The organism is Roseateles sp. GW821-FHT09H10, from assembly GCF_059415865.1.
Genome location: NZ_JBWKOB010000007.1, coordinates 170789 through 225630, shown reverse-complemented (window position 1 = coordinate 225630; position 54842 = coordinate 170789). Strand labels below are relative to the sequence as shown.

56 protein-coding genes and 1 riboswitch (2 of these 57 running past the window's edge) are annotated in these 54842 nt (G+C 69.3%); of the genes, 20 read left to right on the top strand and 36 right to left on the bottom strand.

The window, feature by feature from the left end; all coding sequences use genetic code 11:
• From AC07OY_RS27075 to AC07OY_RS27045, 7 genes are all read left to right on the top strand, one after another.
• Nucleotides 1-417 carry the end of a sensor histidine kinase gene (locus tag AC07OY_RS27075; RefSeq protein WP_495045706.1) on the top strand. 702 nt of this gene lie to the left of the window's left edge, so only the last 417 of its 1119 coding nucleotides appear in the window; its start codon lies off the left edge, out of view; its stop codon occupies nucleotides 415-417.
• A 233-nt stretch (nucleotides 418-650) separates the two neighbouring features.
• Nucleotides 651-1394: a LytR/AlgR family response regulator transcription factor gene (locus AC07OY_RS27070; protein WP_495045705.1), complete on the top strand. Its 744-nt coding sequence runs from the start codon at nucleotides 651-653 to the stop codon at nucleotides 1392-1394.
• Nucleotides 1395-1441: 47 nt separating this feature from the next.
• Nucleotides 1442-2185, top strand: coding sequence for a substrate-binding periplasmic protein (locus AC07OY_RS27065; RefSeq protein ID WP_495045704.1), 744 nt, complete (start codon nucleotides 1442-1444; stop codon nucleotides 2183-2185).
• Between the two features lie 65 nt (nucleotides 2186-2250).
• Entirely contained in the window at nucleotides 2251-3702 is a 1452-nt protein-coding gene (locus tag AC07OY_RS27060; protein ID WP_495045703.1) for an Ada metal-binding domain-containing protein, read from the top strand.
• Nucleotides 3699-4202, top strand: a complete 504-nt coding sequence (locus tag AC07OY_RS27055; protein ID WP_495045702.1) for a methylated-DNA--[protein]-cysteine S-methyltransferase — start codon at nucleotides 3699-3701, stop codon at nucleotides 4200-4202. The genes AC07OY_RS27060 and AC07OY_RS27055 overlap by 4 nt, the downstream gene beginning before the upstream one ends.
• Nucleotides 4199-5080, top strand: coding sequence for a DMT family transporter (locus AC07OY_RS27050; protein ID WP_495045701.1), 882 nt, complete (start codon nucleotides 4199-4201; stop codon nucleotides 5078-5080). Before AC07OY_RS27055 ends, AC07OY_RS27050 begins: the two co-directional genes overlap by 4 nt.
• 100 nt (nucleotides 5081-5180) lie before the next feature.
• Entirely contained in the window at nucleotides 5181-7013 is a 1833-nt protein-coding gene (locus AC07OY_RS27045) for a right-handed parallel beta-helix repeat-containing protein (protein WP_495045700.1), read from the top strand.
• A gap of 668 nt (nucleotides 7014-7681) precedes the next feature.
• Here AC07OY_RS27045 and AC07OY_RS27040 read toward each other — a convergent pair.
• From AC07OY_RS27040 to AC07OY_RS26975, 14 genes are all read right to left on the bottom strand, one after another.
• Nucleotides 7682-9478 carry a secretin GspD/PilQ domain-containing protein gene (locus AC07OY_RS27040; protein WP_495045699.1) on the bottom strand — a complete coding sequence of 599 codons (1797 nt, stop codon included), beginning with the start codon at nucleotides 9476-9478 and terminating at the stop codon, nucleotides 7682-7684.
• The gene (locus tag AC07OY_RS27035) at nucleotides 9475-9876 is read right to left on the bottom strand and encodes a hypothetical protein (protein ID WP_495045698.1); all 402 of its coding nucleotides are present in this window, start codon (nucleotides 9874-9876) and stop codon (nucleotides 9475-9477) included. The genes AC07OY_RS27040 and AC07OY_RS27035 overlap by 4 nt, the downstream gene beginning before the upstream one ends.
• Nucleotides 9873-10586 carry a hypothetical protein gene (locus AC07OY_RS27030; RefSeq protein WP_495045697.1) on the bottom strand — a complete coding sequence of 238 codons (714 nt, stop codon included), beginning with the start codon at nucleotides 10584-10586 and terminating at the stop codon, nucleotides 9873-9875. Before AC07OY_RS27030 ends, AC07OY_RS27035 begins: the two co-directional genes overlap by 4 nt.
• On the bottom strand, nucleotides 10583-11260 hold the full coding sequence (locus AC07OY_RS27025) for a PilN domain-containing protein (protein ID WP_495045696.1): 678 nt from the start codon (nucleotides 11258-11260) through the stop codon (nucleotides 10583-10585). Before AC07OY_RS27025 ends, AC07OY_RS27030 begins: the two co-directional genes overlap by 4 nt.
• The gene (locus AC07OY_RS27020; RefSeq protein ID WP_495045695.1) at nucleotides 11260-12243 is read right to left on the bottom strand and encodes a hypothetical protein; all 984 of its coding nucleotides are present in this window, start codon (nucleotides 12241-12243) and stop codon (nucleotides 11260-11262) included. Before AC07OY_RS27020 ends, AC07OY_RS27025 begins: the two co-directional genes overlap by 1 nt.
• Nucleotides 12243-15851, bottom strand: coding sequence for a DUF6701 domain-containing protein (locus AC07OY_RS27015; RefSeq protein ID WP_495045694.1), 3609 nt, complete (start codon nucleotides 15849-15851; stop codon nucleotides 12243-12245). Before AC07OY_RS27015 ends, AC07OY_RS27020 begins: the two co-directional genes overlap by 1 nt.
• Complete coding sequence (locus AC07OY_RS27010) at nucleotides 15848-16285, bottom strand: agglutinin biogenesis protein MshP (protein ID WP_495045693.1); 438 nt, start codon at nucleotides 16283-16285, stop codon at nucleotides 15848-15850. The genes AC07OY_RS27015 and AC07OY_RS27010 overlap by 4 nt, the downstream gene beginning before the upstream one ends.
• Nucleotides 16282-17214 (bottom strand): type II secretion system protein, encoded by a 933-nt coding sequence (locus AC07OY_RS27005; protein ID WP_495045692.1) that lies wholly within the window; start codon nucleotides 17212-17214, stop codon nucleotides 16282-16284. Before AC07OY_RS27005 ends, AC07OY_RS27010 begins: the two co-directional genes overlap by 4 nt.
• 1 nt (nucleotide 17215) lies before the next feature.
• On the bottom strand, nucleotides 17216-17794 hold the full coding sequence (locus AC07OY_RS27000) for a type IV pilus modification PilV family protein (RefSeq protein WP_495045691.1): 579 nt from the start codon (nucleotides 17792-17794) through the stop codon (nucleotides 17216-17218).
• A 37-nt stretch (nucleotides 17795-17831) separates the two neighbouring features.
• Entirely contained in the window at nucleotides 17832-18350 is a 519-nt protein-coding gene (locus AC07OY_RS26995) for a hypothetical protein (protein WP_495045690.1), read from the bottom strand.
• On the bottom strand, nucleotides 18350-18724 hold the full coding sequence (locus AC07OY_RS26990) for a prepilin-type N-terminal cleavage/methylation domain-containing protein (RefSeq protein ID WP_495045689.1): 375 nt from the start codon (nucleotides 18722-18724) through the stop codon (nucleotides 18350-18352). Before AC07OY_RS26990 ends, AC07OY_RS26995 begins: the two co-directional genes overlap by 1 nt.
• Before the next feature lie 149 nt (nucleotides 18725-18873).
• Entirely contained in the window at nucleotides 18874-20103 is a 1230-nt protein-coding gene (locus AC07OY_RS26985; protein WP_495045688.1) for a type II secretion system F family protein, read from the bottom strand.
• 157 nt (nucleotides 20104-20260) lie between these two features.
• Complete coding sequence (locus AC07OY_RS26980; protein ID WP_495045687.1) at nucleotides 20261-21994, bottom strand: GspE/PulE family protein; 1734 nt, start codon at nucleotides 21992-21994, stop codon at nucleotides 20261-20263.
• Nucleotides 21995-22011: 17 nt separating this feature from the next.
• Entirely contained in the window at nucleotides 22012-24543 is a 2532-nt protein-coding gene (locus AC07OY_RS26975; protein ID WP_495045686.1) for a GspE/PulE family protein, read from the bottom strand.
• Nucleotides 24544-24672: 129 nt separating this feature from the next.
• Here AC07OY_RS26975 and pcp point away from each other — a divergent pair, with 129 nt between their 5' ends.
• A complete protein-coding gene (gene pcp / locus AC07OY_RS26970) occupies nucleotides 24673-25326 on the top strand; it encodes a pyroglutamyl-peptidase I (RefSeq protein WP_495045685.1) in 654 nt (217 codons plus the stop codon).
• On the opposite strand, the gene AC07OY_RS26965 is transcribed toward pcp, so the two are convergent.
• Together AC07OY_RS26965 and AC07OY_RS26960 are read right to left on the bottom strand one after the other, a co-directional pair.
• Nucleotides 25327-25521 (bottom strand): anti-sigma factor family protein, encoded by a 195-nt coding sequence (locus tag AC07OY_RS26965; RefSeq protein ID WP_495045684.1) that lies wholly within the window; start codon nucleotides 25519-25521, stop codon nucleotides 25327-25329.
• Nucleotides 25518-26102, bottom strand: a complete 585-nt coding sequence (locus AC07OY_RS26960; RefSeq protein WP_495045683.1) for a sigma-70 family RNA polymerase sigma factor — start codon at nucleotides 26100-26102, stop codon at nucleotides 25518-25520. The genes AC07OY_RS26965 and AC07OY_RS26960 overlap by 4 nt, the downstream gene beginning before the upstream one ends.
• Before the next feature lie 100 nt (nucleotides 26103-26202).
• On the opposite strand from AC07OY_RS26960, the gene AC07OY_RS26955 reads away from it, so the two are divergent.
• From AC07OY_RS26955 to AC07OY_RS26935, 5 genes are all read left to right on the top strand, one after another.
• Nucleotides 26203-26463, top strand: coding sequence for a BufA1 family periplasmic bufferin-type metallophore (locus AC07OY_RS26955; RefSeq protein WP_495045682.1), 261 nt, complete (start codon nucleotides 26203-26205; stop codon nucleotides 26461-26463).
• Between the two features lie 4 nt (nucleotides 26464-26467).
• Nucleotides 26468-27304 (top strand): MNIO family bufferin maturase, encoded by an 837-nt coding sequence (bufB, locus tag AC07OY_RS26950; RefSeq protein ID WP_495045680.1) that lies wholly within the window; start codon nucleotides 26468-26470, stop codon nucleotides 27302-27304.
• The gene (locus AC07OY_RS26945) at nucleotides 27301-27999 is read left to right on the top strand and encodes an HvfC/BufC family peptide modification chaperone (protein ID WP_495045679.1); all 699 of its coding nucleotides are present in this window, start codon (nucleotides 27301-27303) and stop codon (nucleotides 27997-27999) included. Before bufB ends, AC07OY_RS26945 begins: the two co-directional genes overlap by 4 nt.
• A complete protein-coding gene (locus tag AC07OY_RS26940; RefSeq protein ID WP_495045678.1) occupies nucleotides 27996-28487 on the top strand; it encodes a DoxX family protein in 492 nt (163 codons plus the stop codon). Before AC07OY_RS26945 ends, AC07OY_RS26940 begins: the two co-directional genes overlap by 4 nt.
• Before the next feature lie 75 nt (nucleotides 28488-28562).
• Nucleotides 28563-29843: a response regulator gene (locus tag AC07OY_RS26935; protein WP_495045677.1), complete on the top strand. Its 1281-nt coding sequence runs from the start codon at nucleotides 28563-28565 to the stop codon at nucleotides 29841-29843.
• Nucleotides 29844-29849: 6 nt separating this feature from the next.
• Here AC07OY_RS26935 and tolA read toward each other — a convergent pair whose 3' ends face one another.
• From tolA to AC07OY_RS26845, 18 genes are all read right to left on the bottom strand, one after another.
• Nucleotides 29850-30713 (bottom strand): cell envelope integrity protein TolA, encoded by an 864-nt coding sequence (gene tolA, locus AC07OY_RS26930; protein ID WP_495045676.1) that lies wholly within the window; start codon nucleotides 30711-30713, stop codon nucleotides 29850-29852.
• Nucleotides 30710-31144, bottom strand: a complete 435-nt coding sequence (gene tolR, locus AC07OY_RS26925) for a protein TolR (protein WP_495045675.1) — start codon at nucleotides 31142-31144, stop codon at nucleotides 30710-30712. Before tolR ends, tolA begins: the two co-directional genes overlap by 4 nt.
• Complete coding sequence (tolQ, locus tag AC07OY_RS26920; protein ID WP_057301154.1) at nucleotides 31144-31818, bottom strand: protein TolQ; 675 nt, start codon at nucleotides 31816-31818, stop codon at nucleotides 31144-31146. The genes tolR and tolQ overlap by 1 nt, the downstream gene beginning before the upstream one ends.
• Nucleotides 31815-32210 carry a tol-pal system-associated acyl-CoA thioesterase gene (gene ybgC, locus AC07OY_RS26915; protein ID WP_495045674.1) on the bottom strand — a complete coding sequence of 132 codons (396 nt, stop codon included), beginning with the start codon at nucleotides 32208-32210 and terminating at the stop codon, nucleotides 31815-31817. Before ybgC ends, tolQ begins: the two co-directional genes overlap by 4 nt.
• Nucleotides 32207-33385 (bottom strand): pyridoxal phosphate-dependent aminotransferase, encoded by a 1179-nt coding sequence (locus tag AC07OY_RS26910; protein ID WP_495045673.1) that lies wholly within the window; start codon nucleotides 33383-33385, stop codon nucleotides 32207-32209. Before AC07OY_RS26910 ends, ybgC begins: the two co-directional genes overlap by 4 nt.
• Nucleotides 33386-33392: 7 nt before the next feature.
• Nucleotides 33393-33884 (bottom strand): transcription antitermination factor NusB, encoded by a 492-nt coding sequence (nusB, locus tag AC07OY_RS26905; protein WP_495045672.1) that lies wholly within the window; start codon nucleotides 33882-33884, stop codon nucleotides 33393-33395.
• Nucleotides 33881-34354: a 6,7-dimethyl-8-ribityllumazine synthase gene (gene ribH / locus AC07OY_RS26900; protein ID WP_495045671.1), complete on the bottom strand. Its 474-nt coding sequence runs from the start codon at nucleotides 34352-34354 to the stop codon at nucleotides 33881-33883. Before ribH ends, nusB begins: the two co-directional genes overlap by 4 nt.
• A gap of 15 nt (nucleotides 34355-34369) precedes the next feature.
• Entirely contained in the window at nucleotides 34370-35467 is a 1098-nt protein-coding gene (gene ribBA, locus AC07OY_RS26895; RefSeq protein ID WP_495045670.1) for a bifunctional 3,4-dihydroxy-2-butanone-4-phosphate synthase/GTP cyclohydrolase II, read from the bottom strand.
• 24 nt (nucleotides 35468-35491) lie between these two features.
• A complete protein-coding gene (gene ribD / locus AC07OY_RS26890) occupies nucleotides 35492-36523 on the bottom strand; it encodes a bifunctional diaminohydroxyphosphoribosylaminopyrimidine deaminase/5-amino-6-(5-phosphoribosylamino)uracil reductase RibD (protein WP_495045669.1) in 1032 nt (343 codons plus the stop codon).
• A 30-nt stretch (nucleotides 36524-36553) separates the two neighbouring features.
• A complete protein-coding gene (locus tag AC07OY_RS26885; RefSeq protein WP_495045668.1) occupies nucleotides 36554-37870 on the bottom strand; it encodes a type IV pilus modification PilV family protein in 1317 nt (438 codons plus the stop codon).
• 9 nt (nucleotides 37871-37879) lie between these two features.
• Entirely contained in the window at nucleotides 37880-39214 is a 1335-nt protein-coding gene (locus AC07OY_RS26880) for a PilX N-terminal domain-containing pilus assembly protein (protein WP_495045667.1), read from the bottom strand.
• Complete coding sequence (locus AC07OY_RS26875; RefSeq protein WP_495045666.1) at nucleotides 39211-39963, bottom strand: PilW family protein; 753 nt, start codon at nucleotides 39961-39963, stop codon at nucleotides 39211-39213. The genes AC07OY_RS26880 and AC07OY_RS26875 overlap by 4 nt, the downstream gene beginning before the upstream one ends.
• On the bottom strand, nucleotides 39957-40592 hold the full coding sequence (locus tag AC07OY_RS26870; RefSeq protein ID WP_495045665.1) for a pilus assembly FimT family protein: 636 nt from the start codon (nucleotides 40590-40592) through the stop codon (nucleotides 39957-39959). The genes AC07OY_RS26875 and AC07OY_RS26870 overlap by 7 nt, the downstream gene beginning before the upstream one ends.
• Nucleotides 40577-41050, bottom strand: a complete 474-nt coding sequence (locus AC07OY_RS26865; protein WP_495045664.1) for a type IV pilin protein — start codon at nucleotides 41048-41050, stop codon at nucleotides 40577-40579. Before AC07OY_RS26865 ends, AC07OY_RS26870 begins: the two co-directional genes overlap by 16 nt.
• Nucleotides 41051-41149: 99 nt before the next feature.
• Nucleotides 41150-41701: a GspH/FimT family pseudopilin gene (locus AC07OY_RS26860; protein ID WP_495045663.1), complete on the bottom strand. Its 552-nt coding sequence runs from the start codon at nucleotides 41699-41701 to the stop codon at nucleotides 41150-41152.
• 149 nt (nucleotides 41702-41850) lie between these two features.
• On the bottom strand, nucleotides 41851-42294 hold the full coding sequence (nrdR, locus tag AC07OY_RS26855; RefSeq protein WP_119046304.1) for a transcriptional regulator NrdR: 444 nt from the start codon (nucleotides 42292-42294) through the stop codon (nucleotides 41851-41853).
• A gap of 17 nt (nucleotides 42295-42311) precedes the next feature.
• On the bottom strand, nucleotides 42312-43565 hold the full coding sequence (glyA, locus tag AC07OY_RS26850) for a serine hydroxymethyltransferase (RefSeq protein WP_495045662.1): 1254 nt from the start codon (nucleotides 43563-43565) through the stop codon (nucleotides 42312-42314).
• 57 nt (nucleotides 43566-43622) lie between these two features.
• Nucleotides 43623-43736, bottom strand: a riboswitch (ZMP/ZTP riboswitch).
• A 94-nt stretch (nucleotides 43737-43830) separates the two neighbouring features.
• Entirely contained in the window at nucleotides 43831-44682 is an 852-nt protein-coding gene (locus AC07OY_RS26845) for a lytic transglycosylase domain-containing protein (protein WP_495045661.1), read from the bottom strand.
• Nucleotides 44683-44902: 220 nt separating this feature from the next.
• Here AC07OY_RS26845 and ubiD point away from each other — a divergent pair, with 220 nt between their 5' ends.
• On the top strand, nucleotides 44903-46441 hold the full coding sequence (gene ubiD, locus AC07OY_RS26840) for a 4-hydroxy-3-polyprenylbenzoate decarboxylase (protein ID WP_495045660.1): 1539 nt from the start codon (nucleotides 44903-44905) through the stop codon (nucleotides 46439-46441).
• 302 nt (nucleotides 46442-46743) lie between these two features.
• Here ubiD and AC07OY_RS26835 read toward each other — a convergent pair whose 3' ends face one another.
• The gene (locus tag AC07OY_RS26835) at nucleotides 46744-47553 is read right to left on the bottom strand and encodes a YdcF family protein (RefSeq protein WP_495045659.1); all 810 of its coding nucleotides are present in this window, start codon (nucleotides 47551-47553) and stop codon (nucleotides 46744-46746) included.
• Between the two features lie 19 nt (nucleotides 47554-47572).
• Between AC07OY_RS26835 and AC07OY_RS26830 the strand changes: the two genes are divergently transcribed.
• Genes AC07OY_RS26830 through AC07OY_RS26815 form a run of 4 tightly spaced genes read left to right on the top strand, consistent with a single transcriptional unit; the run spans nucleotide 47573 to nucleotide 53463 of the window.
• The gene (locus AC07OY_RS26830; protein ID WP_495045776.1) at nucleotides 47573-51031 is read left to right on the top strand and encodes a DUF748 domain-containing protein; all 3459 of its coding nucleotides are present in this window, start codon (nucleotides 47573-47575) and stop codon (nucleotides 51029-51031) included.
• A gap of 10 nt (nucleotides 51032-51041) precedes the next feature.
• Entirely contained in the window at nucleotides 51042-51578 is a 537-nt protein-coding gene (gene msrA, locus AC07OY_RS26825) for a peptide-methionine (S)-S-oxide reductase MsrA (protein ID WP_495045658.1), read from the top strand.
• Nucleotides 51578-52282: an ABC transporter ATP-binding protein gene (locus tag AC07OY_RS26820; protein ID WP_495045657.1), complete on the top strand. Its 705-nt coding sequence runs from the start codon at nucleotides 51578-51580 to the stop codon at nucleotides 52280-52282. The genes msrA and AC07OY_RS26820 overlap by 1 nt, the downstream gene beginning before the upstream one ends.
• Nucleotides 52279-53463, top strand: coding sequence for an ABC transporter permease (locus AC07OY_RS26815; RefSeq protein ID WP_495045656.1), 1185 nt, complete (start codon nucleotides 52279-52281; stop codon nucleotides 53461-53463). Before AC07OY_RS26820 ends, AC07OY_RS26815 begins: the two co-directional genes overlap by 4 nt.
• Here the strand turns inward: AC07OY_RS26815 and AC07OY_RS26810 are convergent.
• Nucleotides 53435-53863 carry a VOC family protein gene (locus AC07OY_RS26810; protein ID WP_495045655.1) on the bottom strand — a complete coding sequence of 143 codons (429 nt, stop codon included), beginning with the start codon at nucleotides 53861-53863 and terminating at the stop codon, nucleotides 53435-53437. The genes AC07OY_RS26815 and AC07OY_RS26810 overlap by 29 nt on opposite strands.
• A 127-nt stretch (nucleotides 53864-53990) precedes the next feature.
• Between AC07OY_RS26810 and AC07OY_RS26805 the strand changes: the two genes are divergently transcribed.
• The gene (locus AC07OY_RS26805) at nucleotides 53991-54689 is read left to right on the top strand and encodes a helix-turn-helix transcriptional regulator (RefSeq protein ID WP_495045654.1); all 699 of its coding nucleotides are present in this window, start codon (nucleotides 53991-53993) and stop codon (nucleotides 54687-54689) included.
• Between the two features lie 4 nt (nucleotides 54690-54693).
• Nucleotides 54694-54842 carry the start of a DUF3299 domain-containing protein gene (locus tag AC07OY_RS26800; RefSeq protein ID WP_495045653.1) on the top strand. Its footprint extends 343 nt past the window's final position, so the window shows 149 of its 492 coding nt (coding positions 1-149); the start codon lies at nucleotides 54694-54696; its stop codon lies beyond the right edge, outside the window.

Sequence of the window (54842 nt, the reverse complement as noted above, 5' to 3'; positions counted from 1 at the left end):
ACGACGACGCTGGCCCAGGAGTTCGCGATGCTGGAGGCCTACCTCGGCCTGATGCAGCTGCGAATGGGCGAGCGCCTCAAGGTGGCGCTGTCCCTGCCCGCCGACCTCGGCAGCGTCGAGCTGCCGCCGCTGCTGGCCCAGCCTCTGGTCGAGAACGCCATCCACCACGGCCTGGAGCCCAAGATCGCCGGCGGCACGGTCGCCGTCAGTGCGAAACGCGTCGATGGCCGGCTGTGGATCGAGGTCGCCGATGACGGCCAGGGGCTGGATGCGCCCAAGCGCCGCGGCGGCAACGGCGTCGCCCTGGACAACATCCGTGAACGCCTGATGGCCCGCTTCGGCCCCTCCGCCACGCTCGAACTGCTGCCCCGCGACGGCGGCGGTACCCTCGCGCGCATACAGATGCCCCTCGCCTGATCCCGCGCCCCTGAACGGGCGCGAGCTCAGTCGGTCTTGCAGACCGCGCAGCCGACAGCGCGGCTGCTCTTCGGCAGGCACCTCCAGCCCACTGGGCTGGAGGTGTCCGGCCTCAGCCCCGGAGGGGACGGCGATGCTTGCCGGATTGACCGGCAAGCACATCGCCAGAAGGGCCGGCTCGGGAGCGGCCCAGCGCTCGGCCCGACTACCCCATCGACCATCGACACGACATCATGACCACTGCCCTGATTGCCGACGACGAACCCCATCTGGTCCAGTACCTGAAGGCCCAGCTCGCCCAGGCCTGGCCCGAGCTCGACATCATCAAGACGGCCGCCAACGGCGTCGAGGCCGCGCAGGCCATCGCCGAGCTCGAGCCCGACATCGCCTTCCTCGACATCCAGATGCCCGGCCTGACCGGCCTGGAAGTGGCCCAGGGCATCGAGGGCGGGACGCGCGTCGTCTTCGTGACGGCCTATGACGAGTACGCCATCGAGGCCTTCGAGGCGCGCGCCGTCGACTACCTGCTCAAGCCGCTGAAGGCCGAGCGCCTGGCCGCCTGCGTTGCCCGCCTGCGTGAAGCCTCTACGGCCGGCGAAACCGACCTGGCCGAGACGCTCAAGCGCCTGCTCCCGGCCGCGGCGGCCCCGGCCCGGCTGCGCTATATCCGCGCCGCCCAGGGCGAATTGATGCACCAGATCCCCGTCGACGAGGTGCTGTTCTTCCATGCCGACGACAAGTACACCGTCGTGCAGACGGCGACGGCCGAGCACCTGATCCGCACGCCCATCTTCGAGCTCAGCGGCCAGCTCGACCCCGACCGCTTCTGGCAGATCCACCGCTCCACCATCATCAACCTGGACCATCTGGCCGGCACGCGCCGCGACGAGCAGAGCCGGCTCTTCGTGCGCATCCGCGGCCAGGGCAGGGAACTGCCCGTCAGCCGCGCCTACGTGCATCTGTTCAAGGCGATGTGAGCGTTTTGCGCTGGCGCTAGAGTCGGGGGTCACGTCATGCCCCACCCATGCTGCCGCGCCGTGCCCTTGCCCTGATCCTGGCCAGCCTGCTGGCCGGACAGGCCCGCGTGGCGCGGGCCAACGGCAGCGTCTGGGTCAGCGGCGACGTGCCGCCCTATCTGCGCAACGGGGCCAACGGGCCCGAGGGCTATGCCTACGAGATCTTCCAGGCCGTCATCCGGCAGGCCGGCGTCCCGGCGGACCTGCATTTCTATCCCTGGGCGCGGGCCCTGCGCATGCTCGAGATGCGCCAGGCCCAGGCGGCCCTCGTCATGACGCGCACGGCGGCCCGCGAGAGCCAGTACCGCTGGCTGTTCCCGGTCGGCAACTTCCGCTTCGCCCTCGTCACGCGCGCTGCCGACGGACCCATGTCCAGCGACGTCGCCGCCTTGCGTACGCGCCGCGTCGCGTCCATGCGGGCTTCGGTCAGCCGCAGCATGCTGGCCGAGGCGGGCGTCCCCCAGGTCGTCGAAGGCAAGGACTACAGCGACCTCATTGCCCTGCTGCGCCGCGGTGTCGTCGACGCCACGATCGGCCCCGATTCCGTCATGCGCTCCCTCGATACGGCCGGCGGCACCGGCGACCTGCGCCTGACCCTGCTGGACCAGCGCCACGAACTCTATGCGGCGGCGGGTGAAGCCATGCCCGAGGAGACCGTCCAGCGCATTCGCGCCGCCCACCAGCAGCTCATCGACAGCGGCTTCGTCGCCCAATTGCGCAAACGCCACCCCGACACCTTCTTCGAAGACTGAGCTGACAGCGCCAGCATGTCCGAAAACTGCCAGGATCTGACAGGGGTCCGGCCTAGACTGGCTGCATGTTGTCCGAAACGCTCCCTCCCGAAGCCGCCTACGCCGTCCTGCAGGCGCATGACGTCCGCTTCGACGGGCGGCTGTATGTCGGCGTGACGTCGACCGGCATCTACTGCCGCCCCGTCTGCCGCGTCCGCCTGCCGCGGCGCGAGAACTGCCGCTTCTTCTCGACGGCGGCCCAGGCCGAGGCCGAGCGCTTCCGTCCCTGCATGAAATGCCGGCCCGAGCTGGCCCCGCGGGCCCTGCCATGGACGACGATGGACGCGTCGCGCACGCTGGCCCAGCAGGCGGCCGCCTGGCTGGATACGTGCGACGACGCGGAGGCCAGTGTCGAGGACCTGGCCGCCCATCTCGGCATCACGAGCCGCCATCTGCGCCGCATCTTCCAGGCCGAACACGGCGTCTCGCCGCTGCAATACCTGCAGACGCGCCGACTGCTGCTGGCCAAGGCCCTGCTGACCGACAGCACGCTGCCCGTCAGCGACATCGCCTTCGCGGCCGGCTTTGCCAGCCTGCGCCGCTTCAATGCCGCCTTCGTCGAGCACTACCGCCTGCAGCCGACGGCCTTGAGGCGTGTCGGGCGCGAGGGCGGCGGCACGGCGCCGGTGTCGCGCCTGCGCCTGAGCTATCGCCAGCCCTATGACGTCGCCGGCGTGCTCGCCTTCCTGGCCCCGCGCGCCATCGCCGGCGTCGAGGTCGTGGGGGAGGGCGGCGTGACGCGCTCGCTGGCCCTGATGCATGGCGGCGAGCGCCATGCCGGCTGGCTGCGCGTCACGTTCGACAAGGCCGGCGAGATCGGCGTCGAGCTGGCGCCCTCGCTGTGGCCGGCCGTCGGCTCCCTGCTGCCCCTGCTGCGCCGCTGGCTCGACCTGGACGCGGACCCCGAGACCATCGCCGTGGCCCTGGGCGAGGGCGGCGTGCCGGGCCAGCGCCTGCCGGGCTGCCTGGACCGCTTCGAATTGACGGTGCGGGCCGTGCTCGGCCAACAAGTGACGGTTGCAGCGGCACGCACATTGGCCGGCCGCTTTGTCGAACGTTTCGGCGAGCCACTGCCCGATGCACCCGAAGGCTGCCAGCGCCTCTTCCCGACGCCCGAACGCATCGCCGCGGCGACGCGCGACGACATCGCCTCGCTGGGCATCATCGGCCGCCGGGCCGACAGCCTCATCGCCCTGGCCCAGGCCTGGCCGACGCTGGCCTTTGCCCGCCGCGAGGGCTCGCCGGAGGCCGCCGCGGCAGAGCTGACGGCCATCCCCGGCATCGGCCCCTGGACGGCCGGCTACATGCTGATGCGTGGCTGGAGCTGGCCCGACAGCTTTCCCCCAGGCGACGTCGTGCTGCGCAAAGCCCTCAGTGGCGCGGGCCCGTTGTTGTCGCCCAAGGCTTATCTCGAAGCCGCGGAGCACTATCGCCCGTTCCGCAGCTACGCCGTCCTGCATCTCTGGAGACATTCATGAGTACCCATCACATCCTGCAACGCCGCGTCGTCACGCCCCTCGGCCCGCTGACGGCCGCGCGCAGCGCCAGCGGCCTGTCGGGCCTGTGGTTCGACGGCCAGAAGCACCACCCCGGCGAGCTCGACGTGCCCGAGGACGATGGCAGCGACCCCGTGCTGGCGGCCACCGCCGCCGCGCTAGCGGCCTATTTCAGCGGCAAGGGCTTCGAGATGCCGCCGCTGGACCCGGCCGGCACGGCCTTCCAGCGCGAGGTCTGGCAGGCCCTGCTCGACATCGCCCCCGGCGCACCCGACACCTATGGCCATCTGGCCGAGCGCCTCGGCCGGGCGCAGGCGGCTCGTGCCCTGGGGGCGGCCGTCGGCCGCAACCCCATCTCCATCCTGATTCCCTGCCACCGCGTCGTCGGCGCCGATGGCTCGCTGACCGGCTATGCCGGCGGCCTGGAACGCAAGAAGGCCTTGCTGAGCCTGGAGGCAAATGTCGAGGTGATGGCGGCATGAAGCCTTTCGACATCGGCGAACTCGTCCTGCTGGCGGCCCTGTGGGGAGCGTCCTTCCTTTTCATGCGTCTCGGAGCCCATGAATTCGGCCCCATTGCGCTGGCGGCCGTGCGCGTGGGCCTGGCCAGCGTCATGCTGATCCCGCTGCTGGCCTCGCGCGGCCAGCTCGCCGAGCTGCGCACGCACTGGAAGGGCCTGCTGCTCGTCGGTGCGCTTAACAGCGCCATTCCCTTCGCGCTGTTCTCCTTCGCGGCGCTGTCCATCACGGCCGGCCTGTCCAGCATCGTCAACGCGACGACGCCGCTGTGGACGGCCGTCGTCGCCTTCGTCTGGCTGCGCCAGGGCCTGACGTCCTGGCGCGTGCTCGGCCTCGTCATCGGCTTCGCGGGCGTCGCTTTCCTGGCCTGGGACAAGGCCAGCTTCAAGCCCGGCGCCGACCACAGCGGCCTGTGGGCCGTGCTGGCCTGCGCGGCGGCGACCTTCTGCTATGGCGTGGCGGCCAACGCGACCAAGCGCTATCTGACCGGGGCTTCGCCGCTGGCTGTCGCCACCGGCAGCCAGTTCGCGGCGGCCCTGATGCTGGCGCTGCCGGCCGCCTGGCTGTGGCCGGCGGCCATGCCGAGCAGCGGCGCCTGGAGTGCGGCCCTGGCCCTGGCCGGCCTGTGCACGGCCCTGGCCTACATCCTCTACTTCCGATTGATGAGCCGGGTCGGGCCGACGAACGCGGTGTCGGTGACCTTCCTGATCCCCTTGTTCGCCATCCTGTGGGGCGCGCTTTTCCTGCAGGAAGCCATCACGGCGCAGATGGTGGCGGGCGGCGCCATCGTGCTCGTCGGCATTGCGCTGGCTTTGGGCCTCGTGGGACCGAAACCACGCTGAGGGGAAACGCGGCAGTTCGCAGGCGATTCGGCAGTTTTTGCAAACGGTGGTAGCGTCCGGTTGATAACAACTGGTAGCGCTACCTAAGTCTGGAGACTGCATGATTTCCTCATCCCACCGTGGTCGTTGGGCCGTGGTCCTGGGCCTGCTGGCTGCTTGGGTCGGCACGGCCGCCGCCCAACCCTCGGGTGGCCCCTATGGCCCGGTGCCGCAGCGCTATGCGGTGCCCAAGGCCGCGCATGTCTACTTCGTGGCCCCTGACGGCAAGGCCGAGGCCAGCGGTGCGGCGCTCACGGAGGCCACGACCCTCGAAGCGGCCATGGCCCGCGTCGTCACCGGTGATGCCATCGTCATGCGCGGCGGCACCTACCGCACGGGCGGCCTTCAGCTCAACCAGGGGATCACCATCCAGCCCTATCTGGACGAAGTGCCGGTGCTCAAAGGCACGAAGGTGGCGGCCGAGTGGCAGAGCCTGGGTGGCAATGTCTGGCGCACGAACTGGGCGACGCTCTTCCCCGCCCAGCCGCTGGGCTGGTGGCGGCGCGACCGCGAGGGCATGAAGACGCCGCTGCACCGCTTCAACAACGACATGGTCTTCATCGACGGCGAGGCGCTGCAATCGGCTGGCTGGGAGGGCGAGCTGGGCGCCAAGGGCTTCTTCGTCGACTACGACAAGGGCTTTGTCTACATCGGCAGCAACCCGGCCGGCCGCCTCGTCGAAATCACGGCCCATGACGTCGCGCTGCACCGTCCCTCGCGTGCCGTGCATGGCAAGCCCTCCGATCGCAAGGGCCCGACGCTGCGCGGCATCACGTTCACGCAATACGCCTACCGGGCCATCGACATCGAGGGAAAAAAACCCTCGACGCCCGTCTCGGAGGAGCCGACGGACGACCCCGTCGGCCCCTCGCCGGAGTCCGAGCATGGCAAGGAGGTCGTCGGCACGCTGCTGGAGAACGTCACCATCACGCACTGCTCGCGCGTGGCCGGCTATTTCCGTGGCGACGGGCTGGTCATCCGCAACTCGCTGATCAGCGACACCAGCACCGAGGGCATCTACGTCATCGGCTCGTCGGACGTGCTGCTGGAGCGCAACCTGATCCGGCGCAACAACGTCGAGCGCCTGACCGGCTACTACCCGGCGGCGGTGAAGATCTTCAACCAGTCCCACCGAGTCACGGTGCGCGACAACCTCGTGATCGACCAGCCCCATTCCAACGGCGTCTGGTGGGACGTCGGCAACCGCGACGGCGTCTTCATCAACAACCATGTCGAAGGCACGATGGCCGGCCTGTTCTTCGAGATCTCCAAGGGGGTCACGGTGGCCGGCAATGTCTTCGTCGACAACCAGCAGGGCATCCGCGTGCTGAACAGCGCCGGCGCCAAGGTCGTGCACAACACCTTCGTCAACTCGCCGGTGCTGATCGACCGCAACGAGCGCAGCGCCCAGGGCGACCATTTCGGCTGGCATCCGCAGACCGGGCCGGATGTGAACGAGCGCGTCGGCCATGTCTTCGAGGGCAATCTGCTGGTGGCCGATGCCGGTGTGAAGGGGCCGCTGCTGCGCTTCGAGCAGGGGCCGCTGACCTGCGGCAAGGTCACGCAGGCGATGGCAAGCCGTGTTGACGGCAATGCCTATCTGCGTGCCGGCAGCGGCCAGCCGCTGGTCAGCTGGGCGCCGGTGGCGGGAGCGGCCTGCCAGACGACATTCGCCAACCTCGACGCTTTCCGCCAGGCCGTGCCGGGGGTGGAGGGCAAGGGCAGGGCGCTGCTCGCATATGAAGGCGCGGTGTTCAGCAGCCCGGAGCTGCGTCGGTTTGAGCTGGTGCGCGTGCCGGAAGACGTTGAGCCGCTGCCGGTGGCGGAGGACCTGCGCAAGCTGCTGGGCTGGGAGGCGATGCGTTTGCCGGGGGCGTTGCCGGCTGTACGTTGATTGTTGGTGGGCTCTTCGCAGAGCCTTTCGACTCGATGCAGTGCCGCCGGAATCCGCCCGGCGATGGCGGGTAACTTTTCTCTGACGCGCCAGAGAAAAGTCACCAAAAGAGGAGCGCTCAATGCAATCCGCACTCGAGCGAGAGAGCGCGCTCGCGTTGCTCGAATCGGAACGCACCTCGATGCGAACCGCTGCGCTCTCGCGTCTGACTTGTGACGAGGCCCATCCATCGCCCCTTCAAGCCGCTTAACGCCGGCTGCACGCCGGGCTCATCAAGGAATACCGAACAGCCGCGCCGCCCGAGCGGCGCTGCATTGGGCTGTTCCTCTTGAGCCCGGCGTGCAGCCGCGCGTTAACAGGTGCGCTGCGGCGATGAGCGCTGCTGGTGACAAGTCAGACGCGAGAGCGTAGCGGTTCGCTTCTTGTCGGAATGCCGGTGGATGTTTTCGCGCGCCGCCGTTGGCGTCATCTCGCCAGAGTGCGGTTCAGGGCCTCTTCTTTGGTGACTTTCTTCTGGCCCCGCAGAAGAAAGTTACCCGGCCGCCGCGGACTGAGCCGGACTTGAGGCAGTCCCTGCGGACTGCCTCATGCCTGGCGAAGGCCTTGCCGCATGCAAGCGGCAAGGCAGGACTCCCGGCAATGCATCGATGACGCGCACTGCCTCGAACTCACTTCGGCTTGGACTCCGCCGCCGCTGACCCATCCAACCGGATCACCCGCCGCGAACGGCTCTCCGTGTCGTCCAGCGACTCGCTGATCATCCGGTTGTGCTGCTCCCAGTCCTCGGCGCTGCGGATGATGCTGGGCTTGATGAGGACGACGAGTTCGCGCTTGCGGCCGTTGTTGGCGCGGTTGCCGAACAGCATGGACGTCAGCGGATTGCTGTCCGCGCCGGGCACGCCGGAGCCGCGGCGGGTGGCCTCCATCTGCATCAGGCCGCCGATGGCGACGATGTGGCCGTCGGGGATGCGCACGACCGTGTCGCTCTCGTTGACGCTGGCGCTGGCCAGCGGCAGGCGGAAGTTGCCCACCGAGCCGAGGTCGACCTGCTTGACCTTCTCCGTCACGTTGGACACCGACGGATGGATGTGCAGGGTGATCATGTCGGCGGCGTCGATCTGCGGCGTCACGTCCAGCGCGATGCCGCTGAAGAAGGGCGTCAGCGTCAGCGTCGGGATCTGGTTGGTCGTGCCGTTGGTGCCGGTATTGCCGGTGTTGGTACCGCTGTTGCTGCCGCTGATGCCGGTGATGAAGTAGTCGTCGGTGCCGACCTTCAGCACGGCCTTCTGGTTGTTCAGCGTCGCGATGCGCGGGCTGGACAGGATCTGCGTGTCGCCGTGGCTCTCGACGAAGGCCAGCAGCGCCTGGAAGCCGCCCCGTGCCAGAGCCAGGCCGAGGGTGCCGCCGCCCGAAGAGGGCAGGGGGATGAGGTCGGGCCAGGCCGGGCTTTGTGTGCCGCTAGACAGCACGGGGAAGCCGCGCGTGTTGCTGACCAGCGGATTGATGATGCTGCTGACGCCCGACGGGATGGAGGGGTTGACGCTGGTCTGGCCGATGGCGCCGCGCTCACCGATGCGCGACCAGTCGATGCCGCTCTGGTAGCCCTCGCGCAGTTCGACCTCGACGATCTTGGCCTCCAGCATGACCTGGCGTTCGACCGAGATGCGGGTGGCCTTGAGCCAGGCTTCGACATGGCGCAGCTCGTCCGGCATGGCGCGCACGGCCACCGTGCCGGTCTGCGGGCTGGCGATGACGGTGCGGCCCTCGCCGTTGCCGACCAGGGCCCTCAGCGCATTGTTGGTCTCGGTCCAGAAGTCGCTGGCCACCCGGGTGCTGAGCTGGGTGCTGTCCTGCTGCAGCACGGTGTTCGTGCTGCCGCTGCCGCTGCCGCTGGCGGGGGTGTTGCTGCCGCTGCTCGGGTTGTTGGGGTTGCTGGCCGGTGCGGCGCCGGAGCTGACGCGGACTTCGCTGCGGCCGGTGCGCTGCAGGGCCAGTGCATTGATCGTGAAGACACGGGTCTGCAGCGCCGGCGGGAAGACGGTGATGCGGCGGCCGTCGATGGAATAGTCGAAGCCGTAGACGTCGCGGATGGCATCCAGCGACTCGCGCAGCGTCACGCCCTTGAGGGTGACCGAGAGCGTCCCCGACACGCTGGGATGCACCAGCATGCTGTAGCGCGTGTCGCTGACCAGCGACAGGAAGACGTCGCGGGCCGGCGCGCCGTTGACGATGAGGTCGAAGCGCGGCTCGGGCGGCAGAGCTGGCGCGGGTGCCGGGACCGGCTGGGCGACGACGGCTGGTGCCGCCGCCGAGGCGGCCGCGGCCGGCGGGGCGGTCCGCTGGGCCTGGAGTTCCTCGCGCAGGGCCTGGCTGGGCTGGGCCACGCGCAGCGGCTTGTCGGCACAGCCCGCCAGCAGCGCAGCAGCGGCGCTGGCCAGCAGGAGTCGTTGGACGGGGGCCTTCATGGCTTCTCCTTGGATTTCTTGACGCCCGAAGCGGCCGGAGCGGCTTCGGGGGGCGGCCGCTTCTCGACGCCGCCGTACAGCGGCTCGCGCCGGACCTGGCCGGCCTCGCGCAGCCACACGGCCTGTTCGGTGATGCGCTCGATGCGTGCGCCTTCGATCTGTTCGCCGACACCGTAGCGCCGGCCGCGCAGCACGACATAGGCCCGGCCGCCGGCGAAGACGACGTGGCGGATGGCTTTGTCGGCCGGCTCGGCACTGGACGCCGCGGACGCGGCCGAGGCCGCCATGGCGCTGCGCAGCGCGGGCGGCCAGGCCGTGGGGTCGCGCGACGGCTCGTCGGCGGCCTGGGCATGGGCGGCGGCGCACAGCAGGAAGCAGAGGGCGAGGGCGGCTCTCATGGCTGCACCTTCAGCAGATGAATCTGGGCCAGCAGGCGCGGCGTTTCGCCGGGGCCGCCGGCGCTCAGGCGCATCTCGCCCCAGCGCAGCCCGGGCAGCTCGCGTTCCAGGGCCTGCAGATAGCGCTGGGTGTCGCGGTAGCCGCCCTGCAACTGCAACTCGACGCCCTGCCAGCTCATGCCTGGCATGTTGGCCGCCGGTGCCGAGGCGGCAGTGGCGGCAGTGGCGGGCAGGCGGACCGGCGTGTCCTCGAGCAGCGTCAGCCTCTCCAGCACCAGGCCGGGCTGCTGGGCCAGCACGCGCTGCAGCAAGGCCGACAGGCCTTCGGCCGGGTTGACGGCGCTGGCTTCGCGCAGGCCTTCGTCCAGGCGCTGGCGTTCGCTGCGGGCCCGCTCGAGCTGGGCCTGCAGTTGCGCGGCCGGTTCGGTGGCGCCGCTGCCGCTGGCGGTGACGAACTGCTCGCGCAGCTTGGCGAGCTCCGCGGCCTGCTGGGCCTGGGCATCGCTGCGCAGCTTGGCGCGGGCGGCCTGCGGCCCGAGCACATAGCTGTCGAACAGCAGGGCCAGCACGGCCACGATGCTGAGGAAAAGGAAGGCGCGCTCGCGCAGGCTGAGGGCGTCGATGCGCTGGGCCTGGCGCTGCCAGCGTGCCAGCAGCGGCGCCAGGCGCCTGCGCAACAGCGCGAGGTCGATGGTCGTCTGGGCCTTCATCGAGAGCCTCCCGAGGCCGCGTTGGCGGCCTGTGCCGGCGCGCTGACGACGCGGAAGGCCCAGACCGGCAGGCTGCTGTTGGCCAGGGGGCCGCCGCGTGACAGCAGCGGATTGCTGCTGGTTTCGGTGCCCGGCGCGCCCAGGCGCTCGACGCGCAGCGCCGACAACTCCTGGCCAGCCAGCAGCGGATGGGCCGCCAGCCGCGCCAGCCAGGGGCGCAGCACGGCCGTGTCCAGCGTGCCGCCGACGATCTCGATCCGGCCCGGCGCGTAGCGCAGCTCGCTGAGCCAGGCTGCCTCGGGCAGGGTGCGCGCGATCAGGGCGAGCAGGTCGGAATGGCGCTGCCCGGCGGCGTCGCTGCCGAGCACCTGCAGCAGCGCGCGGCGGTCGGCGTTGCCGGCCTCCAGCGGTTGCAGCTGCCTCTGCACCGTGGCGGCGTCCAGCGGCGCGGGCAGGCCGGCCTGGGCCACCATCAGCTGCTGGCGTTCCGTCGTGTACTGCGCCAGTACCGCCTGGTGCTGGGCCTCGGCGCTGCGATCACGCTGCTGCAGCCACAGCGCCGCGGCCAGGCCGGCCGCGAACAGCAGGCCGGTGGCCTGCACCAGGGTCAACGCCGAGAAATAGCGCTTGGGTGCCAGCAGGATGGGCGTGAGCAGATTGATTTGCTGGGCCATCAGAGCTTTCTTGTCTCCGTGCGCAGGGCGGCGCCCAGCAGGGGCAGGCAGGCACCCAAGGCCTGGGTGAGGTCGCCTTCGGGCGAAGGCGGCGAGGGCGCGAAGGCGGCCAGCGGGTCCAGGGCGACGGTGCGCTGGCCGAGCTCGCGCTGGATCAGCGTCGCGACCTCGGCGCCGTGTTCGGCCGTGATGACGTACAGCCGCGCCAGCGGCAGCTCGGGCCAACTGCGCTCCCAGACGTCGATGGAGCGCTGCAATTCGACGACCAGCGGCGATTCCTGGGTCGTGCTGGCATCGAAGGCGCCGCCGGGCTGGTACTCGAAGCCCAGCGGCAGGTCGGCCGGCCCGGCCTCGGCCTGTTCGCCACGGGCGCGGGCCAACAGGCCGGCGTCGCCCTCGAGACGGCGCGTGTAGAAGAGTTCGTCGCCGGCGCAGACGACCAACAGGCAATGGCGTTCGTCGATGTGCACGGCGGCGCAGGCGCGCGCGGCCAGGTCATCGGCGCGGGCCTGGGCGCCGAGCAGGTTGCGCAGGGCGGTTTCCCAGACATCGACGACGCCGATGTGCTCACTGATGCCCGACGCGCCATCGGTCAGCGCCTTGATGGCCGTGTTGCGCGCCGCGATGACGAAGAGCTCGCGCTTCGCGCGTTCGACGTCGCCGCCGACATGCATGACGTCCAGCGTCAGCTCGGCCACGTCGACATCGACCATCTCCTTGATCTGCCAGCGCGCGGCGGATTTCAGTTCCTCCTGCGGCACATTGGGCGTGTCGACCTTGAGGATCTGGTAGTCGGCCGGGTCCAGCAGCGCGATGGCGTCGCCCGCGGGGACGGGTCTTGCCTCGTTCAGCAGGCCCCAGCGCAGCAGCCGGGCCGGTGCGTCGCCGGGCGGGCCGTCGGTCAGCACGAAGGCATGCTGTTCGCCGACACGGCGCAGCAGCAGGCGCTGGCCGCTGCGGCTGGGAGTCCAGGGCCAGCGCATCAGAAGTTCTCCCGCTGGTAGACGATGCCGTTGCTGCCGCGGTACAGGCCCCAGGTCGCGCGGGCGCTGGGGTCGCTGTTGCCGCCGCACCAGGCGCCGCGCAGGCCAACGAGGTTGGCGCCGGCGGTGGCGGCCTTCGTGCGCCAGCCGCTGGGCATGCAGGAGGCATCGGCCGGGCTGGCGCCGGCGCCCAGGGCGATGGCGACATCCATGCTGCCGACATGGCCGCCGGTGGGCTTGGCGAAGGTGATGAAGGTCGGGATTGTCGGATTGACGGTGACCTCGTTCGGCGACATGACCGCATCGTTCGCGACATTGAGCGTCTTGCGGAAATTGCCGAAGCTGAGGTGGGCAGCGGTCACGCGGGTGCAGTAATCCAAGTCGTTGATCTTGAAGCTGTTGCTGGTGCTGTCCCAGTACTGGGCCGTCAGGGGCAGCATCAGGGGCCGTTCGGCCGCGCTCATGCCATTTTGTAGGCGCAGCCGGCCATAGCGCAGGGGGATTTGCCCGACGTTTGCAGTTTCGTTGCCGGCGACGGCCGGGTCGCTGTTCAGATTGGGGGTGGTGATGGCGACGAGGTCGTCGTCGACGGGCGCGATGCCGAACTCCGCCGTCGCGAAAGGCCCGTCGGGAGCGGCGATGCGGGCCACGCGGGCCGTCAGCGACACGTCGGCCAGCCCAGCGGCCCAGTTGCCCGTCGGGGTCGATGCGGACAGCCTGTCGGTGGTCTTGAAGGTCGTGGCGCCGGCCACGCCGGCCAGCTTGAACTTCGCCGGGGTCGTCAGGTCCAGCTTGGCGTAGTTGCCGGCGTAGTTCTGGGTCGCCACATTGGCCGCGTTGACGGCCGTGAGGATGAAGCCGAGCTTGAAGTCCTCGTCGAGATAGGTGAAGGTCGAGGCCGGCGAGCAGGCGGGCACCATGGCGCTGCGGTTGGTCGGCACCTTGGGGGTGACGGTGAAGCCGGCGGGAATGAAACGGCCGATGTTGACGCTCTGGGTGCCGGCGACGGTGCCGCCGCCCAGGTAGTCGGTATCGGCCAGCGAGGGCGTGATCTTGATGATGCCGACCTCGCTGTAGCTCAGGTTGGCCACGTCGGCGATGCCGCTGCTGAACTTGTCGCCGGTGACGGTGGCGGCGGCGGGCGGGATGCTGCCGGCGACGCCACCGGATGGCCCGGTCAGCAGCGGCGTCAGCAGCACGCCTTCGGGCGTGTCTTCGCGGCCGAAATTGGGCGCGGCGGCGCCGCTGGACGTCGTCGCGGTGATGCGGGCGCGGAAAGGCGAGCCCGCTGCCACAAAGGCCGGGCCGGTATGGTCGGTAGGCTCCAGGTTGGCCGCGAAGGGGCTGGCGGGCTTGGTGATGTTGGAGACCGTGAAGCCGAAAGGCTTGGTGACAAAGGCCAGGCTCTTGCCGCTGATGGTGTCGCTGCCGGCGCTGCCGACACTGACGCTGTGGTTGAAGTGCAGCAGGGTCTTGCCGACGTCGGCGAAGTTGATCTTGAAGGGCGCGTTGCCGTTGCTGTCGAACTCCATGGACACGGCCGTGGTGCCGATCGAGGCGTTCTTGTTGTTGCGCTGGATGACGGTGCTGGCCTTGGGGGCGGGTGTGGCTCCGGGCGAGAAGCTCGCGACCGTCATCAGATTGCTGGCGCTGCAGCTGGCGGGGTCATTGCACTCATAGCCCCAATTGACGCTCTTGGTGCCCGTCAGCGCGGCCTCGCAGGCCTGGCTGCTGCTGCTCTTCCTGACGGCGCGCAGGTAGTAGAAGTTGCCGCTCAATGTACCGGCCGTGTGGGTGGGCAGCGTGGCCTCCGTGCCGCCGGTGCTGGCCGAGACGATGAAGGCGGCATTCCTGAAGGTGGTCGTGCAGCTGTTGGCGGCCGCACAGCTGACGCCGTCCGGGCAGCAGCGCCGCGGGTTGGAGGCCGCGGTCGATTCCGAGCCCAGCGTGACCGTGACGTTGCTGCCCTCGGTGCCGCCCGGCCAGGCCAGGGTGGTCGTCGCGACGCCGTTGGTGAACGTGACGATGCTCGGGCTGAGCGTGCCGGCCGACGTGGTCAGCACCGCCGTGCCGTTGATGGAGGTCTCGACGCTGCAGGAACTGGCGTTCGTGGAGCAGGCCTTGACGGTGATGGTGCTCTGCAGGCAGGTCAGGCTGGTGGTCGGCACCGACAGTTCGTAGTGGTCCAGCGGCGGCAGGCAGATGCGCACTGGTGTGGTCTGGTCGGCGGTCAGCTCCAGCGCGCTGATCTCGTAGTTGTAGACCCGCATCTCGTCGATGAGGCCGTTGGCCGAGTTCAGCGTCGCATTGGCGGGCGCTGTTGTGCTGCGGTTGTCGCCGACGAACATCGTGCCGATGGTGTTGTCCAGCGTGCCGCTCGTGGTGGTGGTGGTGGCGCCGACCTGGGAGCCCCCGATGTAGATGCGCAGCACGCTCTGGTTGTTGCCGGTGGCCAGCTTCCAAGTGATGGCGATGTGACGCCAGGTGGCGGCCGTGACGACCTGGGCCGGCGTGGTGGCCGTCACCACCAGGCCGTTGCTGTCGGTGAGGGTGAAGCGCAGCGAGCCATCGGCCTGGCGCACGAGGAAGAAGGGACGGGACGTCGACGTCGTCGCGTCCAGCAGCATGGCGGCCGAGTTGCTCCAGGCCGTGTTGGCCTGGTACCAGAAGGTGACCGCGCCCTTGTCTCCGATGCCGGAGTTGACGTCCAGCAGCGTATCGACGGCATGGCTGGTGGCGTTGGTGTTGGCCGGAATGCTGAGCGAGCGACAGACCCGGGCCGTCGCCGAAGTGGTGGCGGTGCCCACACCCACACCGTTGTTGCTGTTGCCGCTGCTGTCGGCCACCTCGCCGACGCGGCCGCTGTAGTTCCATTCATCGAAACGGTACTCGGCGCGGCGTGTCGGTGTGCCGCTGGGCACGAACCAGCGGATGGCGCTGCCGTTGGCGTTGTAGCCGCTGTTGTAGGAGTACTGCGTGTAGTCGCTGCTGTCGACCTGCACGCCGATGGTGGCGTTGGAGCCGCTGGCATTGGCGTTGCCGTACTGGTACTTGAACTCGCCGTTGACGCCGTTGGCGCTCTCGAAGAGGATGATCTGGAAGGTGTAGGGCGTGCTGGTGTTGTATTGGTAGACGCCGTTCCAGGACACGACGAGATAGCGATTGGGTGATGTGCCCTTTTGCTCCCAGGTCACGCCGCCGCTGCCGCTCTGGCTGGGGTTGAGGTCGGTCCAGTAGGCCAGGATGACGTTGGTCGTCGCCGCTGTCGTGCAGCCGCTCTGCGCCGCGGGCGTGCCGGCGGGCAGGGTGGTGTTGGTGTAGGTGCGGAAGAAGCCGTTGTCGGTGCCGAACTGCAGGCCGCCATTGGTCAGCACGCGCACCGTGGTGTAGTCGGCGCCCGCGAACCTGAACTTGAAGCCGCCGGTGAAGGTGATGGTGGCCTTGTCATCGTCGCCGGGGTAGCTGGTGCAGCTGCGGTCCCAGGCGAGGGTGTTGGCCGCCGACTCCCAGGCGAAGCTGTCGCTGCGGAAGGTGTAGCTCGAGGCCGCCTGGGCGGCCGTGCCCAGCAGCAGGCACAGCCAAGCGACGAGGAGGCGCCATGTCTTCATTTGGCCAGGCTCCGGCTCAATTGGCGCTCCGCATACGCCAGCTCATTGGAGGACCCGCTGACGCAGGCGCCGCCGCTCGTGATGTTGCAGGCCGTCGCGGTCAGCTCGTAGAAGGCCAGCTGGGTGTCGCCGTCGCTGACGGTGCCGGCGCCCGGCGTGCGCACGCACCTGACGGTGACCGTGAAGTCGGACAGCTGGTCGGGCAGGGCGAAGCTCTTGTCGGCGAAGCAGGCCGGCCTGGCCGCGCCGGGCAGGATCTGGAAGCTGCCCCACTCCAGGCCGGCCAGGGCCGCCTGGTAGGCCCGGGCTGCCGCCAGCTCGCCGGCCGAGCCCAGCTGCTGGCGCTGGCTGAGCGAGGCCAGGGCCACGCCCATGGCGGCCAGGGCCACCAGGATGAAGAGCATGGACATCATGGTGAAGCCGCGCTGGTTCATGGCATGTTGTCCACATGGACGGCGTGATAAAGGGTCACGGTCTCGTTGTTGCGGCTCATCGAGATCTGCAGCGTGACCAGGCCGTAGCGGGCCGCCACGGCGCCGGCGTTGAAGTTGAAGCTGCAGGCCGACACATCGCGCGCGAGGATGGCGCTGCTGCCGCCGGTCGGCGGGTCGGGCTGAGCGGCATTGAAGCCGTAGCCGGTGTAGCGCGTCAGTGTCTTGGCCGCCGTGTCGCAGCGGTAGCTGACGGGCGGCTCGATGGCATAGACGCGGTAGGGCGGCGCCTGCAGCGACGTGGGCAGGGCGGTGCCGGCGACGCCGACATTGACCGCATTGCCGGCAGCGCTGGTGGCGGTGCGCACATTGTTCAGCGTGTAGGCATCGGCATCCGGAATGCCGGCGCCGAGGTTGTACCAGGCGAGCTGCTGGCTGGCATGGCTGAGCTTGAGGGCCGGGCCGATGATGGCGAAGTTCGGAATGGGAGCGACGCCGAACTGCAGGGCTGTCGCACCCTCGGCCATATAGCGCGCCGCGCCGCTGACCGGTATCAGCTCCACGCTCATGCCGCTGGCCGACACGCGGGCGCTGTTGGGCAGGGCCAGCGTCAGGTCGCGCGCCATGCGGCGCAGGGCGGTGTCGGCCTGGTCGCCCAGGCGGGCCCGGTCGGCGCTGGAGAAATAGGCCGTCGTCGCCGGCACGATGAAGACGGCGACGAGGCTGATGACGATGCCGGTGATGGCGATGACCATCACGGACTCGATCAGCGTGAAGCCGCGCTGCGACCTGGCATGCGTCGCATTGGCGGGCCGAGCGACGAGCCGCTCCCTAGCCGGCCCGCGTTGACGATGTGCTTGCCGGTCGATCCGGCAAGCATCGTCGTCCCCTCGGGGGACCGGCCAAAGTACGCTTTGGACGAGGGGCTTCATGTCAATCTGCCGCGTTGGGGGCGTAGCGCGTGCGCCAGCCCTGCAGGGTGACGACCTTGCCGTCGGGGGCGGTGACGCTCACCGTGATCTTCAGCGCGGCACCTGCCGCGGGGATGCTGTCCAGGGCCTCGGCGGCCACGGCCACCGAGGCGCTGTAGCCCGACAGCCCGGCGATGGCCGCGCCCGTCACGTCGCGGATGCCGGCCATGGAGAGGCCGGCGTAGTCGTTGACGTTGTTGAAGAAGTTGGTCGGGCCGTAGCGCGTCTGGCCGGGTTCGGCGCCGCTGCCTTCCACGAGCGAGGCGCAGCCGTTGGTGGGCGAGACGGCCCCCACGGTCGCCGTCTCGACATTGGCGTCGGTCGGGTCGCACCAGGTGAAGGGCATCAGCTCGATCTCGCGCAGCAGCGACTCGGCGATGGCGAGCTGCTGGCGGCGCATCATGGGGTCGGCACTGGCCGTCGTCGCCGTGACGAAGACCTTCAGCATCGCGGCCAGCGCGATGCCGACGACGACGATGAAGAGCAGCAGTTCGATCAGGGTCAGGCCGCGCGCGCGCAGCCTGCGGGGCAGGGCCGGCATGCGGGAAATGCTAGCCGAGCAACCCATGGTCCAAGCCTCAAGGTGTCGGGTAGATCAGACCAGTATCCGCCTCGATGCGGTAGGCCTGGGTGTAGCCGCCGTAGGACACGGTGACGGTCATGGCGCCTCCCGCGCTCGTTGCGGTCGCGCCGCTGTTGCCGCTGTTGAAGGTCACCGTGCGGCTGGCGCTCTCGGCGATGCAGGGGCTCTCGGTGGCGGGACAGGGCAGGCTGTCGATGGCGGCGCCGCCACCGTAGGCCCAGCTGACGCCGGTGCCGGTGAGGGTGGCGACGATGGGGCGGCGCTGCTGCAGGGCCAGCCTGAGCATGGCCTGGTGGCGGGCCTGCAGGTCGTCGCCAAAAGTACGAAGCCGCCACAGCGTCGTGTCCACCACCTTGGGGAGGGCGAACACCGCCAGGGCGGCTGTCATCACGATGACGAGGATGAGCTCGATCAGCGTGAAGCCGGTAGTCCGGCTCGATGGCGCGGAGTACCGGCTCGGCGTGCCGGGTTGCCGGCGCGCCAATCCCGCGGCTGAGCGCGGGTGACGGGTCATCAGGTACCGGTGACGGTGAAGGTGGCCGTCTTGTTCGTGTGGCCGGTCAGTACGCAGGTGCTGACGGTGACGTTCGAGGCGGCCGTGCTGTCGGTGGTCACCGAGAAGCCGGTGGGCAGCGGGCTTTGCAGGGCGCCGATGACGTCGGAGCACTTGGCCACCGTCACGCCGTTGGCGCTGTTGGCCTTCTTGGCCGCGTAGTTGATGGCCGAGGCCGAGCTCAGGGCACCGGCGACGCCGTTGACGGCCGCCTGCTTGGCGTCATCGTCGACGGCGACGAACTTCGGCAGCGCGACGGCAGACAGCACGCCGAGGATGACGATGACCATCACCAACTCGATCAGGGTGAAGCCGGCTTGCTGGGACTTGTTCATGGATGCCTTCCTGCGCTTGCTGCGCTGTGGTGCGATGGAGCGAACTATCGGCCACCGCCTGCGCCATGAGAAGTGAATAGCGCACGAGTTTCAGGCCAGTTCCACGCCGGCCTGCAAACCGTTGCAAGCTTCACGCCTCGGGCGTCGCTTCAGCGCCCCATGGCCGCCTGGCCGAGGTTCCACAGCGGCAGGAAGACGCCCAGGGCCAGCACCAGCACCATGCCGCCGATGATGGTCAGCAGGATGGGCTCGATGGCGGCGGACAGGCCCTTGATGGCGAAGTCGGTCTCGCGCTCGTACATCTGCGCGATCTCCGTCATCAGGGTGTCCAACTCGCCTGTTTCCTCGCCCACCGCAATCATTTGCAGCACGATCGGCGTGAAGACGCCCGTGCCGGTGGCGCAGCGCGAGATGCTCTCGCCGCGCTCGACGCCGTCGCGCATCTGCTCGATGCGGGCGCCGATATAGGCGTTGTCCACGGTCTGGGCCACCACGGTCAGGGCCTGGCTGATGGGCACGCCCGAACTGCTGGCCAGCGCGAAGCTGCGCGCGAAGCGGGCCAGCGTGGCCTTCAGCACGATATTGCCGGCGATGGGCAGCCTGAGCTTGAAGCGGTCCCAGCTGTAGCGGCCGCCGGGCGTGGCGATCCAGTTGCGCCAGGCCAGGAAGGCACCGATGCCGCCGGCCACGACCAGGGGCCACCATTTCAGCGTCCAGGCCGAGAAGCCGAGCAGGATGCGCGTCATCAGCGGCAGCTCGGTCTTGAAATGCGAGAAGACGTCGGCGAACTTGGGCAGCACGAAGACGTTGATGACGATCAGCGCGATGGCCATGGCGATGATGACCATGACGGGATAGCGCAGCGCCTGCTTGATGCGGGCGCGGATGTCGAGCTCGAACTCCAGGTGCTCGGCCAGGCGCTGGAAGACCTCGGTCAGCTTGCCGGTCAGCTCGCCGACGCGCGTCATGGCGACATAAAAGGTGCTGAACACCGTCGGGTGGCGGGCGAAGGCGGTGCCGAGCTCGCGGCCCTGGTCCAGGCTGGCGCGCACGTCCTGCAGCAGGGCGATGATGCCGGGGTGGCTGGTCGACGCCTCCAGGCCGGCGAGGGCGCGCAGGATGGGCACGCCGGCCTTCTGGAGCGTGTAGAGCTGGCGCGTCAGCACCAGGGCGTCTTCCTGGGTGATGGGCTTGGCGAGCAGGGCTTCCAGCCAGTTGCCGCCGCCGGCGACGCTGACGGCCTCGGTCGTCGCCTCGATGCTGACGGGCACGACGCCGCCGGCCATCAGCTGGGCGGCGACCGCATCGCTGTTGATGGCATCGACGATGCCCTCGACGAGCTCGCCGCGGCCATTCCGCCCTTTGAACGCGAAGTTCATACCAGGTATTCCGGGCCGAGCGCTGGGCCGCTCCCGAGCCGGCCCGCTTGGGCGCGTGCTTGCGGCTCAATGCCGCAAGCATCGCCGTCCCCCAGGGGGACCGGCCAGGATCGCCCGCGTGCAGCGAGGCGAGATTGGACGAGGGGCTCCAACTCTGTCATTCAGCGTCCACGCTGATGCGCACGGCTTCCGCGAGCGAGGTCTTGCCTTCTCGCACCAGGGCCAGGCTGCGGTCGGCCAGGGTCTTGCCTTTCAGCGAGCGGCGCGCGGCGGTCAGGAAGCCGCCGGCATCGCTGTTCTGGATGGCCAGGGCCATGTCGGAATCCAGCTCCAGCATCTCGTAGATGCCGCGCCGACCCTGGTAGCCGGTGCCGTTGCATTCGGCGCAGCCGCGGCCGGCCACGCTTTTTACCGTGCCGGGCTCCTCGCCGTTCAGGGCCAGGACCTCGTTGATCCAGGCCTGCTCCTGGGGCGTGGCGTGATGCGGTTCGGCGCAATGCTTGCAGATGCCGCGCAGCAGGCGCTGGGCCAGCACGGCCTGCAGCGAGGTGGCCACCATGAAGGGCGGCGCGCCCATGTCGAGCAGGCGGAAGGGCGTCGAGACGGTGTCCTTGGTGTGCAGCGTGGACAGCAGCAAATGGCCGGTGATGGCGGCGCGCAGGCCGATCTCGGCCGTCTCGGCGTCGCGCATTTCGCCCACCAGGATGACGTCGGGATCCTGGCGCAGCGCGGCGCGCAGCACCTTGGCGAAGTCCAGCTCGATCTTCTCATTGACCTGGACCTGGGTCAGGCCCGGCAAGCGGTATTCGATCGGGTCTTCAGCCGTGATGATCTTGAGCTTCTCGGAGTCCAGCTCGGCCAGGGAGGCGTACAGCGTCGAGGTCTTGCCGGAGCCGGTCGGGCCGGTGACGAGGATCATGCCGGCGTCGCGGTTCAGCAGTTCGCGGTAGCGCTTGAGCATGTCCTCGGGCATGCCGATGTCGCCCAGGCGGCGCAGGGCCGATCCCTGGCCGAGCAGGCGCATGACGACGGATTCGCCGTACTGGCTGGGCATGGTGGACAGGCGCACATCCAGCGTGCGGTCGCTCAGGCGCAGCGTGAAACGGCCGTCCTGGGGCAGGCGCTTCTCGGAGATGTCCAGGCCGGCCATCAGCTTCAGGCGCTGGGCCAGGGCGGGCGCGATGCGCTTGTCGGCTTGCGTGAGCGTCTGCATCAGGCCGTCGACGCGGTTGCGGATCAGCAGCTCGCCTTCCTGGGGCTCGATATGCACGTCGGAGGCGCCGGCGCGGGTCGCGTCCTCGAACACCGACTGCAGCAGGCGCACGACCGGCGCACCTTCCTGGCCGACGCTGGCCTGCAGGGCGCCGAAGTCAACGGCGTCGCCGATGTCCTTTTCCAGCGCCTTCGCCAGGCCGGAGATCTCGTCGCTGCGGCGGTAATGCTTGTCGAAGACGGCCGGCAGCTGGCTTTCGGCCACCACCGCCATGGCCAGGCGGCGCTTCAGGATCTTGGCCAGCTCATCGAAGCCGAACAGATCCAGGGGGTCGGCCATGGCGACCAGCAGGGTGTCGCCGCGCTCCTCCAGCACCAGGGCACGGAAGCGCCGTGCCGGCGTCTCGGGCAGCAGGCGCACGAGGTCGGTCTTGAGCGGGAAGGTCTTGAGGTTGACGAAGGGGGCACGCAGCTGGCGGGCCAGCACATGGGCCAGGGCCTCCTCGGTGATGAGGTTGGCCTCGATGAGGATGCGGCCCAGCTTCTTGCCGGTGGCGCGCTGCAGCTCCAGGGCCTGGCCGAGCTGCTCGGCCGAGATCAGCTGCTGCTCGACGAGGACGTCGCCCAGGCGCAGCTTGGGGCGGGGGGCGGCTGCGGTCTCGACCGGGGTTTCACTCATCGACTCGGACCTTCAGATCATGCGTTGCTGGTGGCGTGTACTTCGGCGAGGGTCGTGATGCCCTGCAAGACCTTGATGATGCCGTCCTGGCGCAGCGAACGCATGCCTTCGGCCAGCGCAGCGTGATGTAGTTCCTCGGCGCGGGCCCCCGTCTGGATCATGCGGCGTATGTCCTTGGAGACAGTCAGCAGCTCATGCAGGCCGGCGCGGCCCTTGTAGCCGCTGCCGCCGCAGGCCGTGCAGCCGGGGCTGTGGTGCTTCATCAGCCGGCCGCCCTGGCCATGGGTCTTGATCCATTCCGACATCAGCGCGAGCTTGCTGGGCCGGCCGTCCGCGGGGAAGACATGCAGATAGTCGTCCAGCAGCTCCTGCAGCTCGGTCTCGGTCATGGGCTCGCTGGTGCGGCAGGCCGTGCAGCTGCGCCTCACCAGGCGCTGGGCCAGCACGGCCAAGAGCGAGTCGGCGAAGTTGAAGGGGTCCATGCCCATGTCCAGCAAGCGCGTGATGGTCTCGGGCGCGCTGTTGGTGTGCAGGGTGGACAGCACCAGGTGGCCGGTCAGCGAGGCCTCGACCGCGATCTCGGCCGTCTCCTGGTCGCGGATCTCGCCGACCATGATGACGTCGGGGTCGGCACGCAGGAAGGCGCGCAGGGCCTTGGCGAAGGTCCAGTCGATCTTGGGATTCACCTGCACCTGGCGCAGGCCGGCCTGGGTGATCTCGACCGGGTCCTCGGCCGTCCAGATCTTGCGTTCGGGCGTGTTGATGTAGCTGAGCGCCGAATGCAGCGTCGTCGTCTTGCCGGAGCCGGTCGGCCCGACGCACAGCACCATGCCATAGGGCCGGGCGACGGCGCTCTGCAGGGCCGTGAGGTTGGCGGGCGCCAGGCCGATGCGCTCCAGCGGCATGGGCTTGCTGCTGGCCAGCAGGCGCATGACGACGTCTTCCAGGCTGTTGTTGGTCGGGATGGTCGCGACGCGCAGCTCCAGCTTGTGCTGGGGCGAGAAGCGCGCGAAGTTGATCTTGCCGTCCTGGGGCTTGCGGCGCTCGGAGATGTCCAGGTCGCACATGATCTTGATGCGGGCGATCATGGCGTTGCGGTAGGTGTGGGGCAGCTCGAGATAGGGCTGCAGCACGCCGTCGCGGCGGAAGCGGATCTTGAGCTTCTCCTTGCCGGGGTAGGTCTCGATGTGGATGTCGGACACGCCCTGGTTGTGCGCCTCGATGATCATGGAGTTGATCAGGCGCACCAGCGAGTTGTCGCTCTGCTCGATGGGCGACTCGTCTTCCTTGGTCGTGCGCTCGCTGCTGTCGCGCTCCAGGCTCTCGATGAGCTTGTTGGAGCTTTCCAGCGTGAAGTCGGGCTGGAAGTCGGGCAGGGGGTCGACGTTGGCGCCGCGCGGCAGGGCCTCGGAGCCGAAGCGGTCGAAGGCCAGCGGGATGGCGAACTGCAGGGTGCCGAGCTTGGTCAGCGTCGGCACGACCTTGAGCTGGGTGATGAACTCGACCTCGTCGAGGGCATCGCGGCGCGTCGGGTCTTCCATCGCGACGACCAGGCGGCCGTCGCGCAGCACCAGGGGCAGCACCTCCAGGCGCTTGGCCACCGCATGCGGCAGCTTGCGCACGGCATCGGGCTCGACGGCGAAGTTCTCGACGTCGACGACCGGATAGCCCATCTTGCGCGCCAGGGCCGACTGCAGCTGGGCACGGCTGATGACGCCCTTGCGCACCAGCAGTTCGCCCAGCGGCACCGAGCGGTCGTCGCGCTGCTGCACCAGGGCGACCTCGAGCTGCTCGGGCGTGACCAGCTCCAGGGCCAGCAGGGCCTCGCCGATGCGCACCATGGGCATGCGGGCCTGCTGCTCGATGGCCTGCAGCAATTGCTCGGCGGTGACGATCTGCTGGTTGACCAGGATGTCGCCGACGCGGCGCTGACGCAGGTCGCTCTGCTCGACGGCGGCGGCATTGAGCTGCTCGGGGGTGACGAGGGCGTCTTTCAGCAGCAGGTCGCCCAGGCGCTCGCCGATCTCGAAATGCGCCAGCACCTCGCGCGGGATGAAGACGCGGCGGATCGAATCGTCGCTGTCCGACAGCGGCGGGAACAGGAAGAGGCCGAGGTTGTCGTGGTGGTGGCCGATGGTCACGCCCTTGAGCTCGTCGCCGCCGTTGAAGACGACGCGGAAGTCCGAGCGCGGGCGCTGGTCGACGCTGAGCGGGGAGTTCAGGTCGCCGCTGTCGCGCGGCGGCACGGTGACCGTGCGCAGCAGCTTGACGGCGCGGAACTGGCTGAACTTCAGCGGCATGCTGTTGCGCGCCGGCGGTACGTTGATCTGCACGATGCGGTCGCTGACATCGAGCTTCAGCAACTGGCCGGTGCTGCGGCTGTTGTTCAGTCCCAGGATCTCGCAGGCCTCCGAGCCGCGCTGGACCTCGGGCTGAGGGTAGGCGGCATAGGGCGGGCTGGGCCACAGGAAGCCGGAAGCCGGGACGCCCGACGCGGCAGGGTCGGTGTCGACATGGGGCCAGGGCAGGGGCTGTGACGGGTCGTTCATGGACGGGGGCGGCAGGGACTGCCAACGATTATGGAGGGCGCTCGGGCAGCCTCTTCCCCGAAAAAACGCCGTGCCGGCCTGCCAGACCCGCGGGCCCCGGAGCGGCGCCGGCTTGGGGACAATGCGGCCATGAACATCCTGCTCACCGGTTTCGAACCCTTTGGCGGCGAGGCCATCAATCCCTCCTGGGAAGTCGCGCGGGCCCTGCAGGGCCAGGTCATCGCCGGCGCCACCGTGCAGGCTCGCTGCCTGCCGACGAGCTTCGGCACGGCCCCCGCGGCGCTGGCGGCAGCCCTGGCCGAAGTGCGGCCCGTGCTGGCGATTTCCCTGGGCCAGGCCAGCGGCCGCACCGAGATCTCCATCGAGCGCGTGGCCGTCAACCTCATCGACGCCCGCATTGCCGACAACGCCGGCGAGCGGCCGCAGGACGTGCCCGTGCGGGAAGGCGCACCGGCAGCCTGCTTCTCGACCCTGCCCATCAAGGCCATGCGCAACGGCCTGCGTGCGGCCGGCCATCCGGCCGGACTGTCGCTGTCGGCCGGGGCCTTTGTCTGCAACCAGGTGTTCTTCGAGCTGCAGCACCAGCTGGCGGGCCAAGGCGTCATGAGCGGCTTCATCCACATTCCGGCCCTGCCCGAGCAGGCCGCCCGCAGCCAGCCGACGGTGGCCAGCATGAGCTTGGCGGCCCAGGTCGACGCCATCAAGTTGGCGATCGCAATTGCGCTGGCGGGAGATGAAGAACTCGCTGCGGCGGGCCCCGACGAAGGCGCACCGACCAGCTGATCACTCGTCGGTGTACTGGCGCCAGCGCGCGCTGGCCTTGCGCATCAGCTCCACCTGGCGGAAGAAGCGGCGGCAGTTGGTGCAGACGCGGTGATGCAGGCGCAGCGACAGGCGCTCGGTCAGCGGCATGCTGCGATCCTCCGCTTTCAGCGTGATCTCCGTGGCTTCCCGGCAAGTGATCTTCAGCTTGATCAAGGCGCTCCTCCAGCGGGCGCTGCGGTATTGAACCACCCTGCCTGCAGGCAGTCCCGCAGCCTCAGGCGGGCACGGTGCAGCATGACCCAGAGGTTGGTCGGCGTGATCGCCAGTTCCTTACAGATCTCGTCGGACTCCAGTTCCAGCCACTCCCGCATCATGAAGAGGCGGCCCTGCTGGCCGGGCAGCTTCTCGACGCAGGCCTCCAGCACCTTCATGAAGTCGACCTGGCGCAGCACGTCCTCCGGGTTGCCCCAGTCGTGCTGGGCCTCGCGCCAGTGGCCGTCGCCGGAGAACAGCAGATCGTCCAGGTCCTCGCCGTCATCCGTGCTGGCCGTCGTCGACATCTCGCGGCTGTTCTTGCGGATCTGGTCGACCAGCTTGTGCTTGAGGATGCCCACCAGCCAGGTCTTCAGCTGACTCGCGCCGGCAAAGGCCTGCGGCTTCTCCAGCGCGGCGAGCAGGGTCTCGGAGACGGCGTCCTCGGCCCAGGCCGGGTTGCGCAGCTGCAGGCGCGCGTACTTCAGCAGGGCCGGGCGCAGGGCCTCGATCTGGCGGCAGAAATCGGGAGAGACGGTCATGGCGGCGCGCAGTGTAAGGACTGGACAGTGTCTTGCGACTTCGTTCTCGCCGCCGGATGATCGGCCGCCTTCCACCCCCCAACCTTTTGGAGACCTGTCCATGAAGAACCAAGCCCTCGTGTCCTCCGCTCTCGCCGCCGCCCTGTCCCTGGGTGTCGTCGCCCAGGCGCAAGCCGCCGATGCCGCCAAGGAAAAGTGCTACGGCATCGCCAAGGCCGGCCAGAACGACTGCGCCTCCGCCAACGGCAGCCATTCCTGCGCCGGCCAGGCCAAGACCGACAAGGACGCCAACGAATGGAAGTACGTCGCCAAGGGCACCTGCGAGAAGGAAGGCGGCAAGACCTCCGCCCCCAAGAAGTAAGGCCTTGACGGCGCCAGCCCCTTGCGTCGGCATCGGCTGGCGCCATGCCCATTACGAAGCCCTGCTGGCCGAGCGGCCGGCCCTGGGCTTTGTCGAAGTCCATGCCGAGAACTTCTTCGCTGACGGCGGCATCACGCTGGCCGTGTTGCAAGCCGGCCGCGAGGCCTATGAGCTGAGCCTGCACGGCGTCGGCCTGGCCCTGGGCTCGGCCGCGGGGCTGGATGTCCGCCACCTGGACAAGCTGGCCCGGCTGGTCGAGCGCTTCGAGCCACGCTGGGTGTCCGACCACGCCTGCTTCGCGCGCGTGGGCTCGGGCCTGCACGCGGCCGATCTGCTGCCCATCCCTTTCAACGACGAGTCCCTGGCGCTGATGGCCGGCCATGTGCAGCAGGTTCAGGAGCGCCTGGGCCGCCCCATGCTGGTCGAGAACATCAGCGCCTATGTCGGCTGGGTCGGCGACACCCTGGCCGAACCCGAGTTCTTCAACGAGCTGACGCGGCGCAGCGGCTGCGGCCTGCTGCTGGACGTCAACAACCTCTTCGTCAACGCCCGCAATGCCGGGCTCGCGCCGGATGCTGCCGCGCGCGAGGCCATGCGCTGGGTGGACGCCATCCGTCCGGGCAGCGTCGGCGAGATCCATTTGGCCGGCCACTGCGAGCTGGACGACGGCCTCGTCATCGACGACCACGGCAGCCGCGTGCGCGAGGAGGTCTGGCGCGTCTACGAGCACGCGCTGCAGCGCCTCGGCCCGCTGCCGACGCTGATCGAATGGGACACGGCCGTGCCGGAACTGTCCGTGCTGCTGGACGAGGCTGCGCGGGCGCGGGCGCTGCAGGCATGAAGGCCGAGCAGCAGGCCTTCGTCGATGCCGTGCTCGGCCGTGGTGACGCGCCCACGGGGCTGACCGGCGCCGAGCGCGGCCTGGCGGCCTATCGAAACAACCTGAGGGCGCTGTCGGCCCAGGCCCTGGCCGTGCCCTTTGTGCGGCTGCGCGACGAACTCGGCGAGGACGAGTTCGCGGCCTTGGCCTGGACCTTCTGGCGCCACCACCCGCCCGACAGCGGCGACCTCGGGCAATGGGGTGGGGCGCTGGCGGCCTTCCTGGTCGAGCGCGCGGGCGAGGCCTCGGGCCTGCCCGACCTGGCCCGCCTGGACTGGGCCCTGCACCAGGCCGAGCGAGCAGCAGACGTCGAACTGGATGTGGAGTCGCTGAGCCTGCTCGGCACGACAGCCCCCGAGGCCTTGCGCCTGCTGCTGCGGCCCGGCGTCGCCCTGCTGGCGCAGCAGGACGGCCCGGTGCTGGTCTGGCGCCGTGGCTGGCGCGGGGAATGGCAGCCGCTGTCGGCAGCCGAAGCGGCCTTCTTCACGGCCCTGCAGGATGAAGTGAATCTTGCCGACGCGCTGGAGCGGGCCGCGGTGAAAGGTTCCGGCGCTGAAACCGACTTCGACTTCGCCGCCTGGCTGCAAGCCGCGCTGCAGAACGCCTGGCTGCAAGGGGTCAGGGCTCTCCCACCGAACCGGACCACCTCCTCATGAAAGCACTGCTTTGCGCCGCCTGGCGCGCCTTCACCGACCCGGGCCTGCAGCCGAGCCGCCTGCCCGCGCCGCTGGACACGCTGGTGAGCCATCTGCAATCGCTGGCCCTGCTGGCGGCGCGCCTGTATGTGGCCAAGATCTTCTTCATGTCCGGCCTGGTCAAGCTGCGCGACTGGTCGGCCACGCTGGCCCTGTTCAACGATTACTACCAGGTGCCGCTGCTGCCGCCCACGCTGGCGGCCTGGATGGGCACGGGCGGCGAGCTGGTGATTCCTGTCCTGCTGGGGCTGGGGCTGGCCGGCCGCTTCGCCGGCGTCAGCCTCTTCATCGTCAACCTGATGGCGGCACTGTCGCTGCCGGCGGAAGACCTCTCGGCCGCGGGAGAGGCCCAGCATCTGCTGTGGGGCGTGCTGGCCCTGTCGATTGCCCTGTTTGGCGCCGGGCGCTGGTCCGTCGATCGCCTGCTCGCAAAGCCCGCCACTCTGTAAGCGAGCGCCACATTTGGAAACGGTGCGGGCCCTGGGTTTGCCCTAATCTGCCGGACAGTTAGCAACTGTCCGTCCATGGAATTCTCAGAGCTGTTCACGCAGAGCGCGCGCGACGTGCTGCCGCACGCCAGAAAGAAGGGCCTTGTCGCCTATTTCGACTACCGCGGGCCGCGCCTCGAACTCCATGATCCCGGCCCCTATCTGCGGGCCGGCATCCACCGCATCCTGCTGGGCATCGTCGACTGCTTCGAGTCGGGTTTCGTCATGTTCAGCGCGGAAGTCCAGCCGCCGGTCTATGGCCGCAGCAGCATCGTCATCCACGCCGCAGGCACCGGGACCAGCCGGCCTGGGGATGTGCTGGGCGTGCTGCAGCGCCTGCACCTGGTCGCCGAGGATGCCGACGAGACCCAGGATCCGGTGGAGCGGGCGGAAGCCCCGTGTCCGGCCACCGCCGGCCTGGTGCAGTTCGTGGACGCCGGGCGGGATGGCTTGGTCATCTCGCTGAGCGGCGAAGTCGCCGCGGAAGACGTGGCCTTCGAACACGCGCCCGATGCCGCCGGCACCGTCGCCTGGCTGGTCAGCCCGCTGCCCGGCGCGCTGGATTCGGTCGAGACGCGGCTGCGGCAGCTGGGCTGGCACGTCATGTCATTCGGATCCCTGGAGGACGCCGCAGCGGCGACAGTTGCCGGACTGGCGCCCATGCTGATGATCGTCGCCGAGCAGAACGGCGACGAGCTGCAACTGCTTGAACAGGTGGCGCAGGCGCTGCCCAGCCTGTGGACGGTGCTCGCCGTCGCGTTGGGCTCCGACACGCTGCGCCTGCGCGGCCGCGGTCCCGTCGACATCCGGGTGCTGCCGCTCAGCCCGCTGGAGCTGGAGCGTTTCACCGCCCATGTGGATGAGCGGACATCGACGGCGCTGTCGCGGCTGAGTTCGCCGACGCCGCTGTACGTCCAGGAATGCCGCCGCGTGCTCGTGGTCGACGACAACGTCGTGAACCAGATCGTGGCGCGCGGCCAGCTCGAGGCCCTGGGCTATGAGGTGGTGGTGGCCGGCGACGGCATCGAGGCGCTCGATTCCTGCTGCGACGAACCGCCCGACATGGTGCTGATGGACGTGGACATGCCGGTCATGGACGGGCTGGAGGCCAGCGAGCACCTGAGGTCCCTGCAGCGCATCGGCACCTTGCCACCGTTTCCCATCGTCGCCGCGACGGCCAGCGACAGCGATCTGCGGCGCAGCCACTGCCTGAGCGCCGGCATGGATGGCTACCTCAGCAAACCCATGAATCTCCAGGCATTGGCCGACGAATTGCACCGGGTCCTGCCGGGGCGGGCCACCCCCGCGGAGCTCTGACCCGGGCTACTCGCGCGGGCGGAAGGTCAGGATGAGCACCGGCGGCACGCGGCCGTCGACATCGCGCGGCAGGGTCTCGGCCTTCTCGATGGCACGCAGCACGGCACGGTCCCAGTCGGCGTCCGGGCTGGCCTTCAGCACCTTGCTGCCGAGGATGCGGCCGTCGGGGCCCAGGGTCACCTGGATCTCCGCGGTCGGGTTGGCGACGCCGTCTTCCGGATAGATGATCAGCGGCCGGATCTTGCCCTTGATGCGGCCGGCATAACCGGCCGATGGCGCGGCGTTCTGGGCGGCCGTGCCGCTCGAGCCTGGCGTGCCTTCGGCCATGCCCTGGATGCGGCGCAGGTTCTCCTTGCGCAGCGCCTCGCGGCGGGCGTCGGCGTCCTTGGCTTCCTTCGCCTCTTTGGCGTCCTTTGCAGCCTTCTCGTCCTTGAGCTTCTTGCGCTGGTCCTCTTCCTTGGCGGCTTTTTCCTTGGCCGCCTTGTCCTTGGCTTCCTTCTCCTTCGCCGCCTTTTCACGCTCAAGCTTGGCCGCTTCATCGCGGGCCTTCTCCTGCTTGCGCTTCTTTTCCTTGGCGATGGCGATCTCGGCCTCGCGCTGCTCCGCGGCGGCCTCTTCGGCGGCGCGCTGCTGGGCGCGGGTGTCGGGCTTGGGCGCCTCGGGTTCGGGCTCGGGCGGCGCCTCTTCGCGCGGCGCGGCCACCTGGGGCACGGCCGACCACAGCTCGGCCTCGAAGGCCGGCGAGGAGTCGCTGCGCCAGTTCAGGCCATAGGTGAGGGCGACGATCAGCAGCCCGTGCGCGATCAGCGCCAGGGTCAGGCCGCGGCCGATGCCGGCTGACTCAGGAGGACGCAGGACGACGGCGTTCACTTCGATGACGCACCGCTTTTCACGGCCAGGCCCACGCGCTGGATGCCGGCGCGCTGCAGCGTGTCCATGACCTGGACGACGGCCTCGTACTTGACGTTCTTGTCGGCCGAGATGACGACGGGGCTGGTCGCATCCTTGCCCTGGGCCTTCTTGACGCGCTCGGCCAGGCGGTTCACGGGGATGGCCTCGGGCTCAAGCTGGTCGACCTTGATCTTGAGCTTCTCATCCGTGCCGACGATGACCTGGATGACATGCTCGGGCTGCTGGCGGCTCTTGCCCACGCTGGGCAGGTCGACGAGGCCGGTCGTGATCAGCGGCGCGCTGACCATGAAGATGATGAGCAGCACCAGCATCACGTCGATGAAGGGGACCATGTTGATCTCGTTCATCGTGCGGCGCCGGCGGCCGCCACGGGAGGAAACGGCAGCCATCAGTGTTGCGTCGCGTTGCGCTGCAGGATGTTGGAGAACTCCTCGATGAAGGTCTCCAGCGTGATGGCGCTGCGGTCGATCTGGCGCGCGAAGCGGTTGTAGGCCAGCACGGCGGGGATGGCGGCGAACAGGCCGATGGCCGTGGCGACGAGCGCTTCAGCGATGCCGGGCGCCACCGTGGCCAGCGTGACCTGCGTCAGGTTGGACAGGCCGACGAAGGCATGCATGATCCCCCAGATGGTGCCGAACAGGCCCACATAGGGCGAGACCGAGCCGACCGAGGCCAGGAAGGACAGGTTGTGCTCCATCGCGTCCAGCTCGCGCTGGAAGCTCGCCCGCATGGCGCGGCGAGCCGCGTCGAGCAGGGCGCCGGCGTCGGTCACACGCTTCTCGCGCAGCTTCAGGAACTCGCGCATGCCGGACGCGAAGATGCGCTCCAGCGGCGCCGCATCCGCGCGGTTGCCGACCGACTGGTAGAGGTCGTTCAAGTTCTTGCCGCTCCAGAACTCCGCCTCGAAGGCGTCGTTGCGGCGCTTGATCTGGCCCAGGCCGATCAGCTTGCCGAAGATGACGCTCCAGCTCGCAAGCGACACGAGCAGCAGGCCCGCGATGACGAGCTGCACCGCGAAGCTGGCGTGCAGGATCAGGGAGACGATGGAGAGGTCTTGGTTCATGCGGTGATCGCTGCCACGACGGAGTCGGGCAGGCGTTGGGGTTTCAGGTCGCTGGCGCGCACGCAGCCGATGCGGATCTCGCCTTCGCACAGCAGCGTCTCGCCGCGCATGGCGCGCTGGCGTACGACGAGGCTGGCGCGGCCGGCGGGTTCAGGTTCGACGGTGACGCTCAGCAGATCGTCGAGCTTGGCCGGCGCCAGATAGCGCAGCGTGGTGCCTGCGACGACGAAGATGACGCCGGTCTCCTCGCGCAACTGGTGCTGCTCGACACCGGCCGCGCGCAGCCACTCGGTGCGGGCGCGCTCGAAGAACTTCAGGTAGTTGGCATAGAACACGATGCCGCCGGCGTCGGTGTCTTCCCAATACACCCGGATGGGGAACTCGAAGTTCATGCCAGCACCTCGCGCAGGCGGGCGACGGCCTCTTGCAGGTCTTCGATGGAAGACGCGAAGGACAGGCGCATCCAGCGCTGCGGGTCGGCCAGGCCAAAGTCGCGGCCGGGTGTCAGCGCGACCTGGGCGCTTTGCAGCAGCTCATGGGCAAAGGCCCAGCTGTCGGCATGGAAGCGGCTGATGTCCATCCACGCATAGAAGGCGCCATCGGGCGGCACGGGCACGGTCAGGCCGAGCTCGTTGAGAGCCGGAACGATGTAGTCGCGGCGTGCTTTAAGCACCGCGCGGCGGCGTTCGAACTCGGCAATGGAGTCGGGCTCGAAGCAGGCCAGGGCGGCCTTCTGGGCCAGCGTGGAGGGGCAGATATAGAGGTTCTGCGCCAGTCGCTCGATGGCGGGCACGAGGGCAGGGGGCAAGACCAGCCAGCCCAGGCGCCAGCCCGTCATGCCGAAGTACTTGGAGAAGCTGTTGACCGAGACGATGTCTTCGCCGAGGGCCAACGCGCTGTGGCCGAAGCGATCCTCGTAGCTCAGCGGCAGATAGATCTCGTCGACGACGGTGACGCCACCTTGGCTGCGCACAAAGCCCACCATGTCGGCCAGCACCTCGGGCGCGATGGAGGTGCCGGTCGGGTTGCTCGGCGAGGCGAGCAGCACGCCGCGCGTGGCCGGCGTCCAGGCCTCGCTCACCTGGGCGGCATCGAGCTGGAAGCGCTCGGCTGCGCCGGTGGGCAGCAGGCGCGGGGTCGCGTCGGCGGCCGTCACGAAGTGGCGGTTGCAGGGATAGCAGGGGTCGGGCATCAGCACCTCGTCGCCGCGCTCGAAAAGGGCGAGGCAGGCGAGCTGCAGGGCGGCCGAGGCGCCGGCCGTGACGGCGATGCGCGCGGGTGAAATGTCCAGACCGAAGCGCTGGGCGTACCAGCGCGAGATGGCTTCACGCAGGGCCGGCAGTCCGAGAGCGTCGGTATAGGGCGTCGGCCCTTGCGCGACGTGGGCCACCGCTTCCCGCACCGCCGGTGCGGCACCGAAGTCGGGCTCGCCGATATTGAGGCGGATCATGCGCCGGCCGCCCTGGGCCGGGTCGCACAAGGGGCCGGCCGCGACCTGGGCCGCGGCCTTGGCCAGCTCCATCACATAGAAGGGCTCGATGCGGTCGAGCCGGGCGGCCAACTTCACGGCGTGGTCAACGCTTGGCAGCGACCTCAAGCGGACGCAGGTCAACGGCCGCGCGGTCCAGCACGCCGTTCACATACTTGTGGCCATCGGTGCCGCCAAAGGACTTGGCCAGCTCGACCGCCTCGTTGATGGCGACCTTGTAGGGGATGTCCAGGCAGTGCTTGAGCTCGTAGGCGCCGATCATCAGGATGGCGTGCTCGATGGGCGACAGCTCGGTGGTCTTGCGGTCGACGTGGCGGGACAGGATGGCGTCGAGGTCGGCGGCCTCGTTGACGCAGCCGCCCAGCAGCGCGTCGTAATGCTTGACGTCGAGCTTGGCATAGCCTTCCTGCTCGCGGCCCAGGGCCACGATGGCGCCGATGTCCTCGCCGGTCAGCAGCCACTGGTAGAGGCCCTGCACGGCGGCCTCGCGCGAGCGGCGGCGGGCCGACTTGACGGGGGCGCGTTTGGCACCCGGCTTGGCGGCCGTCTTGGATGCGGTCTTCTGGGGTGCGTTCACTCGATCTCTTTCAGCAGATTGGCCATCTCGACGGCGACGCGGGCAGCATCGCGGCCCTTGGGCTCGGCGCGGGCCCAGGCCTGGGCTTCGTTCTCGACGGTCAGGATGGCGTTCGCGATCGGAATGCCATGGTCCAGGCCGACGCGGGTCACGGCCGAGCCGCTCTCGTTGGCGACCAGCTCGAAATGGTAGGTCTCGCCGCGGATGATGCAGCCCAGGGCGATCAGCGCGTCGTAGTCATTGCTCTCGGCCAGGGCCTGCAGGGCCAGCGGCACTTCGAGAGCGCCGGGCACGGTGATGTGGCGGATGGCTTCGGTCGGCACGCCCAGCACCGACAGCTCGGCCAGGCAGGCGCTGGCCAGCGACGAGGTGATGGCGTCGTTGAAGCGCGCCTGGACGATGGCGACGGTCAGCTCGCTGCCGTCGAGGGCTCCCTCGAAGCTCGGCAGGCCTTGTTCGGAATCTTGCATCGCGTGCCTTTCGGTTCAGCAGTTGGGGGGCGCGGTGAAACCGGTCACCTCGAGGCCGTAGCCGGCCATGCTGGGCATGCGGCGCGGGCTGCCGAGCAGACGCATGCGGTGCACGCCGAGGGCCTTCAGGATCTGGGCGCCGACGCCATAGGTGCGCAGGTCCATCGCGCCCTTGGTCGCCGGTGCGGGCTCGCTGGCCTGCACGCGCGCCAGCACGCCGGCCGCGTCTTCGCCGCAGTTCAACAGCACGACGACACCGCCGCTGCTGGCCTGGACGGCGGCCAGGGCGGCGGGCAGGCCCCAGGAGTGGCCGCAGGAGCCAGCTTCCAGCAGGTCCATGACCGACAGCGGCTCGTGCACGCGCACCAGCACTTCGCTGTCCGCGGTCCATTCGCCGTGGCTGAGCGCCAGATGGGTGCCGCCGGTGCGGTCGGTGAAGACCTGGCAGGCGAACTCGCCTTGAGCCGTGTTCAGGCGGCGCTCGGCGACGCGATGGATCAGGCTCTCGTTGCGGCTGCGGTATTCAATGAGGTCGGCGATGGTGCCGATCTTCAGGCCATGCTCGGCGGCGAAGACCTCCAGGTCCGGCAGGCGGGCCATGGTGCCGTCGTCCTTCATGATCTCGCAAATCACCGAGGTGGCCGACAGGCCGGCCATGCGGGCCAGGTCGCAGCCGGCCTCGGTATGGCCGGCACGCATCAGCACGCCGCCGTCCTGGGCCTGCAGCGGGAAGATATGCCCGGGCTGGACGAGGTCGCTGGCCTTGGCATCGGCGGCCACGGCGGCCTGCACCGTGCGGGCACGGTCGGCGGCGGAGATGCCGGTGGTGACGCCGGTGGCAGCCTCGATGGAGACCGTGAAGGCCGTGCCGTGCTGGGTGCCGTTGCGGCGCGTCATCGGCGGCAGCTGCAGGCGCTCGCAATGCTCGCGCGGCAGGGTCAGGCAGATCAGGCCGCGGCCGAACTTGGCCATGAAGTTGATGGCCTCGGGCGTGACCAGGTCGGCGGCCAGCACGAGATCGCCTTCGTTTTCGCGGTCTTCCTCGTCAACCAGGATGACCATGCGGCCGGCGGCCAACTCGGCCACCAGCTCGGGAATGGGGGAGATGGGCATAGCCGGCGATTGTAGGTGGCGACCCTAGGTCGAGCGGAGCCGAAGACGCAGATCCTGGCCAATCGGTGTGGCTTCGACCAACTGCCAGCGCCGGGCGGCATCCAGGCCGCTCAAGGCCGCCAGTGCGGCAAGGGGCCGGCCCTCGCCGATCAGCAGCGGCGCCTGGTAGATCAGCAGCTCGTCGACCAGGCCGGCATCCAGGAAGGCGCCGGACAGCGTCGGGCCCGCTTCCACATGCAGTTCATTGACGCCCTGGCTGCCCAGCTCAAGCATCAGGGCCGCCAGATCGGGGCGGCCGGGGCCGATGACGCGGGTCTCGCCGGGCGGCTGCAGGATGCGCGCGCCCGGCGGCATGCGGCCCTGCGGGTCGAGCACGATGCGCAGCGGCTGGCGCGCCGTGGGCACGAGGCGCACGTCCATGCGCGGGTCGTCGGCCAGCACGGTGCCTATGCCCGTCAGCACCGCGCCGGCGCGCCGGCGCCAGGCATGGCCGTCCGCGCGCGCGGCCTCGCCGGTGATCCATTGGCTGCGGCCATCGGGCAGGGCAGTGCGGCCGTCCAGCGAGACGGCCGATTTCAGGCGCACAAAGGGCCGGCCGCGCCGCATGCGCGAGAAGAAGCCGACATTGAGTTCGCTGGCCGCCGCGGCGATGGCGGCATCGGCCAGTTCGACCTGGATGCCGGCCGCCTTCAGCCGCGCCAGGCCCTGGCCCGCGACCTGGGGATTGGGGTCCTCGACCGCGGCGACGACGCGGGCGATGCCGGCGGCGATCAGGGCATCGCAGCAGGGCGGCGTGCGGCCATGGTGGGAGCAGGGTTCGAGCGTGACGATCGCCGTCGCGCCCCGCACATCGTGCCCGCGGGCTGCGGCGTCGCGCAGGGCCATGACTTCGGCATGGGCCTGGCCGGCCGGCTGGGTGTGGCCGCTGCCAAGCTCACGCCCGTCGGCCGCCAGGATGACGCAGCCGACGCGCGGGTTGGGTTCGGTGAGGCCGACGGCCTGTTCGGCGAGGGAGAGCGCCTGCCGCAGCGCCGCCGTGATTGCGGGCGAATTCATGCCGGCAGTCTAGAGCGGCGCGAGGCCGGGCTAGGGGCTGGAGGGCTGCAGCTGAATCGTCGAGTAGTCGGCGAATATGCCGCTGGTCGGGTTGACCGCAGGCGCCGTGGGGCAGCTGAGGTCGCCCCGGATGACGAGGAAGTTCTGGCGAGCCAGCGAACCCATGACCCGGCCATAGACCGCCGGATGCTCCTCGTTCTCCAGCGATTTCAAGTCGGCCGAGAACATGCCGCCGCTGCCGTTGTAGTCGGCGCTGTAGCGGCAGACGCGGTAGTCGGCCGCCGTGAGGCCGATGGGGAAGCCGGTCAGCTCCACCTTGCCGGTCCACTGCTTGGCCGAGTTCGGGTAGACGATGCAGTTGTAGGTGACGAAGGGCTGGGTGCTGGGCGATGTGGTGGGCGAATCGTTGAAGCAGTCCGGCGCCGGGCTGGGGGCTGGATCGGTGGTGATGGGGTCCAGCACCATGCTGCCGCCGCTGATGACCGGCGCACCGTTGACGAGTCGCGGCAATGAAAAGCTGCCCGCGGAGAAGGCCAGGCCGATGGCCGGGAGTGCGGTCGCGCCCGGCGAGGTCGGATTGGCCGGGTTGCTGTTGGAGAAGCGGATCACGCCCGCGAGCAGATAGCCGACGGTGTTGTTCTTGCAGGTTTCGACGTCGGCGGCCGTCAGGGTCGACAGCGGCGTGGCGGACGCATTGGTGCACTTGCCGGTGATGACGCCGGTCACGTTGTTGAAGACCCAGATCAGCGGGCTGGTCGGGCTGGGGTTGAAGGCGCTGATCTTGCCGTCCAGCTGCTTGGCCCCCGGCGGGATGGCCGGATGGCGGTTGGAGGGCAGGGTGACGGGGCCGGCGGGGGGCGTGAAGCCCACGGCGGCGCTGAACAGCGGGTCGACGGCCGAGACGAGGGTGTCCAGGTTGATGAACTGATCATCGCCGGCGCGGTCCTTCCAGCTCACGGTGACGCGGATCTGCCGGGCCCTGTCTTCGGGCAGTTGGGTGACAAAGCGCCGCACGCTGTAGGTGGTGTTCGAATCCGGCGGCACGACGGGCGTCGCCGCCTGGGCCGTGATGCCGCCGGTGTAGGTCGTTGCCGTGGCCGGCGTCGAGGCCGTCGGCGTCAGCTCCGAGAAGGTGCGCAGATTCGTCAGCTCAGCGCGGGCCAGCCGCATGGCCTCGCTGCGCTGCTTGGCCACGTCGGCACCGCGGCGCAGATTGCTCATCAGGCCGACCAGGGCCAGCATGCCGAAGGACATCACCAGCAGGGCCACCAGGGCCTCGATGAGGGTGACGCCGCGCTGGTGGCGCGAGGCGGCGCGGGAAGTGGGGAGGTGCGAGGGCTTGAACATGGCCATCGATCAATAGTCGCCGTCGATCCAGCCACCCGAGACGCGCACATAGCTGCCCAGGCGGTTGCGCAGTTCGTTGGCGATGGACTGCTGGTAGAGGACGTCCATGCGGCCGGTGGCCGTCATATGGCCCTGCACCAGCACCGATCCGGTGACCATGGAGGGGGCCGGATCGGTGTTGGTCCAGGACAGGTCGCCCAGGACCACCAGCATGCCATTGAGCTGCATCGGCCCGGCGATGGTCACGTTGCCGTAGACCACCACCAGCACCGGCGCGGCTGTCGTGCCGATGGTCACGTTGGAGCTGAGGGTCATGTTCCCGGCCACGGTCAGCAGGCGCTTGCCGGCGTCGACGGCGGTGACGAGATCCGTGCCGCAATCGGCCGAGCAGGTCACGGCGCGCGCCGCCGGGTGGTTGGTGTAGCGGCTGGGCGCCATGCCCATGAAGTTGCGGAAGAAGCGGATGTTGCCGTCGGTGCCCTGAGCCTGGAACTCCTGCAGCTTGGTGTCACCGAAGATGCGCGCCTGATCCGCCGGCGTGCCGGGCACGCTGTCCATGCGGTCGTCGTTCAGCGTCGGCGCCCCGCCACCCGACACCACCAGCAGGCCGCCCGAGCGCGGGTCGGTGTTGTGCAGGCCCAGGCCACCGGCGCCCGCGGTCGTCAGGTTGCCCTTCACGATCAGCGGCGCCGCTGGCGACGAGGGCACCGCACCGATGAAGGCGATGGACGTCTTTTGCAGCGTCGTGGCGGCCGCGCGCTGGGAGCGCGCTTCGGAGTTGGCGGCGGAGCAGTTGTCGATGCTGCTGTCCGTGCAGCCATAGCCATCGATCAGGAAGCTGCCGTAGCGCACCTCCGTGTCGGTGCCCAGGGCGACGCCGTAGGACGGGATCAGGGCACCCGCGAGCGCCGTGGTGGGCTGGGCCGTCCGCGTATTCGGCGCAGGGCAGCGGCAGACCATGCCGGTGCCGGTGGAAGAGCAATCGGCCGCGAGTGGCGCCCGGCCGCCGCCGGCATTCGTGATCTTGCTCGTCGTGGCACGGTCATCGGCCGAGACGTTGAGGTATTTGTCGACGAAACGCGTGCCGCCGGTGGCCACGGGGCTGCAGCTGTCGTCCAGGGCCGAGCCATTGAGCAGGGTCACCGCCCATTCGACGCTGGCTTCCGCCATTTCCTGCGCCATGGTGGCGCGGTAATAGCTGCCGGCGATGCGCTGCTCGAACATCAAGCTGCGGTTGGCATAGGCCGCCAGCAGGGCCATGACGAGGAAGAGCACCATGACCACGACCAGCGTGGCGGCACCGCGTTGCGGGCGGGCGGCGGGCATGAAGAGATCGCGCCTCATGCTGGGCACACCCCGTTGTTGCTGAGGCCGTCCGCGCGGATCTTTTCCCTGACGGTCAACGTGCGGCTGACGCTGGGATCGGACTTGGCGACGGCCTGGATGGTGATGTCGACGCGCCGCACCGACTGGGTCGGGCAATTGCCCGCGGTTTTGCAGCTGGGATCGCAGAGGTCGTCGAGCGGGATCGTCTGGTTCACGATGACGGCCGAGAAATTCGTGATCTTGACCACCTCGGGGTCGGTGATGGGCTGCCAGTTGGGCAGGCCGCTGGACAGCAGCCCCAGCTGGATATAGAGCGTCTGGCTGGACGTGTCCCAGCGCACGCCGAACTGCTCGTTGTTCTGCACGGTGTTGCTGACGTTCAGCACGCCGGTGCCCGCCAGGTTCTTGGCATAGCGGTAGTAGAGGTCGGTGTTGCCCGTGCTCTGGGTCACCAAGGCATAAGGGCTGGACGCCGCTTCCTTGGCCGGCGTGGCACCGCCATTGCGCTCAGGCTCCCAGACACCGGCCGAGGGCAGGCCACGGTAGCCGGCACGGCGCAGATCCTGCTGCAGCAGGTCGGCGGCAATGCGCAGGTCCTGCTGCATCTGCACTTCCAGCATCAGGCGGCGGTGCTCGTTGATCTGGCGGGTGGCGACGACGGCGGCGCCGGCCGTGACGATCAGGCCGACGGTGATGCCCACCATCAGCTCGACCAGGCCCACGCCGCGCTGGGCGCCACGGGCGTGGGTGCGCGAGATTCTCAGCATGCGGCGTACCCCGTCATCTTGGTGAACAGCGGCGCGGGGCCGGTGGCGGGCGTCCTGACGGAGGACGGCGCGCAGATCTTGACGCGCCCGATGGTGTTGACCTCCACACGCAGCGTGTAGCCCTTGCCCAGGCCCATCACATCGACCTGGAAGTCCTCAGTCTCCAGCGCCATCTGCTCGCGAGCAAAGCGGATGTAGTTGGGTCCCGCCGCCCAGTGGCTGGCGAAGGCCTTGAAGCTCACATGGGCCTTGGGCAGCTGGAACACGCGCAAGGACCGCGAAGCGGTGCTGGGGCAGAGGTCGTTGAGCGGGTAGTAGCAGCGGCAGAGGTTGGCCCCGGCCGTGGTGACGACGATGGCGCAGCTCATGCTCGCATGCGGATCGAAGCGGACGAAGAGCAGCGAATTGTTCGCATTGGTCTCGGCCTTGGCATAGGTCAGGATGCCCGCCACCTCTTCGGCGGCGGCGGTGACGCGGCGCTTTTCCAGCAGGTCGGCCATGGAGGGGATGGCCACCGCCAGGATGACGCCGAGCACGGCCAGGCCGACCATGATCTCGATCAGCGTCAGGCCGGCGAGGCGGGCTTTCAGGGCGTGGAAACGGCGCTTCATGACTAGCGGGGCCAGCATTCGGTGCTGGTGTCCCGGTCCGTGCCGCTGTTGTTCGGGTCGCCGGTCGCGGTGTACTGGGGCGTTGCACCCACCAGGGTGACCGTCAGGGTCTTGCAGGTCACGTCGCGGGCCTGCTTGCCGCCGGCGACCGGGGTGGCCGTGACGACATAGCCCACGTCAAAGGCCGGGGTCGCGCCGACGCCGGTGAGGGAGACCTCGTAAAGGGGGGTGATCCGCGCGATGTTCAGCCCCAAGGCGCCGACCGTCGACGCATAGAGGGCGGAATTGCTGCGGAAGCGCTCCTGGGCCTGCATGACGGCGGTCAGCGCGGACACGGCATCGGCGCGGCGGGCGCGCTGCATGTGCGAGGTGTAGGCCGGGTAGGCGATCGCGGCCAGGATGCCGGCGACGGCCAGGGCGACCATCAGCTCGATCAGGGTGAAACCACGGCGTCGCGGACGGGTGCAGGTGCGCATGGGCCGATTTTCGGCAGCACTGCACAGTGACCCCCTGTTACATGTGCCGCTTGTCCGCCAAGTTGCGCCGCCGGTCGGCATCCACCACGAATGAGGGGCTCAGGCGCACTTGGCCACGCCGCCGACCTTGTGGCTGCCCACATAGCAGCTGCGCACCCGGCCGGTGATGGCCACCACCTGGCGCAGCGTCGTGCCGCTGCTCAGGCTGAGGTCGATGCTGCCGGTCTGGGTCACCAGGCCCTGGCGCTGCTGGAATTGCAGGGTCTCGGCATTGCTCTTCACGCGCACGGCCTGGCTGGCCGGGAAGCCTTCGGCCTTGATGACCTGGCTGGCCGTGCTCCTGCAGACGGCCTGGGTGCCGGCGCAGTCGCATTCGTCCCGGGTGCCGATGTAGATCACATAGCAGGCATTGGCGCCCTTGCCGCTGACGCGGAAGTAGACCGGTTCGCTCAGGCGGTTGGCCTCGCTGCGGGCCAGGCGCAGGTCGCCGATCAGGGTTTCGGCGCTGGCGCGCAGCTTCTGCTCCTGGCGCAGCTCGCCCATGGCGGGGACCGCCTGGCCGACCAGGGCCGCGCAGATGCCGATGCTGGTGCACAGCTCGACAAGGGTGAAACCACGGCTTTGGCGGCGGGCGTTGGCGATGCGGTTCATGGCGGCTCCCTGGGGTTCGTTGCGAGTGAACGAACTCTAGAAACCACCGAGCGTGACGTCTTTCCTCCTTTGGGCGGAACGACGGGGGATGAGGAGCGGGGGCATCCCCCCGATCCCCCCTCCAAAGGGGGATGGCGGCAGGCCGCGGGTCAGATCTCGCGGATCAGCTGCCGGAACTCGTCGACGTCCTCGAAGCTGCGATAGACGGAGGCGAAGCGCACATAGGCGACCTTGTCGATGCGCTTCAACTCGCGCATGACCAGCTCGCCCAGGCGGGTGGATGCGATCTCGCGGGCGCCGCTGGCGAGCAGCTTTTCCTCGATGCGGTTGATGGCCGCGTCGATCTGCTCGACGCTGACCGGCCGCTTGCGCAGGGCCAGCTGCATGGAGGCGCGCAGCTTGGAGGCGTCGAAATCGGCGCGCCGCCCGTCCTTCTTGACGACCGAGGGCAGGGCGATATCCGGCCGCTCATAGGTCGTGAAGCGCTTGTCGCAGGACAGGCAGCGGCGCCGGCGCCGGACGACGTCGCCCTCGTCCGATTCCCGGGTCTCGGCGACCTGGGTCTCGGTGTGAGAGCAGAACGGGCAGCGCATATGGGCTTAGCCGCCTATCAACCGCGATACACGGGGAAGGCGGACGTCAGGGCGGCGACCTTCTCGCGCACGGCGGCCAGGTTGGCTTCGTCGTGCGGCTTGTCCAGCACGTCGGCGATCAGGTGGGCGGTGGCACGCACCTGTTCTTCCTTGAAACCGCGCGTCGTCATGGCCGGCGTACCCAGGCGGATGCCACTGGTCACCATGGGCTTCTGCGGGTCGTTGGGGATGCCGTTCTTGTTGCAGGTCATGTGGGCGGCGCCCAGGATGGCCTCGGCTTCCTTGCCGGTCAGGCCCTTGGGACGCAGGTCCACCAGCATGACGTGGCTCTCGGTGCCGCCGGAGACGATGCGCAGGCCGCGCTCGATGAGCGTGTCGGCCAGCACCTTGGCGTTCTTGACGACCTGCTCCTGGTAGGCCTTGAACTCGGGCGTCAGGGCTTCCTTGAAGGCCACGGCCTTGCCGGCGATGACGTGCATCAGCGGGCCGCCCTGGATGCCGGGGAAGATGGCCGAGTTGATCTTCTTGGCGATGGCCTCGTCGTTCGTCAGGATGATGCCGCCGCGCGGGCCGCGCAGGCTCTTGTGCGTGGTCGACGTGACGACGTCGGCGTGGGGCAGCGGGTTGGGGTAGACGCCCGCGGCGATCAGGCCGGCGTAGTGGGCCATGTCGACCATGAAGTAGGCGCCGATCTCCTTGGCGATCTTGCCGAAGCGCTCGAAGTCGATGCGCAGCGAATAGGCGGAGGCGCCGGCGATGATGAGCTTGGGCTTCTTCTCGCGGGCCAGGGCTTCCATGGCGTCGTAGTCGATCTCTTCCTTGGCGTTCAGGCCGTAGGAGATGACGTTGAACCACTTGCCGCTCATGTTCAGGGCCATGCCGTGGGTCAGGTGGCCGCCTTCGGCCAGGCTCATGCCCATGATGGTGTCGCCGGGCTGCAGCAGCGCGAAGAAGGCGCCCTGGTTGGCCTGCGAGCCGGAGTTGGCCTGCACGTTGGCGTATTCGGCGCCGAACAATGCTTTGAGGCGGTCGATGGCCAGTTGCTCGACGACGTCGACGTACTCGCAGCCACCGTAGTAGCGCTTGCCGGGGTAGCCCTCGGCGTACTTGTTGGTCAGCTGGCTGCCCTGGGCCTGCATGACGGCCGGCGAGGTGTAGTTCTCGCTGGCGATCAGCTCGATGTGGTCTTCCTGGCGGCGGTTCTCGTTCTGGACGGCGGTCCAGAGCTCGGGGTCGACCAAGGCGAGGGTGGAGGTGTTGCGGTCAAACATGCTGGTGTTCCGAAGGTCAGGCGGTCAATCCCCGGCGCTCACGAGCGAGCGTGAAGCCAAGGCTGCCCAGGCGAACGGCTGATAGCGGTTCGCGAAAACCGCCTCACGCTCCCCGGTGGTGGCCCACCTCGGGTCAGCTCGTGACCCTGATCGCCAGTCGCGCGAGAAGCCAGTGTATGCCAGCGCGGCGGCGCGCGGCCGTCCGGAGCCGCTGACGCCCCCTCGGGGAGCTCGCAAAGCGAGCGTGGGGGGCCTGCAGGGCCGCTCAGCGCAGCAGAGCGACCTGGGCGGAGTCGCCGGTCGAGGGGGCAGAGGCCGCTTCGCGCTGGACCGGGCGCACGGTCGTCATCGTCGGCACCTGGCGGCCAGCGGCGACGGCCTTCAGCAGGTCGTGCTCGGCCAGCACGCGGGCCGTGTAGCCGGTGTCCTCGGCCAGATTGGCGCCGCCCACGTAGTAGCGCAGACCGTCTTCCAGGCTGCCGGCGCGCTGGATGCACTCCTTCAGCACCTGCACGCCGACGCGCAGATTGGTGACCGGATCGAAGGCGGCGTGGGTGCCGCCAAAGGCCTCGTACTTGTCGTCATGCACCCGGGTCATGACCTGCATCAGGCCCTGGGCACCCACGGAACTCTGGGCAAACGGGTTGAAGCGCGACTCGATGGCCATGATGGCCAGGATCAGCGTCGGCTCGACCTTGGCGCGCTGGCCGACGGCCCAGGCTTCTTGCACCAGGCGGCTGATGGGCTCAGGGGCGACGCTGTAGCGGCGTGCCAGCCAGTGGGCGACGGCCGCCTGCTGGCGGCTCAGTTCGCGCGGGTCGGCGGCGGTGGCGCGGGCGATGGCGTCCGGCTCAGCCGACGCGAACAGCGTGTTGCCTTCGGCTTCGGCGCGGGCTTCCTGGCGGGCGTTCAGCCAGCCCAGGGTGGCGGATTCCAGCTTCTCGCGCAGGCCGGCCTGGCTCGTGAACACCAGCAGCACGGCCACCACGGCCAGCCCCAGCAGGGCCAGCGTGTTGTGGCTGACCACCAGCAGGCCGTTGCCGATGTCCTTCACGAACAGCGACGCCGAATCCCGCGTGTGGCGAGCCAGGCTGAACAGGTCTTGACGTGTCGTCATGCGACTCCTTGTGTCGAGGCCTGCCTCAGGCTGCCTTTGTCGGGGCGGTCTGGGGCAGGGCGACGGTGATAATTTCCCGGCCGATTGCATTGGTCTGTGGCATCTCTGTGCCCGGAGGACCCAGCCGGTTGGGTTTCAGTAAAAACCCGAAGTGGCCGAATTTTACGAAGCGAAGATAACCAGTCAAGCTTGTTTGACTGCCTCAAAACTACTTTTGGTTATGAAATACAGCGATCTGCGAGACTTCATGGCCGGCCTGGAAGGCCTCGGCGAGCTCAAGCGCGTGAGCGAAAAAGTCTCGCCGGTGCTGGAGATGACGGCCCTCAGCGACCGCGTGCTGCGGGCCGGCGGACCGGCCCTGTTGTTCGAGGCGCCGACCGGCCACTCGACCCCCGCCTTGACCAATCTTTTCGGGACAACGCGTCGCGTCGCACTCGGCATGGGTGCTGAGTCTCTGGCCGATTTGAGGGATGTGGGCCGGGTGCTGGCCAGCCTCAAGGAACCCGACCCGCCCAAGGGCCTGAAGGACGCAGGCAAGCTGCTGCAGATGGCCAAGGCGCTGTGGGACATGAAGCCCGCCGTGCAGCGCCGCGCGCCCTGCCAGGAAGAGGTCTTCGAGGGCAGCGACATCGACCTCGGCCGCCTGCCCATCCAGACCTGCTGGCCGGACGACGCAGCCCCCCTGATCACGTGGGGTCTGGTCATCACCCGGGGCCCGACGCGCACCCGCCAGAACCTCGGCATCTACCGCCAGCAGCTGATTTCGCGCCATCAGGTCATCATGCGCTGGCTCGCGCACCGCGGTGGTGCGCTAGATTTCAGAGACTTCTCTCTCGCCCACCCCGGCCAGCCGTTTCCGATCGCCGTGGCCCTGGGCGCCGACCCGGCCACCATCCTCGGCGCCGTCACGCCGGTGCCGGACAGCCTGTCCGAGTACCAGTTCGCCGGCCTGCTGCGCGGCTCGCGGACGGAATTGGTCAAGACCGGTGTCGGCGGTGAGCGGCCGTTGCAGGCGCCGGCCTCGGCCGAAATCGTGCTGGAAGGCCATATCCCGCCTGCCGCGCCCGGCTTCACCGGCGTCAGCGAGCGCGGCGTGCCGCTGAAGGAGAAGGGCGGCTATCTGCATGCGCTGGAAGGGCCGTTTGGCGACCACACCGGCTATTACAACGAGCAGGACTGGTTCCCGGTCTTCGAGATCACGCGCCTGACCCAGCGCAAGAACCCGATCTATCACTCGACCTACACCGGCAAGCCGCCGGACGAGCCCGCCATCCTCGGCGTGGCCTTGAACGAAGTCTTCGTGCCCATCCTGCAGAAGCAGTTTCCGGAGATCGTCGACTTCTATCTGCCGCCCGAGGGCTGCAGCTACCGCATGGCCGTCGTGTCCATCAGGAAGTCCTATCCCGGCCATGCCAAGCGGCTGATGTTCGGCATCTGGAGCTTCCTGCGCCAGTTCATGTACACCAAGTTCATCGTCGTCGTGGACGATGACATCGACACGCGCAACTGGCAGGAAGTGATCTGGGCCATCACCACGCGCATGGACCCGGTGCGCGACACCACGCTGGTCGACAACACCCCCATCGACTACCTCGATTTCGCCTCGCCCGTCAGCGGCCTGGGCGGCAAGATGGGGCTGGATGCCACCAACAAATGGCCCGGTGAAACCAGCCGCGAATGGGGTCGCGGCATCACGCTGCCGGCCGAGGTCACAAAGCGTGCCGAGGCGCTATTCGGGCAACTCTTCTTGAAGCCCTGAAGGCACTCGCCTACTGTTGGAATGCCTTTTCAGGCACAACCTCTGGCGCAATCCCTTGCGCGCCAGGAGCCCTTCGGCAAATCGCCGTGGAGCCCCAAGATGGCATAGCCATCCACCCCGCCCGGCCCTCAAGCCCGGCGGGGTTTCTATTTGAGGGCGCCAAGGAGCTTTTCAGAAAATTGCGGGGCGGGCGACGGGCCGCTCCCTGGCCGGCCCGCGCTGGCGATGTGCTTGTGGGTCGAACCGGCAAGCATCGCCGTCCCCTCGGGGGACCGGCCAAGGTACCCCTTGGACGAGGGGCGCTACCTTCCTGCCCACCAGGCCAGGGTCTCGTAGACGACGTAGCGCACCCGCGCGAAGCCCTCGACGGACGGGCACCAGTCGTCGAAGCCGCTCAGGGCGTCGTCGCGCAGGCCGACCGGCGCCGGCAATATCTGGATGCCCAGGGGCGCCGCCTCCGCCTCGAAGGCGCGCAGGGCGCGGCGCATGTGCGCGTCGTGCGTGACCAGCACCACCTGCTTCACCCCGTCCTTGGCCAGCAGGGGCAGGGTGTGGGCGGCGTTCTCGCGGGTGTCCCGCGAACTGCCCTCGGCCCAGCGCAGCCGCAGGCCGTAGTCCTGGGCGGCGACCCGGCCGATGATGTCGGCCTCGGGCTGGCGCAACTCGGTCGCTGTCCAGCCGATCCCGCCCGAAAAGGCCAGCGGCCAGCCGCTGCGCCGGGCCGCCCAGACGCCGTAGGCCAGGCGCTCGGCGGTGATGCGGGCCGGCGAGCCGGCGTTGAACTCCGGCGCATGGCGCCTCACGCCGCCGCCCAGCACCAGCACGGCGCCATCGGCGCGGCCCCGCAGCGCGTCGACCTGGGACGGCGCCAGCACGGCCGGCTGCCCGGCAGCCCGGATCAGCAGTTCCCCCGCCGCCTCGGTGGTCGACAGCCAGGCGCTGACCAGGGCCAGGCCCAGCAGCACGCCGCCCCAGCGGCGTCCGCGCCTGAGCCGCCAGCCCCCCCAGGCCGCCAGCAACAGCATGGGCACGGGCGGCAGGGCCATCGCCAGCAGCAGCGTCTTGAAACCTGAATAGTCGAGGGAGATCACCCGCGGCATCTTCGCCGACATCAATAATGCTTTTGCCGTGATGCCGCTTTCCCGCTCCCCCGCCCGCATTGCCCTCTGGACCTTCGCCGCTTTGTCGGCGCTGGTCACCTTGCTGCTGCTGATCGTGACGCTGGCCCTGCCAGGCTGGGTCAAGGGCCGCGGCGCGGCGCTGGCCAGCGAGACTCTGGGGCGAGCAGTCGCCATCGAGGAGGCGAGCTTCCAGCCCTGGCGCCTAGCCCTGGTGGTCGAAGGCCTGAGCATTGCCGGCCGCGATGCCAGGCAGCCGCCGCTGTTCAAGCTGCGCAAGATGGATGCGGCCCTGTCGCTGCGCTCCCTGCTGCGCGGCCGGGCCGTCATCGAATCCGTGGCCCTGACCCGGCCCGAACTGCGCGTCGCCCGCCTGGCCGAGGGCCGCTACGACATCGACGACCTGATCCAGCGCTTCGCCGCCAAGCCCGGCGCCCCCGAAGAGCCCGATGCCGAGTTCGCCGTCTACAACATCGAGCTGGCCGACGGCCTGCTGGTCTTCGACGACCGCCCGGTGCAGCGCAAGCACGAACTGGCCGGCCTGCGCCTGGCCCTGCCTTTCATGTCGACGCTGCCGGCCGACGTCAAGGTCAAGGTGCAGCCCCACCTGAGCGGCAAGCTCGACGGCGTGGCTTTCGACAGCAGTGCCGAGGCGCTGCCCTTCGACGACGACGTCAGCGCCCGCCTGTCCTTCAAGCTGGCTGGCCTGGACCTCGCCCCGCTGGCGGCCTATGTCCCTGCCAGTGCGCCCGTCCGTCTGGGCGGCGGCAGGCTGGATGTCGACGTGGCGCTGGACTTTGCCGAGCGGCCCAAGCAGCCGCCCGGCGTCAAGCTGAGCGGGCGGATCCAGCTGCATGACTTGGCCCTGGCCCAGCCGGATGGCAAGCCTCTGCTGGCTTTGCAGCACCTCAACCTGCCGCTCGTCGACGTGCAGCCGCTGCGCCGCCAGCTCGGCTTCGGCCAGATCCTGCTGGAGTCGCCGAGCGCCTGGCTGCGTCCCTTGCCGAAGGCGACGGCTGCAGAACCCGCCTCGCCGGCGGCGACGCCCTGGCAATACAGCCTCGCCGGCCTGGAGATCAAGGACGGCCGCTTCACCGTCAACAAGGACCTGGCGCTGGACGGCATCCAGCTCAAGCTCGGCGCGGCCGCCTGGCCCTTGAAGGCGCCGACCCAGCTCGACGCCAGCCTGCGCCTGGATGAAGCCACCCTCAGCGCCAGGGCCCAGCTGTCGCCCGAACTGCTGCAGGCCGATGCCGAATTGAACGGCCTGGCCGTGGAGCGCCTGGCCGCCTGGCTGCCCTTGCCGGATGGGGTGCGGCTGAGCGCCGGCATTTCCACCAAGGCCGGCTTGAGCCTCAAGAACCCACTGGCTGAAGGCGCCGCGGACCGCCTCCAGCTCAGTCTGGCCGAGCTGCAGATCAAGGAGGCGCGCCTGGGCCTGCCCGGGGCGCCCAGGCTCGTGACCCTGGCCTCGGCCCAGCTCGACAAGGCCAGCATCGAACCCGGGGCCCGTACCGTCGCGCTGGGCACGCTGACCTTGGACGCGCCGCGCGCCCAACTGGCCCGGGAAGGCAGCGGTCGCCTCAATATTGCCGCCCTGATGCCGCCCGACAGCGCCGCCTCCGCCGCCGGCCCGGCCTGGACGCTGCAACTGGCCGCGCTCAACATCGAGCGTGGCGCGCTGCGCTGGCAGGACGCCGCCGTGCCCGCGGGTGTGGCGCCCGTGGCCCTGGCCGTCGAGCCGCTGCGGCTGCAGCTGGGTGCGTTGAGCTGGCCGGCCACGGCGCCGATGCAAGCCCAGCTCACCGCCCAGCTCGCCGCCCTTGGCGCCAACGACCAGCCCGTCGCCTCCAGCGCCGGCAGCCTGCAATGGAGCGGCAAGCTCGGCCTGGCGCCGCTGTCGGCCAGCGGCACGGTGCAGGCCAAGGCTCTGCCTCTGCATCTGCTCAACGCCTATCTCGACCCCGCCTGGGGCCTGCAACTGCAGCGCGCCGAACTCGGCATGAAGGCCGAGGTGACGGCCCAGCAGGCCGGCAGCGCCTGGACGGCCGGCGCCGATGGCGATGTGCGCATCGGCCCGCTGGCCCTGCTGCAGACCCGGGTCGTCGACGGCCAGCGCGTCATCGGCGAGGACCTGCTGAGCTGGCAGTCCTTGCAGCTCGACGGCCTCAAGCTGGCCCTGGCGGCGGGTGCACCGCCTCGCGTGGCGGTGAAGGACGCGTTGCTCGAAGACGGCTATGCCCGCCTCATCGTCAACGAGCAGGGTCGTTTCAATCTGCGCGATCTCGGCCCGGCCGAAGCGGCTTCCGCGCCGGCTTCTCCCGCTTCCGCGCCCGCGCCCGTGTTCTCCGCCGAGCGCATCCGTGTCAACCGCGGCATCGTCGACTTCAGCGACCGCTTCGTGAAGCCCAGCTACAGCGCCCGCCTGACCGAACTGCAGGGCTCGCTCGGCGCCTTCGCGTCGACCAGTCCGGCCATGGCGCCGCTGACTGTGAAAGGCAAGGTCGCCGGCACGGGGCTGCTGGAGATCGACGGCCAGCTCAGACCGGGCAGCCCGCCGGCCATGGACATCGCCGCCAACGCCACCGACATCGAGCTGGCGCCGCTGTCGCCCTATGCCGGCAAGTACGCCGGCTACGCCATCGAGCGCGGCAAGCTGTCCACCCGGCTGCGCTACAAGGTCGAGCCCGGCGGTCAGCTGGTGGCGAGCAACCAGATCATCCTGCACCAGCTGAGCTTCGGCGAACGCGTCGACAGCCCCGACGCGACCTCGCTGCCCGTGCGCTTCGCCCTCGCGCTGCTGAAGGACGGCAATGGCGTCATCGACATCAATCTGCCGGTCAGCGGCTCGCTGAACGATCCGGAGTTCAGCGTGGGCGGCCTGGTCTGGCGGCTGTTCCTGAATCTCATCGGCAAGGCGCTGACCTCGCCCTTCGCCCTCTTCAGCGGCAGCGACAGCCCCGAGGAAGCGCAGATCGCCTTCAAGCCCGGCGGCGCCGAGCTGGCCGCCCAGGACCAGCTCAGCCAGCTCGACCGCGTCGCCAAGCTCCTCATCGACAAGCCCGGCGTGCAGTTGACGCTGACCGGCTGGGCCGGCATTGCCGCCGAGGGCCAGGCCCTGCGCGAGCAGCGCCTGGCCACGGCGCTGAAGGCCGAGAACGCCGCCACGCCCGAGGCGGCGCTGAAGCGCCTGTACGAGGCCAGCAAGCTGCCCAACAAGCCCAAGAACCTGATCGGCATGGCCAAGGAACTGCCACCGGCCCAGATGCGCGGCCTGCTGCTGGGCAGCTATGCCATCGACGACGAGCTGCTGCGCCAGCTGGCCGTGGCGCGCGCCACCGCGGTGCGCGATGCGCTGCTGGCGCGTGGCGCGCCCAATGCCCGCGTCTTCGTCGCCGCCCCCAAGCTCTGCGACCAGGGTTGCGATGAGACCTGGCGCCCCCATGTCGAGTTGTCCCTTGGAGCCCATTGAAGGTCATCCCATGTCAGCTACGAATCTCGAAACCATCACCCTGGCCGGCGGCTGTTTCTGGTGCCTGGAGGCCGTCTACGAGCGCGTGCGCGGCGTGCATCACGTCGAGAACGGCTACAGCAACGGCCAGGGCGCCAAGCCCACGTATGAAGCCGTCTGCGGCGGCAACACCGGTTTTGCCGAGGTCGTGCGCATCGCCTTCGACCCCGCCGAGGTGTCGCTGCGCGAGCTGCTGGAGGTCTTCTTCACCATCCACGACCCGACGACGCTGAACCGCCAGGGCGCCGACGTCGGCACCCAGTACCGCTCGGGCCTCTACTGGCACACCGAGGCCCAGCGCCAGCTCGCGGCCGAGGTGCTGAAGGAGGTCAACGACCACCATGCCGGCCGCGCGGTCACGGAACTGCAGCCCGAGACCAACTACCACCCGGCCGAGGCCTATCACCAGCACTACTACGCCCGCAACCCGGACCAGGGCTATTGCGCCTTCGTCGTCGCCGGCAAGGTGGAGAAGTTCCTGTCCACGTTCAAGCGCCTGGTCAAGTGATGCTGGCCTGGGGCGGCCTGCGTCATCGCTATGCCGGCGGCGCCGAGATCGCCTATGCCGATTTCGCGCTGGCCGCGGGCCGGCATCTGCTGCTGCGCGGCGCCTCGGGCTCGGGCAAGTCGACGCTGCTGGCCCTGCTGGCCGGCCTGCTGCGCGTGCAGCAGGGTGAACTGATCGTCGCCGGCGCGGAGCTGCAAAGTCTCAATGCTCGAGAGCTGGATGCCTGGCGTGGCGCGACCCTGGGTGTGGTGCCCCAGCGCCTGCATTTGAGCGAGGCCCTGACCGTCGCCGAGAACCTCGCGCTGCCGGCCCTGGCTGCGGGGCAGGGTGCTGACCGGGCGCGCGCAGCCGAGCTTCTGTCGGCGCTGGACATCACAGAGCTGGCCGGCCGCCGACCTCACCAGTTGAGCGTCGGCCAGGCCCAGCGCGTGGCCCTGGCACGGGCGCTGATGCGCCGCCCCGGCTTGCTGCTGGCGGATGAGCCCACCGCCAGCCTGGACGACGAGCATGCGCTGCACATGCTGGCCCTGCTGCTGACCACCGCCGAGCGCGAAGACTGCACGCTGATCATTGCCAGCCATGACAGCCGCGTCATCGACGCCTTGGGGGAGCGCGATGACGTGGCCGAGCTGGTGCTGCCCGGCAAGTCTGGCGACGCTTCAGCGGACCCGACGACCTTCTGGTCCAGCGGGGTGACGCGGTGATCCGGCTCGCTTGGCGCTATCTGTGGTCCAGCCCGCTGACGACCGCCCTGAATCTGCTGCTGCTGACACTGGGGCTGGCTGCCGTCACCTTCGTGCTGCGGGCCAGCGCCCAGGTCGAGGCGGGGCTCAAGCGCGACCTCGCCGGCATCGACCTCGTCGTCGGCGCCAAGGGCAGCCCCATGCAGATCATGCTGGCCGGCGTCTTTCATCTCGATGCGCCGACAGGCAACATCCCGCTGGCGACGCTGGAGCTGCTCAAGCAGCAGCCGCTGGTGGCCCAAGCCGTGCCGCTGTCGCTGGGCGATTCATTTCGCGGCTATCGCATCGCCGGCACGACGCCGGACTATCTCGATCTCTACGGCGCCAGGCTGGGGCAGGGCGGCTTGTGGACCAAGCCCATGCAGGCCGTGCTGGGCGCAGAGGTCGCGCGTACGAGTGGCTTCAAGATCGGCGATCGTTTCGCCGGCAGCCATGGCCTGGCCGATGGGGGTGGGGCGCATGGCGACCACCAGTTCGAGGTTGTCGGCGTGCTGGCCGAGGCGGGCAGCGTGCTGGATCGACTCGTGCTGACCGACCTGGCCTCCGTGTGGGAGGTGCACGAAGACCATGCGGTCCACGACGAGGACGACAAGCCCAGGGAGATCACGCTGGCTTTGGTGCGCTACCGCAGCCCGCTGGCGGCCGTCATGCTGCCGCGCTGGGTCAACGCCCAGGACGGCCTGCAGTCGGCCGCGCCGGCGCTGGAGACGGCCCGCTTGATGCGGCTGGTGGGTGCGGGCACCGAGGTGCTGCGCGGCTTTGGCATCGTGCTGTTGGCGGCGGCCGGCCTGTCGGTATGGGTCGCGCTGCTGCATGCCGTGCGGGCCCGCCAGGGCGATCTCGCCATGCTGCGCATGCTGGGCGCGCCGGCCCGCCGCGTCGCCGCCCTGATCGCGCTGGAGGCGCTGCTGCTGGCGGCTCTCGCCGCCGCGCTGGGACTGGCGGCCGGCCATGGCCTGGTGGCCTTGCTGGAGCGCTTGCTGGCCGAGCGGCAGTCGCTGCGCCTGGGGACCCTGGGCTGGAGCGACGCTGAATGGCTGGTGCCCACGCTGGCCGGCGGCCTGGCCCTGCTGGCCGCGGCCTGGCCGGCCTGGCGGGCCTACCGCCTGGACGTCACGACGCTGCTGCAGGCGCCGCGCTGACGTTGATGACCCAGGTCACGCCGAAGCGGTCCTTCAGCATGCCGTAGAGGGGCGCCCAGGACGAAGGCGACAAGGGCTGGATGACGGTCGCGCCTTCGGCCAGCCGAGCCCAGCGGTCTTCGGCCTGCTTGGCCGTGCCGCAGCCCACGCAGATGAAGTACGCGTTCTCGCCGGCCTGCCAGGCGGTGTCGGTGGGCACGTCATAGGCCATGACCTGGAAGCCATCCGCCGCGCGGACCTGGCCCCACATCAGGCGATCGGCGTCCTGCGGGTCGCGCACGTTGTGGGCGTCCTGGTAGCTCATCAGCGCGATCTCGCCGCCAAAGGCCGATTGGTAGAACTGCAGGGCCGCGCGCGCCTGGCCGCGCAGATTGATGTGGGGGACGACGGAGACAGACATGGTTCGCTTTCTTGAAAGTGGAGGGGGCGTCGTCATCACCCCGGTGAGGGGCGCCCGGCGATGAACGGACAGGCGTTACTCTAGGCAGCCCTCCTGCCAGTTTTCGTCAGTTGCTGACGACCCGCCGATGTCGCGACCTGAACGCCTGTTTCGACTGCTGCAAGCCCTGCGCACCCTGCCGGCACCCGTCACTGCCGAGCAGCTGGCCGCCGAGACCGGCGTGTCGGTGCGCTCCATCTACCGCGACATCGAAAGCCTGCGCATGTCCGGCGCCGAGATCGCCGGCGAGCGCGGCCTGGGCTATTGCCTGGTCGAGGACGGCAGCCTGCCGCCGCAGACCTTCACGCGGCTGGAGATCGAGGCCCTGGTGCTGGGGCTGGCCGAGGTGCGCCATATCGGCGACCCGGCGCTGGCCCGGGCCGCCGCGTCGGTGCTGGCCAAGGTCGTGGCCACGCTGCCGTCGGTGGGGCAGCAGCACATCCAGCATGCGGTGTCGCAGGTGCACCGCTTCAGCGAGCGTCCGCCGCCGGCCGTCGACCTGCAATTGCTGCGCGAGGCCTGCTGGCGCGAGGAGGCGCTGCAGATGGCCTATGTCGACCGCGACGGCGCCGCCAGCGACCGCAAGGTCTGGCCCTTGGGGCTGGTCTACGTGGACAGGCTGCTGGTGTTGCTCGCCTGGTGCTGCCTGAGGCAGGGCTTCCGCATGTTCAGGCTGGAGCGCATCCAGCGGGTCGACAACCTCGGCGAGAGCTTCCGGCCGCGGCGCGCGGCCCTGCTGCGGCAATACCTTGCCACGCTGCAGGCCGGCACGGCGGAGCGACAATGACGCCATGAAGTTCCCTGCTTCCGTCATCGCCCTCAGCCTGCTGGCCGCCACCGCCGCTTTCGCGCAGACCGCGCCTTCCATGGGCCAGGGCCCGGGCTATCACGACCCGCGCAGCCCCTTCAAGCCGCTGGAGGAACGCGCCGACATCCTGTC

Coding starts and splice junctions, on each gene's coding strand:
- AC07OY_RS27070 (WP_495045705.1), top strand. CDS start 651: ATGACCACTGCCCTGATTGCCGACGACGAACCCCATCTGGTCCAGTAC.
- AC07OY_RS27065 (WP_495045704.1), top strand. CDS start 1,442: ATGCTGCCGCGCCGTGCCCTTGCCCTGATCCTGGCCAGCCTGCTGGCC.
- AC07OY_RS27060 (WP_495045703.1), top strand. CDS start 2,251: ATGTTGTCCGAAACGCTCCCTCCCGAAGCCGCCTACGCCGTCCTGCAG.
- AC07OY_RS27055 (WP_495045702.1), top strand. CDS start 3,699: ATGAGTACCCATCACATCCTGCAACGCCGCGTCGTCACGCCCCTCGGC.
- AC07OY_RS27050 (WP_495045701.1), top strand. CDS start 4,199: ATGAAGCCTTTCGACATCGGCGAACTCGTCCTGCTGGCGGCCCTGTGG.
- AC07OY_RS27045 (WP_495045700.1), top strand. CDS start 5,181: ATGATTTCCTCATCCCACCGTGGTCGTTGGGCCGTGGTCCTGGGCCTG.
- AC07OY_RS27040 (WP_495045699.1), bottom strand. CDS start 9,478: ATGAAGGCCCCCGTCCAACGACTCCTGCTGGCCAGCGCCGCTGCTGCG.
- AC07OY_RS27035 (WP_495045698.1), bottom strand. CDS start 9,876: ATGAGAGCCGCCCTCGCCCTCTGCTTCCTGCTGTGCGCCGCCGCCCAT.
- AC07OY_RS27030 (WP_495045697.1), bottom strand. CDS start 10,586: ATGAAGGCCCAGACGACCATCGACCTCGCGCTGTTGCGCAGGCGCCTG.
- AC07OY_RS27025 (WP_495045696.1), bottom strand. CDS start 11,260: ATGGCCCAGCAAATCAATCTGCTCACGCCCATCCTGCTGGCACCCAAG.
- AC07OY_RS27020 (WP_495045695.1), bottom strand. CDS start 12,243: ATGCGCTGGCCCTGGACTCCCAGCCGCAGCGGCCAGCGCCTGCTGCTG.
- AC07OY_RS27015 (WP_495045694.1), bottom strand. CDS start 15,851: ATGAAGACATGGCGCCTCCTCGTCGCTTGGCTGTGCCTGCTGCTGGGC.
- AC07OY_RS27010 (WP_495045693.1), bottom strand. CDS start 16,285: ATGAACCAGCGCGGCTTCACCATGATGTCCATGCTCTTCATCCTGGTG.
- AC07OY_RS27005 (WP_495045692.1), bottom strand. CDS start 17,214: ATGAAGCCCCTCGTCCAAAGCGTACTTTGGCCGGTCCCCCGAGGGGAC.
- AC07OY_RS27000 (WP_495045691.1), bottom strand. CDS start 17,794: ATGCCGGCCCTGCCCCGCAGGCTGCGCGCGCGCGGCCTGACCCTGATC.
- AC07OY_RS26995 (WP_495045690.1), bottom strand. CDS start 18,350: ATGACCCGTCACCCGCGCTCAGCCGCGGGATTGGCGCGCCGGCAACCC.
- AC07OY_RS26990 (WP_495045689.1), bottom strand. CDS start 18,724: ATGAACAAGTCCCAGCAAGCCGGCTTCACCCTGATCGAGTTGGTGATG.
- AC07OY_RS26985 (WP_495045688.1), bottom strand. CDS start 20,103: ATGAACTTCGCGTTCAAAGGGCGGAATGGCCGCGGCGAGCTCGTCGAG.
- AC07OY_RS26980 (WP_495045687.1), bottom strand. CDS start 21,994: ATGAGTGAAACCCCGGTCGAGACCGCAGCCGCCCCCCGCCCCAAGCTG.
- AC07OY_RS26975 (WP_495045686.1), bottom strand. CDS start 24,543: ATGAACGACCCGTCACAGCCCCTGCCCTGGCCCCATGTCGACACCGAC.
- pcp (WP_495045685.1), top strand. CDS start 24,673: ATGAACATCCTGCTCACCGGTTTCGAACCCTTTGGCGGCGAGGCCATC.
- AC07OY_RS26960 (WP_495045683.1), bottom strand. CDS start 26,102: ATGACCGTCTCTCCCGATTTCTGCCGCCAGATCGAGGCCCTGCGCCCG.
- AC07OY_RS26955 (WP_495045682.1), top strand. CDS start 26,203: ATGAAGAACCAAGCCCTCGTGTCCTCCGCTCTCGCCGCCGCCCTGTCC.
- AC07OY_RS26945 (WP_495045679.1), top strand. CDS start 27,301: ATGAAGGCCGAGCAGCAGGCCTTCGTCGATGCCGTGCTCGGCCGTGGT.
- AC07OY_RS26940 (WP_495045678.1), top strand. CDS start 27,996: ATGAAAGCACTGCTTTGCGCCGCCTGGCGCGCCTTCACCGACCCGGGC.
- AC07OY_RS26935 (WP_495045677.1), top strand. CDS start 28,563: ATGGAATTCTCAGAGCTGTTCACGCAGAGCGCGCGCGACGTGCTGCCG.
- tolR (WP_495045675.1), bottom strand. CDS start 31,144: ATGGCTGCCGTTTCCTCCCGTGGCGGCCGCCGGCGCCGCACGATGAAC.
- tolQ (WP_057301154.1), bottom strand. CDS start 31,818: ATGAACCAAGACCTCTCCATCGTCTCCCTGATCCTGCACGCCAGCTTC.
- ybgC (WP_495045674.1), bottom strand. CDS start 32,210: ATGAACTTCGAGTTCCCCATCCGGGTGTATTGGGAAGACACCGACGCC.
- ribH (WP_495045671.1), bottom strand. CDS start 34,354: ATGCAAGATTCCGAACAAGGCCTGCCGAGCTTCGAGGGAGCCCTCGAC.
- ribBA (WP_495045670.1), bottom strand. CDS start 35,467: ATGCCCATCTCCCCCATTCCCGAGCTGGTGGCCGAGTTGGCCGCCGGC.
- ribD (WP_495045669.1), bottom strand. CDS start 36,523: ATGAATTCGCCCGCAATCACGGCGGCGCTGCGGCAGGCGCTCTCCCTC.
- AC07OY_RS26885 (WP_495045668.1), bottom strand. CDS start 37,870: ATGTTCAAGCCCTCGCACCTCCCCACTTCCCGCGCCGCCTCGCGCCAC.
- AC07OY_RS26880 (WP_495045667.1), bottom strand. CDS start 39,214: ATGAGGCGCGATCTCTTCATGCCCGCCGCCCGCCCGCAACGCGGTGCC.
- AC07OY_RS26875 (WP_495045666.1), bottom strand. CDS start 39,963: ATGCTGAGAATCTCGCGCACCCACGCCCGTGGCGCCCAGCGCGGCGTG.
- AC07OY_RS26870 (WP_495045665.1), bottom strand. CDS start 40,592: ATGCTGGCCCCGCTAGTCATGAAGCGCCGTTTCCACGCCCTGAAAGCC.
- AC07OY_RS26865 (WP_495045664.1), bottom strand. CDS start 41,050: ATGCGCACCTGCACCCGTCCGCGACGCCGTGGTTTCACCCTGATCGAG.
- AC07OY_RS26860 (WP_495045663.1), bottom strand. CDS start 41,701: ATGAACCGCATCGCCAACGCCCGCCGCCAAAGCCGTGGTTTCACCCTT.
- nrdR (WP_119046304.1), bottom strand. CDS start 42,294: ATGCGCTGCCCGTTCTGCTCTCACACCGAGACCCAGGTCGCCGAGACC.
- glyA (WP_495045662.1), bottom strand. CDS start 43,565: ATGTTTGACCGCAACACCTCCACCCTCGCCTTGGTCGACCCCGAGCTC.
- AC07OY_RS26845 (WP_495045661.1), bottom strand. CDS start 44,682: ATGACGACACGTCAAGACCTGTTCAGCCTGGCTCGCCACACGCGGGAT.
- ubiD (WP_495045660.1), top strand. CDS start 44,903: ATGAAATACAGCGATCTGCGAGACTTCATGGCCGGCCTGGAAGGCCTC.
- AC07OY_RS26835 (WP_495045659.1), bottom strand. CDS start 47,553: ATGTCGGCGAAGATGCCGCGGGTGATCTCCCTCGACTATTCAGGTTTC.
- AC07OY_RS26830 (WP_495045776.1), top strand. CDS start 47,573: ATGCCGCTTTCCCGCTCCCCCGCCCGCATTGCCCTCTGGACCTTCGCC.
- msrA (WP_495045658.1), top strand. CDS start 51,042: ATGTCAGCTACGAATCTCGAAACCATCACCCTGGCCGGCGGCTGTTTC.
- AC07OY_RS26820 (WP_495045657.1), top strand. CDS start 51,578: ATGCTGGCCTGGGGCGGCCTGCGTCATCGCTATGCCGGCGGCGCCGAG.
- AC07OY_RS26810 (WP_495045655.1), bottom strand. CDS start 53,863: ATGTCTGTCTCCGTCGTCCCCCACATCAATCTGCGCGGCCAGGCGCGC.
- AC07OY_RS26805 (WP_495045654.1), top strand. CDS start 53,991: ATGTCGCGACCTGAACGCCTGTTTCGACTGCTGCAAGCCCTGCGCACC.